This window comes from Stenotrophomonas terrae, from assembly GCF_039674165.1.
Classification (GTDB): domain Bacteria; phylum Pseudomonadota; class Gammaproteobacteria; order Xanthomonadales; family Xanthomonadaceae; genus Stenotrophomonas; species Stenotrophomonas terrae_A.
Genome location: NZ_JBDJMY010000003.1, coordinates 1 through 57,671, shown reverse-complemented (window position 1 = coordinate 57,671; position 57,671 = coordinate 1). Strand labels below are relative to the sequence as shown.

At 64.0% G+C, this 57,671-nt stretch carries 48 protein-coding genes; 31 read left to right on the top strand and 17 right to left on the bottom strand.

Annotation, left to right across the window (positions count from 1 at the left end; genetic code table 11):
• The first annotated feature begins 205 nt into the window (after positions 1–205).
• The 12 genes from ABE493_RS02180 to folK all read left to right on the top strand — a co-directional run bounded on the left by ABE493_RS02180 (position 206) and on the right by folK (position 13,169).
• Complete coding sequence (locus tag ABE493_RS02180) at positions 206–1,183, top strand: CsgG/HfaB family protein (RefSeq protein WP_057627203.1); 978 nt, start codon at positions 206–208, stop codon at positions 1,181–1,183.
• Between the two features lie 158 nt (positions 1,184–1,341).
• Positions 1,342–1,620 carry a DUF493 family protein gene (locus tag ABE493_RS02175; protein WP_057627155.1) on the top strand — a complete coding sequence of 93 codons (279 nt, stop codon included), beginning with the start codon at positions 1,342–1,344 and terminating at the stop codon, positions 1,618–1,620.
• Positions 1,608–2,309 carry a lipoyl(octanoyl) transferase LipB gene (lipB, locus tag ABE493_RS02170; protein WP_346496837.1) on the top strand — a complete coding sequence of 234 codons (702 nt, stop codon included), beginning with the start codon at positions 1,608–1,610 and terminating at the stop codon, positions 2,307–2,309. Before ABE493_RS02175 ends, lipB begins: the two co-directional genes overlap by 13 nt.
• A 16-nt stretch (positions 2,310–2,325) precedes the next feature.
• A complete protein-coding gene (gene lipA / locus ABE493_RS02165; RefSeq protein ID WP_057627157.1) occupies positions 2,326–3,336 on the top strand; it encodes a lipoyl synthase in 1,011 nt (336 codons plus the stop codon).
• Between the two features lie 219 nt (positions 3,337–3,555).
• The gene (locus tag ABE493_RS02160; RefSeq protein ID WP_346496834.1) at positions 3,556–5,727 is read left to right on the top strand and encodes a carboxy terminal-processing peptidase; all 2,172 of its coding nucleotides are present in this window, start codon (positions 3,556–3,558) and stop codon (positions 5,725–5,727) included.
• Between the two features lie 136 nt (positions 5,728–5,863).
• Entirely contained in the window at positions 5,864–6,412 is a 549-nt protein-coding gene (locus ABE493_RS02155) for a DUF2242 domain-containing protein (protein WP_346496832.1), read from the top strand.
• A complete protein-coding gene (locus tag ABE493_RS02150; RefSeq protein ID WP_346496830.1) occupies positions 6,409–7,764 on the top strand; it encodes a hypothetical protein in 1,356 nt (451 codons plus the stop codon). Before ABE493_RS02155 ends, ABE493_RS02150 begins: the two co-directional genes overlap by 4 nt.
• Positions 7,676–8,590, top strand: coding sequence for a phosphogluconate dehydrogenase (NAD(+)-dependent, decarboxylating) (gene gnd, locus ABE493_RS02145; protein ID WP_346496828.1), 915 nt, complete (start codon positions 7,676–7,678; stop codon positions 8,588–8,590). Before ABE493_RS02150 ends, gnd begins: the two co-directional genes overlap by 89 nt.
• A gap of 201 nt (positions 8,591–8,791) precedes the next feature.
• Positions 8,792–10,609, top strand: coding sequence for a sensor histidine kinase (locus ABE493_RS02140; protein ID WP_346496826.1), 1,818 nt, complete (start codon positions 8,792–8,794; stop codon positions 10,607–10,609).
• Positions 10,606–11,046, top strand: a complete 441-nt coding sequence (locus ABE493_RS02135) for a response regulator (RefSeq protein WP_057627162.1) — start codon at positions 10,606–10,608, stop codon at positions 11,044–11,046. The genes ABE493_RS02140 and ABE493_RS02135 overlap by 4 nt, the downstream gene beginning before the upstream one ends.
• Before the next feature lie 6 nt (positions 11,047–11,052).
• Entirely contained in the window at positions 11,053–12,570 is a 1,518-nt protein-coding gene (locus tag ABE493_RS02130) for a response regulator (protein ID WP_346496823.1), read from the top strand.
• Positions 12,571–12,686: 116 nt separating this feature from the next.
• Positions 12,687–13,169 (top strand): 2-amino-4-hydroxy-6-hydroxymethyldihydropteridine diphosphokinase, encoded by a 483-nt coding sequence (gene folK / locus ABE493_RS02125; RefSeq protein ID WP_346496821.1) that lies wholly within the window; start codon positions 12,687–12,689, stop codon positions 13,167–13,169.
• Positions 13,170–13,332: 163 nt separating this feature from the next.
• Here the strand turns inward: folK and ABE493_RS02120 are convergent, their stop codons facing one another.
• Complete coding sequence (locus ABE493_RS02120) at positions 13,333–13,557, bottom strand: YbdD/YjiX family protein (protein ID WP_057626620.1); 225 nt, start codon at positions 13,555–13,557, stop codon at positions 13,333–13,335.
• Positions 13,557–15,623, bottom strand: coding sequence for a carbon starvation CstA family protein (locus tag ABE493_RS02115; RefSeq protein ID WP_346496819.1), 2,067 nt, complete (start codon positions 15,621–15,623; stop codon positions 13,557–13,559). Before ABE493_RS02115 ends, ABE493_RS02120 begins: the two co-directional genes overlap by 1 nt.
• Before the next feature lie 231 nt (positions 15,624–15,854).
• Here ABE493_RS02115 and ABE493_RS02110 point away from each other — a divergent pair, with 231 nt between their 5' ends.
• A complete protein-coding gene (locus tag ABE493_RS02110) occupies positions 15,855–16,706 on the top strand; it encodes a pirin family protein (protein WP_346496817.1) in 852 nt (283 codons plus the stop codon).
• A gap of 50 nt (positions 16,707–16,756) precedes the next feature.
• On the opposite strand, the gene ABE493_RS02105 is transcribed toward ABE493_RS02110, so the two are convergent.
• From ABE493_RS02105 to ABE493_RS02095, 3 genes are all read right to left on the bottom strand, one after another.
• Entirely contained in the window at positions 16,757–17,218 is a 462-nt protein-coding gene (locus ABE493_RS02105; RefSeq protein ID WP_430980692.1) for a hypothetical protein, read from the bottom strand.
• Positions 17,219–17,461: 243 nt separating this feature from the next.
• Entirely contained in the window at positions 17,462–18,181 is a 720-nt protein-coding gene (gene aqpZ / locus ABE493_RS02100) for an aquaporin Z (RefSeq protein WP_346496815.1), read from the bottom strand.
• Positions 18,182–18,381: 200 nt separating this feature from the next.
• Positions 18,382–19,242, bottom strand: a complete 861-nt coding sequence (locus tag ABE493_RS02095; RefSeq protein WP_346496813.1) for a pirin family protein — start codon at positions 19,240–19,242, stop codon at positions 18,382–18,384.
• A 439-nt stretch (positions 19,243–19,681) separates the two neighbouring features.
• Between ABE493_RS02095 and gpmA the strand changes: the two genes are divergently transcribed.
• Positions 19,682–20,431: a 2,3-diphosphoglycerate-dependent phosphoglycerate mutase gene (gpmA, locus tag ABE493_RS02090; RefSeq protein ID WP_346496811.1), complete on the top strand. Its 750-nt coding sequence runs from the start codon at positions 19,682–19,684 to the stop codon at positions 20,429–20,431.
• 385 nt (positions 20,432–20,816) lie between these two features.
• Here the strand turns inward: gpmA and ABE493_RS02085 are convergent, their stop codons facing one another.
• Positions 20,817–21,212, bottom strand: a complete 396-nt coding sequence (locus tag ABE493_RS02085) for a helix-turn-helix domain-containing protein (RefSeq protein WP_346496809.1) — start codon at positions 21,210–21,212, stop codon at positions 20,817–20,819.
• Between the two features lie 261 nt (positions 21,213–21,473).
• Here ABE493_RS02085 and ABE493_RS02080 point away from each other — a divergent pair, with 261 nt between their 5' ends.
• The 3 genes from ABE493_RS02080 to ABE493_RS02070 all read left to right on the top strand — a co-directional run bounded on the left by ABE493_RS02080 (position 21,474) and on the right by ABE493_RS02070 (position 24,920).
• Positions 21,474–22,379: an alpha/beta hydrolase gene (locus ABE493_RS02080; protein ID WP_430980698.1), complete on the top strand. Its 906-nt coding sequence runs from the start codon at positions 21,474–21,476 to the stop codon at positions 22,377–22,379.
• 133 nt (positions 22,380–22,512) lie between these two features.
• Entirely contained in the window at positions 22,513–23,325 is an 813-nt protein-coding gene (locus ABE493_RS02075; RefSeq protein WP_346496807.1) for a helix-turn-helix transcriptional regulator, read from the top strand.
• A gap of 74 nt (positions 23,326–23,399) precedes the next feature.
• The gene (locus ABE493_RS02070; RefSeq protein ID WP_346496805.1) at positions 23,400–24,920 is read left to right on the top strand and encodes a serine hydrolase domain-containing protein; all 1,521 of its coding nucleotides are present in this window, start codon (positions 23,400–23,402) and stop codon (positions 24,918–24,920) included.
• Between the two features lie 200 nt (positions 24,921–25,120).
• On the opposite strand, the gene ABE493_RS02065 is transcribed toward ABE493_RS02070, so the two are convergent.
• Positions 25,121–25,483, bottom strand: a complete 363-nt coding sequence (locus tag ABE493_RS02065; protein ID WP_346496803.1) for a roadblock/LC7 domain-containing protein — start codon at positions 25,481–25,483, stop codon at positions 25,121–25,123.
• Positions 25,484–25,870: 387 nt separating this feature from the next.
• Here ABE493_RS02065 and ABE493_RS02060 point away from each other — a divergent pair, with 387 nt between their 5' ends.
• Complete coding sequence (locus ABE493_RS02060) at positions 25,871–26,563, top strand: alpha/beta hydrolase (protein WP_346496801.1); 693 nt, start codon at positions 25,871–25,873, stop codon at positions 26,561–26,563.
• Between the two features lie 62 nt (positions 26,564–26,625).
• Here ABE493_RS02060 and ABE493_RS02055 read toward each other — a convergent pair whose 3' ends face one another.
• Positions 26,626–27,378 carry an AraC family transcriptional regulator gene (locus tag ABE493_RS02055; protein ID WP_430980697.1) on the bottom strand — a complete coding sequence of 251 codons (753 nt, stop codon included), beginning with the start codon at positions 27,376–27,378 and terminating at the stop codon, positions 26,626–26,628.
• 116 nt (positions 27,379–27,494) lie between these two features.
• Here ABE493_RS02055 and ABE493_RS02050 point away from each other — a divergent pair, with 116 nt between their 5' ends.
• The 5 genes from ABE493_RS02050 to ABE493_RS02030 all read left to right on the top strand — a co-directional run bounded on the left by ABE493_RS02050 (position 27,495) and on the right by ABE493_RS02030 (position 33,103).
• The gene (locus tag ABE493_RS02050) at positions 27,495–28,709 is read left to right on the top strand and encodes an MFS transporter (protein WP_346496797.1); all 1,215 of its coding nucleotides are present in this window, start codon (positions 27,495–27,497) and stop codon (positions 28,707–28,709) included.
• 216 nt (positions 28,710–28,925) lie between these two features.
• Positions 28,926–29,819: an SDR family NAD(P)-dependent oxidoreductase gene (locus ABE493_RS02045; protein WP_346496795.1), complete on the top strand. Its 894-nt coding sequence runs from the start codon at positions 28,926–28,928 to the stop codon at positions 29,817–29,819.
• Between the two features lie 29 nt (positions 29,820–29,848).
• Entirely contained in the window at positions 29,849–30,733 is an 885-nt protein-coding gene (locus ABE493_RS02040) for a LysR family transcriptional regulator (RefSeq protein WP_346496793.1), read from the top strand.
• 385 nt (positions 30,734–31,118) lie between these two features.
• A complete protein-coding gene (locus tag ABE493_RS02035) occupies positions 31,119–31,907 on the top strand; it encodes a DeoR/GlpR family DNA-binding transcription regulator (RefSeq protein ID WP_346496791.1) in 789 nt (262 codons plus the stop codon).
• A gap of 92 nt (positions 31,908–31,999) precedes the next feature.
• Positions 32,000–33,103: an MFS transporter gene (locus ABE493_RS02030; RefSeq protein ID WP_346496991.1), complete on the top strand. Its 1,104-nt coding sequence runs from the start codon at positions 32,000–32,002 to the stop codon at positions 33,101–33,103.
• A gap of 70 nt (positions 33,104–33,173) precedes the next feature.
• On the opposite strand, the gene ABE493_RS02025 is transcribed toward ABE493_RS02030, so the two are convergent.
• Positions 33,174–35,639, bottom strand: a complete 2,466-nt coding sequence (locus ABE493_RS02025; RefSeq protein ID WP_346496789.1) for a mechanosensitive ion channel family protein — start codon at positions 35,637–35,639, stop codon at positions 33,174–33,176.
• Between the two features lie 273 nt (positions 35,640–35,912).
• Between ABE493_RS02025 and ABE493_RS02020 the strand changes: the two genes are divergently transcribed.
• Positions 35,913–38,006, top strand: a complete 2,094-nt coding sequence (locus tag ABE493_RS02020) for a M13 family metallopeptidase (protein ID WP_346496787.1) — start codon at positions 35,913–35,915, stop codon at positions 38,004–38,006.
• A gap of 203 nt (positions 38,007–38,209) precedes the next feature.
• Here the strand turns inward: ABE493_RS02020 and map are convergent, their stop codons facing one another.
• Positions 38,210–39,001, bottom strand: coding sequence for a type I methionyl aminopeptidase (gene map, locus ABE493_RS02015; protein ID WP_346496785.1), 792 nt, complete (start codon positions 38,999–39,001; stop codon positions 38,210–38,212).
• Positions 38,998–39,210 (bottom strand): ParD-like family protein, encoded by a 213-nt coding sequence (locus tag ABE493_RS02010; RefSeq protein WP_346496989.1) that lies wholly within the window; start codon positions 39,208–39,210, stop codon positions 38,998–39,000. Before ABE493_RS02010 ends, map begins: the two co-directional genes overlap by 4 nt.
• Positions 39,211–39,452: 242 nt before the next feature.
• On the opposite strand from ABE493_RS02010, the gene rpsP reads away from it, so the two are divergent.
• The 4 genes from rpsP to rplS all read left to right on the top strand — a co-directional run bounded on the left by rpsP (position 39,453) and on the right by rplS (position 41,593).
• Entirely contained in the window at positions 39,453–39,713 is a 261-nt protein-coding gene (gene rpsP / locus ABE493_RS02005; RefSeq protein ID WP_282273428.1) for a 30S ribosomal protein S16, read from the top strand.
• Positions 39,714–39,751: 38 nt separating this feature from the next.
• Positions 39,752–40,267 (top strand): ribosome maturation factor RimM, encoded by a 516-nt coding sequence (rimM, locus tag ABE493_RS02000; protein WP_346496782.1) that lies wholly within the window; start codon positions 39,752–39,754, stop codon positions 40,265–40,267.
• Between the two features lie 4 nt (positions 40,268–40,271).
• The gene (trmD, locus tag ABE493_RS01995; protein ID WP_057626602.1) at positions 40,272–41,051 is read left to right on the top strand and encodes a tRNA (guanosine(37)-N1)-methyltransferase TrmD; all 780 of its coding nucleotides are present in this window, start codon (positions 40,272–40,274) and stop codon (positions 41,049–41,051) included.
• 134 nt (positions 41,052–41,185) lie between these two features.
• On the top strand, positions 41,186–41,593 hold the full coding sequence (gene rplS, locus ABE493_RS01990) for a 50S ribosomal protein L19 (protein ID WP_293716960.1): 408 nt from the start codon (positions 41,186–41,188) through the stop codon (positions 41,591–41,593).
• Between the two features lie 465 nt (positions 41,594–42,058).
• Here the strand turns inward: rplS and ABE493_RS01985 are convergent, their stop codons facing one another.
• From ABE493_RS01985 to ABE493_RS01960, 6 genes are all read right to left on the bottom strand, one after another.
• Positions 42,059–43,858: an MFS transporter gene (locus tag ABE493_RS01985; protein ID WP_346496779.1), complete on the bottom strand. Its 1,800-nt coding sequence runs from the start codon at positions 43,856–43,858 to the stop codon at positions 42,059–42,061.
• A 131-nt stretch (positions 43,859–43,989) separates the two neighbouring features.
• Positions 43,990–45,102 (bottom strand): N-acetylglucosamine-6-phosphate deacetylase, encoded by a 1,113-nt coding sequence (nagA, locus tag ABE493_RS01980; protein ID WP_346496777.1) that lies wholly within the window; start codon positions 45,100–45,102, stop codon positions 43,990–43,992.
• Entirely contained in the window at positions 45,099–45,881 is a 783-nt protein-coding gene (locus ABE493_RS01975; protein ID WP_346496987.1) for a DeoR family transcriptional regulator, read from the bottom strand. The genes nagA and ABE493_RS01975 overlap by 4 nt, the downstream gene beginning before the upstream one ends.
• 26 nt (positions 45,882–45,907) lie before the next feature.
• Positions 45,908–47,242: a D-tagatose-bisphosphate aldolase, class II, non-catalytic subunit gene (locus tag ABE493_RS01970; RefSeq protein ID WP_346496775.1), complete on the bottom strand. Its 1,335-nt coding sequence runs from the start codon at positions 47,240–47,242 to the stop codon at positions 45,908–45,910.
• Positions 47,243–47,244: 2 nt separating this feature from the next.
• A complete protein-coding gene (locus ABE493_RS01965; RefSeq protein ID WP_346496773.1) occupies positions 47,245–48,195 on the bottom strand; it encodes an ROK family protein in 951 nt (316 codons plus the stop codon).
• The gene (locus ABE493_RS01960) at positions 48,188–49,342 is read right to left on the bottom strand and encodes an SIS domain-containing protein (RefSeq protein ID WP_346496771.1); all 1,155 of its coding nucleotides are present in this window, start codon (positions 49,340–49,342) and stop codon (positions 48,188–48,190) included. The genes ABE493_RS01965 and ABE493_RS01960 overlap by 8 nt, the downstream gene beginning before the upstream one ends.
• A gap of 315 nt (positions 49,343–49,657) precedes the next feature.
• Between ABE493_RS01960 and ABE493_RS01955 the strand changes: the two genes are divergently transcribed.
• From ABE493_RS01955 to ABE493_RS01945, 3 genes are all read left to right on the top strand, one after another.
• On the top strand, positions 49,658–53,020 hold the full coding sequence (locus ABE493_RS01955; protein WP_346496769.1) for a TIM-barrel domain-containing protein: 3,363 nt from the start codon (positions 49,658–49,660) through the stop codon (positions 53,018–53,020).
• 123 nt (positions 53,021–53,143) lie between these two features.
• Positions 53,144–56,125, top strand: a complete 2,982-nt coding sequence (locus ABE493_RS01950; protein WP_346496767.1) for a TonB-dependent receptor plug domain-containing protein — start codon at positions 53,144–53,146, stop codon at positions 56,123–56,125.
• Between the two features lie 117 nt (positions 56,126–56,242).
• On the top strand, positions 56,243–57,598 hold the full coding sequence (locus tag ABE493_RS01945; RefSeq protein WP_346496765.1) for a Gfo/Idh/MocA family protein: 1,356 nt from the start codon (positions 56,243–56,245) through the stop codon (positions 57,596–57,598).
• The last annotated feature ends 73 nt before the right edge of the window (positions 57,599–57,671 follow it).

Below are 57,671 nucleotides of genomic sequence, written 5' to 3'. Positions count from 1 at the left end.
CTGGGTGCCCGAGGAGCGGTGTTTGGCCCCCATAAAGGAACCGGCTCACAAAAACGCCATTTATCCTGACGCCTGTCTGGGTTAGGATTCCGGCGGACCGGACCGTGCTCGTCTGCTAGGTAACATCAGGGACAGAGTCTTACCGCAAGGTCTCTAAGCCAATGGAACGCACCTCGTAAGGTGCAGGTTAATGGGGAAGCATCAGATGCGTAACGTTTTTTCGCCGCTCACTGCAGCGGTCATTACTCTGGGTATTGCTGCGGCTGTCAGCAGCCAGCCGGCCCAGGCAGCATTCAAGGCCAAGGGCACCCAGGCGCAGGAACAGCGCCAACAGGCTGCCGCACAGATTCCAACCTGTCAGCGCCCGATCGGCACCTTGTCGGTGATCGAGCCGGAAGACTCCACCAACTGGTGGACCGGTCAGCAGTTGCCGGCGCCGTCGCGCCTGATCAAGGCCTTCGTCAACCGTTCGCGTTGTTTCACCCTGGTGGACCGTGGCGCCGGCATGGCGGCGGGCCAGTTCGAGCGTGAGCTGGCGGCCAGTGGCGACCTGCGTGGTCGTTCCAACGTCGGTAAGGGCCAGATCAAGGCCGCTGACTACGTGATGATTCCGGATCTGGTCTCGCAGAACAGCAATGCCGGTGGCAATGCCATTGGTGGCCTGCTGGGTGGCCTGATCGGTGGCCGCGCCGGTGCATTGGTGGGTGGCCTGAACTTCACCAGCAAGACCGCCGACGTGGTGCTGACTGTGACCGACGTGCGTTCGTCGGAGCAGGTAGCCATCTCCGAAGGTTCGGCGCGCAAGAGCGACATGGGCTTCGGTGCCGGCGGCGGCCTGTTCGGCGGCAGCGGCCTGGGTGCAGCCGGCGTTGGCGGTTATGCCAATACCGAAATCGGCCAGGTCATCACCATGGCCTATCTGCAGGCCTATACCGACATCATCGCCCAGCTCGGCGGCCTGCCGGACAATGCGTCCGCGGCCAATGCGCAGCAGGCAGTGACGGTGACCCGTGCTGGTCGTCTGCTGGCCAACGCCCGCGGCACCGGTGCGCCGGTGCGTACCCTGGACCCGGGCATGATGCTGTACCCGACCGGCACCAAGGAAGGCGTGATGTGGGAAGTCGAGGACGAGCTGGGCAACCGCGGTTGGGTGTCGTCCACCCTGCTGCAGCTGTCCAAGTAAGCCTGGGTTTACCCCACAGAAAGGCCGCGCAAGCGGCCTTTCTGGTTTCTGGAACCGGTAGTGCCGAGCCATGCTCGGCACTACAGGTGGGCTCGCATGGAAGGCTGTAATCCGGGTATGGCCTTGGGTTTGTGGGCGTTCGCCCCGATAATGGCGGCATGGAAATCAAGTCTGACAACCCTGAACACGGCTTCCAGTTCCCCGGCACCTTTGAGCTCAGCGCCATGGGCGCGGCCAACATCGGTCTGGAAGCTGAGCTGCCCAAGTTGCTGCAAGGCGCCGGTATCGAGGTACTGGAAGAGCGCATCAGCTGGAAAGAATCCTCCAACGGCAAGTACGTCTCGGTGCGCATCGCCTTCAAGGCCGACAGCCGCGAGCAGTACGACGCCGCCCACGCCGTGATGCGTGACCACCCGGAAGTGAAGTGGACGCTGTAATCGCATGCGCTGCAGAAACGCCGGCCAGCACCACGCGGCCGGCGCTGCTGCGGGATCTGGGCCGGCAGGGCTATGAACCTGTCTGGCACGCCATGCAGCAGTTCACCGACACCCGTGGTGACGGCACCACCGACGAGCTGTGGGTGGTCGAGCACGACCCGGTATTCACCCTGGGCCAGGCCGGCAAGGATGAGCATGTGCTGGCGCCGGGCGATATCCCGGTGCTGCATGTGGACCGTGGCGGCCAGGTGACCTATCACGGCCCCGGCCAGATCGTGGTTTATCCACTGCTGGACCTGCGCCGGCTCGGCATCGGTGTGCGCGATTACGTGTGCCGCATCGAGCAGGCCATCATCGACACCCTGGACGAATGGAACATCGGCGCTGAACGCCTGGACGGCGCGCCCGGTGTCTACGTGGGCGGCGCCAAGATCGCCGCGCTCGGCATCCGCGTGCGCCGCGGCTGCAGTTTCCACGGTCTGGCGTTCAATGTGTCGCTGGATCTTGAACCCTTCCACCGCATCAACCCCTGCGGCTACGCCGGGATGCAGGTGACCTCGGTGCTAGACTTGGGCGGCCCTTCGGGCATAGAAGCGGTCAAAACCGTGCTGCTGTCCCATCTGGCCCAGCAGTTCGGTCTGGCCTTGCAGCCGACGCCCGAACTGCCCGATCTGACTACGCGGCTCTGAGACCGCTGATAACGCCATGACTGAAACCACCACGCGCTCCATTCCCCTGCAGGTCGTGCAGGGCGACGTCCCGTCCGCGCCGTTGCAGGCCGGTGTCAAACAGCTTGGCGGTGACAAGATCAACCGCTCGCCGGTGCAGTTCGCCGACGCGCCGGTGCTGCGCAAGCCTTCCTGGATCCGCGTACGCATTCCTTCGGGCAATGCCGTGGCCAACCTGAAGGCCAAGCTGCGCGAGAACCGTCTGGTCACGGTGTGCGAAGAAGCCAGCTGCCCGAACATCCACGAATGCTTCGGCCACGGCACCGCCACCTTCATGATCCTGGGCGAAGTCTGCACCCGTCGCTGCTCGTTCTGCGACGTGGCCCACGGCCGGCCCAAGCCGCCGGACGCCAACGAGCCGGCCAGCCTGGGCCAGACCGTGGCCGACATGGGCCTGAAGTACGTGGTGGTGACCAGCGTCGACCGCGATGACCTGCGCGACGGCGGTGCCCAGCACTTCGTCGACTGCATCACCGCCATCCGCGAAAAGTCGCCGAACACCCGCATCGAAGTGCTGACCCCGGACTTCCGTGGCAAGGGCCGCATGGAGCGCGCGCTGGAAATCCTGGCGCAGAACCCGCCGGACGTGTTCAACCACAACATCGAAACCGTGCCGGACCTGTACCGCAACGTACGCCCGGGCGCGGACTACCAGTGGTCGCTGACCCTGTTGAAGAACTTCAAGGCACAGCACCCGGACGTGCCGACCAAGTCCGGCATCATGCTGGGCCTGGGCGAAACCCTCGAACAGGTGCAGGCAACCCTGCGTGACCTGCGCGCGCACGACGTGGAAATGGTGACCATCGGCCAGTACCTGCAGCCGACCGCCCACCACCACCCGGTGCTGCGTTACTGGACGCCGGAGGAATACAAGGCGTTCGAGGATTACGGTTATGAACTGGGCTTCAGCCACGTCGCCTCCGGGCCGATGGTGCGCTCGTCCTATCACGCCGACCAGCAGGCGGCCGGTGCCGGCGTCGGCGCCTGAACCACGCAACAGCATCCCGCTGCGGCGCACTGCCGCAGCCGGGATCGCGTCCCAACCGATAGCCGCAGCGGCGGTGCCTCTGCAGCGATTCACAAACTGCTACGGGCCGGCGGCTACTCTGGCACTGAGCAAGGTGACAAGTGTCGAAACTTTCGGCACTGTCGGCATGTCGTACTTGCCCGCAGTCTCCCCCCAACGTTCGGTGCTACGAGTACTTTGATGAACTACCGAGTTCCCGTTTTCCTGCTGGCTTTCGCGCTGACCGCTCCCGCCGCCCTGCTGGCGCGCGCCGATTCAGCGCTGCCCTCGGCAGCGACAGTCGACCAGGCCACCACCTCCAAGCTGGTGTACGGCCTGCTGTCGGACAGCCGCTATGCCTACCGTCCGCGTCAGCTCGATGCGGCGACCTCGCAGGACGTGTTCAAGCGTTACCTGGAGTCGCTGGACAGCGGCAAGCAGTTCTTCACCAAGGAGGACGTCGATCGTTTCGCGCCCTTGGCGGCACAGACCGGTGAGGCCATCCGTTCGGGCGAACTGGACCCGGCCTACCAGGTGTTCGCGGTGTACCGCCAGCGGGTGGGTGAGCGCGTGGCCTACGCCCGCCGCCTGCTCCGGCAGGAGCCGGATTTCACCATTGAAGAACGCTTCAACTACGACCGCAAGGACGTGCCGTGGGCGACCAACGCCGAACTGGACGATCTGTGGCGCAAGTCGGTCAAGAACGACTGGCTGCGGTTGAAGCTGGCCGGCAAGCCGGCTGCGGATATCCGCAAGACCCTGGACAAGCGTTACGACACCCTGCTCAAGACCATCAACGAGCTCAAGGGCGAGGACGTGTTCTCGTTCTACATGAACGCCTACACCAGCGCCGTTGACCCGCATACCGATTACTTCACCCCGCGCACGGCCGAGAACTTCAACCAGGCCATGTCGCTGTCGCTGGAGGGCATTGGTGCCCAGCTGCAGCGCCAGGACGACATGGTGGTGATCCGTGAGGTGGTGCCCGGTGGTCCGGTGGCGATGGACGGCACGCTCAAGGCCGGCGACCGCATCGTCGGTGTCGGCCAGGGCCGCTCCGGCCCGGTTGAAGACGTGATCGGCTGGCGCATCGACGATGTGGTGGCCAAGATCCGTGGCGCCAAGGACACCCAGGTGCGCCTGGAATACATTCCGGCCGCCGAAGGCGTGGATGGCAAGCACCGCATGCTGACCCTGACCCGGCAGAAGATCCGTCTGTCCGAGCAGGCCGCCAAGGGCGAAACCATGACCATCCCCGGCGCCGCTGGCGCACCGGAACGCCGCATCGGCGTGGTCAAGCTGCCCACCTTCTACCAGGACTTCGAAGGCCGCCGCCGCAACGCCGCCGACTATGCCTCGGCCACCCGCGACGTGGCCAAGCTGCTGGCCGGCTTCAAGGCCGACAAGCTCGACGGCGTGGTGCTGGACCTGCGCAACAACGGTGGTGGCTCGCTGGATGAAGCCATCGAACTGACCGGTCTGTTCATCGAACAGGGCCCGGTGGTGCAGGTGCGTGAATCCGGCGGCCGCGTCACCGTCAACAGCGACCGCAACCCGGCTGTGGCCTGGGACGGCCCGCTGGCAGTGCTGATCAACCGTGGTTCGGCCTCGGCCTCGGAGATTTTCGCTGGCGCCATCCAGGACTACGGTCGTGGCCTGGTAATCGGTGAAACCACCTTCGGCAAGGGCACCGTGCAGAACGTGGTGCCGCTGGACCGTTGGCCGGCCAGCGAGAAAGAGCGCTTTGGCCAGGTCAAGCTGACCATCGCCCAGTTCTTCCGCGTCAGCGGCTCCAGCACCCAGCACAAGGGCGTGGTGCCGGACCTGGCGTTCCCGGCCAGCGTCGACGCCAGCGAGTTTGGCGAGAGCACCTACGACAACGCGCTGCCGTGGACCCGCATCGCCGCCGTGCCGCATACCCAGTACGGCAACTTCGCGCCGATCGTGCCGCGTCTGGAAACCCTGCACGACACCCGCATCCGCGCCGACCGCGAGTTCCAGTGGTGGGAAGAGGACGTGCAGCAGTTCCGCACCGAGGCCGCCAAGAAGTACGTTTCGCTCAACGAAGCCGAACGTCGCGCCGAGCGTGACAAGCAGGAAACGCAGCGCAAGCAGCGTCAGCAGATCCGCAAGGAGCTGGGCCTGCCGCTGGATCCGCTGGCCGAGGACAGCACCGACGACGGCCTGACCGGCAACGAGCGTGACATCGTCAAGGATGCCGCCCGCGAGAAAGCCGCCGAGAAGCGTCCGGACCCGCTGTTGAAGGAGTCGGCTTCGATCCTGGCCGATGCCGTGAACGTGCTGGAAAAAGACCGCCCGCTGTCGGCACAGGTGTTGCCGCAGTCCACCGGTCCCGGCCGCTGGGCCGACTGAGCGGCACTCGCCGCCAGCGCTGCGCACAGCCCAGCTGAGCGCAGCGACAACAGGGATTGCACGCATTCAACGCCGTCAACGTAGCCCTACGTTGGCGGCGTTATGCTGTGGGTCTTCGCTCACTGTGGAGACGCCCATGCGCCGATATCCGCTGCCTGCGTTGGCCGCCATCAGTCTGCTGCTGGCCGGTTGCGGTGGCAAAGCCGCTGACAGCAGCCTGCTGCGTGAGTCATTCGATTCCGGCGATACCTATACGCGCAGCATCGATGCCACCCCGGCGCAGGCCTGCGAGGCCGCGCGCCGCGCCTTGCTCGGTCAGGGCTATGCGATCAGCCGTGCCGACGCAGGCAATGTGGAAGGCAACAAGAACTTCCAGCCCAAGGACGAGGTGCACGAGCAGCTGGTACTGCGCGTGTCGTGTGCCGCGCAGGGCGCCGACAAGGCGCAGGTATTCGTCAGCGCGGTGCAGGACCGCTATGCCCTGAAGAAATCGCCAACCTCGGCCAGTGTAGGCGTCGGCGCGCTGGGCTCGGTATCGCTGCCGTTCGGCAGCAATGATGATTCGCTGGTGCGGGTCGCCAGCCGCACCGTGCAGGACGCGCAGTTCTACCGCAATTTCTTCGGCCGTCTGCAGTACTACGTGGACCAGGCCGCGCCGGCAGCCATGGCGGAACCGGCTCGATGAGGTTTGGCCGGTACGCGGTGCGGCGGGCCAAGCGTTGGGCGGTGCTGGGGGCGGCGTTGATGACAGCCCCGTTGCTGGCCAATGCCGGCTGCAACATGGCGGTGCTGCAACAACTGGGCTGGCAGGTGAGCACGGCAACGCAGCAGGCAGTGCAGATCAGCGCAGGTGATCCCTGCCGGCGTGCGTCACTTGCCGATGCACAGGCGCATGGTGATCTGCGCCTGCAGGTACCCAGCGCTTACAGCGAGGCGCAGCGGGAGCAGCTGGCTGCGCAGGTGTTGCAGCAGCCGGCCAGCATCTGCGCCTATGCGTTCGAGCTGGGCCAGGCCGCGCGCACCGCCAGTACCCGTCTGCAGGACAACCCGGGCTATCGCTTCTCGGCCTTGCAGCTGGGCTGGATCGGGTTCGGTGTGCGCGGCGCGCGCGCGCAGGGCTGGCAGGGTTTCCGCAGCTTTGGCCGTGGCTATGCGCCACATGGATCAAATTCAGTGGCGATGGAGGCGTTCTATTCCGGCCGTGTGCGCTCCGAATGCGGAGTGGGGCGGCAGGTGGCGCAGCTGGCGACGATCCGCGAACTGTTCGGCGATGCGGCCTTCGATACCGCGTTTGTCTCCGGTGAGCTGTCCATCGGCACCTTCCTGAGCCTGCACGACACCCAGAGCATCCTGCTGGGCAGCAGTGCAGGGGAACTGTTTGCCGATGGCAAGGCGGTACGCACCTCGGCGTTGGGCCGGCAGGCATTCATGGGTGTGCCGGGTTACGTGGTGCATGCCTTCGACGCCGCTTATCTGGATGACATCAACAACCAGGCCGAGAACTTCGTCATCACCGATATCAGCGCCGACGCGGCCCAGGCGCTGGCGCAAGTGGGCGGCTTTGCCCACTACGATGCGCTCAACAAACAGTTATGGGAGCTTGCCCAGCAGATGCCGGGGCAGGGCTGGCGGCGTTTCGAACGGCTGCTGTACACGCGCGACCAGGCCCTGCGTGCGGCCTTGCCCGCATCGCAACAGGCGGTGCTGGCGCAGATGGAAGCGGTGCTTGCCGACCCGGTGTATCGCGAACTGATGCTCTACGTGCATCACCAGGGCGTGCGTCCTTTGGGGTATCACATCGTGCGTCTGCTGGACCGCAATCCGCGCACGCCGTTCGTCATCGAACTGGTCCTGCACAACCTGCACACCACTATTTACCAACGCTGGTTGCAGTCCCGTCTACGGGCCTGCACGGCAGCATCTTTACTACCGTCGGAGGAGCTTCAGCATGGAATTGGGAATGATCGGGCTGGGTCGGATGGGCGCCAACATGGCACAACGTCTGCAGCGTGCCGGGATTGCGGTCACCGGCTTTGACCCGGGCGAGCAGGCACGGGCGCAGGTGGCCGAGCACGGCATCGCCACGGTGGACGCCCTGCAGGCGCTGGTGCAGGCCTTGCCGGCGCCGCGCGCGCTGTGGTTGATGGTTCCTTCCAAGGTGGTGGATGCCACCCTGGACAAACTGCTGCCGCTGCTGGCACCGGGTGATGTGGTGATCGACGGCGGCAACTCCTGGTACCGCGAATCGCAGCAGCGCGCCGCGCGTGCTGCCGCCACCGGCGTGGGTTTCGTCGATTGCGGCACCAGCGGCGGGGTATGGGGGCTGCAGGAGGGTTACTGCCTGATGATAGGCGGTGACGCTGCAACGGTTGACCGGCTGGCGCCGCTGTTCAAGGCGCTGGCGCCGGCGGCCGACCGTGGCTGGGCGCATGTTGGCCCGGTGGGTGCGGGCCACTTCAGCAAGATGGTCCACAACGGTATCGAGTACGGAATGATGCAGGCCTATGCCGAAGGCTTCGCGCTGATGGACAAGAAGGCCGAGTTCGATCTGGACCTGGCCCAGGTGGCCGAGGTCTGGCGGCATGGCAGCGTGGTGCGTTCGTGGTTGCTGGACCTCAGTGCCGATGCACTGCAGGGCAATCCTGCGCTGGATGGCATCGCCCCGTATGTGGAGGATTCCGGCGAGGGCCGCTGGACCGTCGCCGAGGCCATCGAGCTGGATGTGCCGGCGCCGGTCATCACCTTGTCGCTGCTGGAACGGCTGCGCTCACGGCAGTCCAATTCATTCAGTGACCGCATGCTGGCGGCGATGCGCAACGAGTTTGGCGGGCATGCAATCAAGCCGGCGGGGGGGGCGGGCTGAGGCGTCACGGCGGGTGCGCGGTGGGTCGCACAGGTCATGTTAATGGGGAGTGCACGGGTACACGTATTCGTGCAATCCTTGGCCGACAGTCAGCGATGCTGTCGTGCTGGTCACGCAGTCATCGATTGACCCCGGGTCGCTCCGTCGACGAACACCGGGCTGCCGCCAAGCGCGGCGGCCCGTCAGCATGCAGGGCAAGGGATGGCAACACGATTGACCGATGATGACTGGAGCCGCTGGCGCTTGCTGGGGCTGGGGCTGGCCGCGTTGTTGATCATCGTGGTGCCGGCCTTGACCCTGCAACGGTTGACCGCCGACAGCGTCAACGCTGCCAACTGGGTGGCACATACCCAGGCGGTGGGCGCGCGCCTGTACAACCTGCAAGCCGACATCCGCGATGTGGAGTCGGCTGCCTTGACCTTGTCCAAGGGCATCAACTCGCAGGCATTGCAGCAACGCCTGCATACCGCCGACAGCATCAGCGACAACCTGCACGAGCTGGCACGGCTGGTCAGTGACAGCCCCGAGCAGCTTGTGCGCATCGGCAAGATGGAGTCGATGCTGGAACGGCGCATGGCCTTGGCCAAGGAGATCGCGGCCAGCACCGACACGCCGCGCCAGCGCGAGCTGATCGAGGAAATGACGTTCCAGTACCCGATCCGGCAACTGGTGCTGGAACTGCAGCAGCACGAGGACGCCTTGCTGGTCGAGCGCGCTGCCGAGGCCCGACGCCAGCAGCGGATGGCATCGATGGTGACCTGGACCGCGTTGGCGGTGCAGTTGCTGCTGCTGGGGCTGGTGTTGTGGCTGTTGCAGCGGCAGATCGGCAGCCGCGCCGATATCGAATTGCGCCTGAGCAAGGCCAGCGCCCGCGCCAGCGCGGTGCTGCAGACCGTGCGTGAGCCGATCGTGCTGCTGGATGGGCAGCTGCGCATCCTGTTGCACAACACCGCCTTCGCGGAAATGTACGGCGTCGAGGAGGCCGATATCAGCCAGCGTCAGTTGCAGGATATCGGCGACGGCGCGTGGGACGACCCACTGGTGCGCCAGCGGCTGGCCGATGTACTGCTGCGTGGGCGCGAACTATGGGATTTCGAGCACCAGCAACGCAGCGTGGATGGCATCAACCGCACCATGCTGATCAATGCCCGGCGCATGGCCTTGCCCGATGCCAGTGATGAAGTGGTGTTGATGACGGTCAGCGACATCACCCTGCAGCGTGCCGTGCAACAGCACGTGGAGGAGCTGAACCGGCAGCTGGAAGGCAAGGTCGAACAGATGGCCGACGTCAACCGCGAGCTGGAAGCCTTCAGCTACTCGGTCTCGCACGACCTGCGCGCGCCGCTGCGCCATGTGGCCGGCTTCTCCGACAAACTGGGGCGGCACCTGGGCGAGGCGGTAGACACCAAGACCCAGCACTATCTGGACGTGATCAGCAGCTCCGCGCAGCTGATGGCGGCCTTGATCGATGACCTGCTGGTCTACTCGCGGCTGGGCCGTGGCGCGATGCGTCTGCAGCGGGTGGACATGCAATCGCTGGTGGCCGATACCCGCGCGCTGCTGGACTCCAACCTCAAGAACGAGGCCGGGGCCGACGGCAAGCTGCGTGAGGTGGAGTGGAAGATAGGCAGGTTGCCGGTGCTGATCGGCGATGAAAACATGTTGCGCCAGGTCTGGTTGAATCTGCTCGGCAATGCGGTCAAGTACACCGCCAGCCGCGACAAGGCGGTCATCGAGGTGTCGGCAAAGCAGCTGCCTGACGGCAGCCACCAGTTCAGTGTCAGCGACAACGGTGCCGGCTTCGACATGCAGTACGCGTCCAAGCTGTTTGGTGTGTTCCAGCGCCTGCACAAGGCGTCCGAATACCCCGGTACCGGTATCGGCCTGGCCAGCGTACGCCGTGTGCTGACCCGCCACGGTGGTCGCATCTGGGCGGACGCACAGGTGGACAAGGGCGCCACCTTCAGCTTCGTTGTTCCTCAAACACCCGAAACATCCAACAAGGACACCGTGGAATGAGTCCCCTGCGCACCATCCTGATTGCCGAAGACAGCCAAGCCGATGCCGAGATGGCGATCGACGCGCTGCGTGATGCACCCCTGGCCAATCCCATCGTGCATGTGGAGGACGGCGTGGAAGCGATGGACTTCCTGCTGCGGCGCGGGGCGTTCGCGCAGCGCGAGGAGGGCTTGCCGGCGGTGCTGCTGCTGGATATCAAGATGCCGCGCATGGACGGCCTGGAAGTACTGCGGCTGATCCGCGCGGATGAAGACCTCAAGCGGCTGCCGGTGGTGATCCTGTCGTCTTCGCGCGAGGAGAGCGACCTGGCCCGCAGCTGGGACCTGGGCGTCAATGCCTATGTGGTCAAGCCGGTCGATCTTGAACAGTTTTTCCAGGCAGTGAAAACGATTGGTACGTTCTGGGCACTGATCAACCAGGCAGCGGACAGCGAGTAAACGCAGATGCCGAACAAGGGAACGCCATTGGGGCCGTTGCGTATCCTGCTGGTGGAGGATTCGCCCGAAGACGCCGAGCTGGTTGTCGACCAGTTGCTCGAGGCTGGTCTGCAGATCGAGTTCGAGCGGGTCGACAATGAGCCGGCGATGCGTAGCGCGCTGGAGGCCTGGATGCCGGATATCGTGCTGTCCGACCTCAGCATGCCTGGGTTTTCAGGCTATTACGCGTTGCACATCCTGCGCGAGCTGCACCCCAGCGTGCCCTTCATTTTCGTCTCCGGCACGATGGGTGAGGAGACCGCAGTGGAGGCGCTGCAGCACGGCGCCAACGATTACATCATCAAGCACCAGCCGGCGCGGCTGCCCTCGGCGGTAGCGCGGCTGGTGCGTGAAACCCGCAGCGAGCGCGAGCGCCTGCGGGTGGAAGATGAGCTGATGCGTGCGCAGCGGCTGGAAAGCCTGGCCCTGCTTGCCGCCGGGCTCAGTCATGACCTGCGCAACATCCTGCAGCCGCTGCTGATCATTCCGGATCTGATCCGCGATCGCAGCGACGACCCCAAGATCATTCGTCTGGCCGATGTCATCGCCGAATGCGGGCGTCGCGGCCATGAGATGGTCGAATCGATGCTGTCCTTCGTGCGCGGCTCACGCCAGCCCAGCGAACGCATCGTGCTGCAGCGCCTGTTCCAGGCCGTGGGGATGCTGCTCAAGAGCAGCCTGCCGCGCAACGCCGAGCTGCACCTTGAAGTATCCGACGATCGCATTGCGATCGAGGCGAACTACACCGAGCTGCAGCAGGTGCTGTTGAACCTTGCGCTCAACGCCATCCAGGCGATGCCGGACGGCGGCAAGTTGAGCCTGATCGCCGAACGTGTCGCTGGCGACGAGGACAAGGTGCGCATCCGTGTCAGTGATGACGGCATCGGCATGGACGAGGCCACGGTGAAGCGCCTGTTCACCCCGTTTTTCACCACCAAGTCCGACGGCACCGGGCTGGGCCTGGTGTCCTGCCATCGCATTGTTGAAAGCATCGGTGGGCAGATCCAGGTGCAGAGCCAGCTCGGCGAAGGCACCACCTTCGAACTGCTGTTGCCGATGTTTGAATGCAGCGGCGAAGAAGATGCCGAGCCGGTGGAAAGCAATCGGGTCGGTCACGGCGAACGCCTGCTGGTGGTGGACGACGAAGCCACGCGGTTGTCGCTGCTGGGCAACGCCTTGTCCAGCCAGGGGTATCGCATGCGCCTGGCCAGCGATGGCGCGGTGGCGATGCGGCATCTGCAGGAGGCAGGGCTGCCGGACGTGGTGCTGGTGGACAGCGGCATCCCATTGCTGTCGGCGGGCCAGTTGCTGGCGGAGATGCAGGCCATGGGCTATCGCGGCCCGGCGATCGTGCTGGAGGACGCCAATGCACCGGCCTTCGCCGACGGTGAGGCGCCATCGGGCATCAGCGTGCATGTGCTGCCCAAGCCCCTGGAGATGCAGCGGGTGTTTCGTGCCGTTGCCGACGCACTTGGGGTGGGCTGAAACAGGCCGTTGGCAGTGCGGCTTGGCGGCCGCTGGCCTATCATGTGCGCCCCCCTACGTTGCGGTGCTCAAGCTCGTCCACCGTGGCGCGGGCGGGCCCGCAGGCAAACCAACTCATGACCACTGTGCTTCTCAGCCTGGGCAGCAACCTGCAACCGCAGCATTACCTGCAAGCGGCGGTTGCCGTATTGCGCGAACGTTTCGGCGCGATCAGCGTCTCGCCGGCCTACCGCACGCCCGCGGTGGGTTTCGACGGCCCGGACTTCCTCAACAACGCAGTGATGCTGGATACCGAGCTGCCGTTGGCCGAGTTGGATGATTGGTTGCACGCGGTGGAAGACGCGCATGGTCGCGACCGTTCCGGTCCGCGTTTCAGCGACCGTACCCTGGACATCGACGTGGTGTATTACGGCGACCTGGTGGTGGAAGGCCCCGGCCATCTGCGCATCCCGCGGCCCGAGTTGAAGCATGCCTTCGTGCTGAAGCCGCTGGCGGACATCGCCCCGGAATTCGTCGACCCGGTACGTGGCTTGAGCCTGCAGCAGATGTGGCAGCAGCACCCGCAGTACGGGCAGACGTTCGACACGGTCGAGCTGTAACGCGGCACTACGCTTCTGCCCCCTCCCTTTGCCGCAGGCAAGGGGAGGGCTGGGGAGGGGTTGGCTGTTCGCTCGCAAAGCCTCTGCCGAGCTTGGCTCGGCACTACAGGTAAAAAAAAGGCGGCGCCATTGGCGCCGCCTTTTTGTTTTTCTTCCCGGTGCCTCAGCAGCAGCGGAAGCCGCTCCTGCCGCCGAAGCGGGCTTCCTGACGTTCGCGGAAGAAGGTTTTGTAATCCATGACCTCACGGTCAGGATGCTTCTCGCGCATGTGTCGGACATAGTTGTCGTAGTCCGGCACGCCGCAGCAAAGCCGCGCGGTCTGCACCAGACGCCGCCAGGTGCGGCGGAACGTCTGGTACTGGCCGACGGGGACCAGCTCGGTGCCCATTACAGATCGACCTCGTGCGGCTTCAATGCCACATAAGGCGTTTCCTTGTCGGTGCGCGTCGGCGAGCGACGTGCGGCGGCGATGGTCTTGACCGAATACACCAGCACCGCAAACACCACGAACAGGAACAGCGCGGTCAGGGCGGTGTTGATGTAGTTGTTCACCATCACCTGATGCATCTGGTCGAAGTTCTTCGACGGTGCCAGCAGTTCTTTGGCGGCAATGGCGTCACGGTACTTGTGCGCCTGGGCCAGGAAGCCCACTGCCGGGATGTCGGAGAAGATCTTGATGAAGCCTGCTGCGGTAGTGCAGATCAGCAGCCAGATGGCCGGTACCAGCGGCACCCAGGCGTACTTGTCTTTCTTCATCTTGAACAGCACCACGGTGCACAGCAGCAGTGCCACGCCGGCCAGCATCTGGTTGGCGATGCCGAACAGCGGCCACAGCATGTTGATGCCACCCAGCGGATCGGTCACGCCCTGATACAGGAAGTAACCCCACAGCGCCACGCAGCCACCGGTGGCGATGAAGCTGGCCACCCACGAGTCGGTGCGGCGCAGGGCCGGCACGAAGTTGCCCAGCAGATCCTGCAGCATGAAGCGGCCCGAACGGGTGCCCGCGTCCACAGCGGTCAGGATGAACAGTGCTTCGAACAGGATGGCGAAGTGGTACCAGAAGGCCATCATGCCTTCGCCCGGCAGTACTGCATGCAGGATCTGCGCGATACCAACGGCCAGCGTCGGCGCGCCACCGGCACGCGAGAGGATGGTGCTTTCACCAATCTCCGCAGCGGTTGCGGTCAACTGTTCCGGGGTGATGGCAAAGCCCCAGTTGGTCACGACCTGCGCAGCATGGACCACGTCGGTGCCGATAATGGCGGCCGGGCTGTTCATGGCGAAGTAGATGCCCGGCTCGATGATCGAAGCGGCGACCATGGCCATGATTGCCACGAACGATTCCATCAGCATGCCGCCGTAACCGATGTAGGCGGCATGGCCTTCATTGGCCAGCAGTTTGGGCGTGGTGCCCGAGCTGATCAGTGCATGGAAGCCCGACACCGCACCGCAGGCAATGGTGATGAACAGGAACGGGAACATGCTGCCCTTCCACACCGGGCCAGTGCCATCGGCAAACTGGGTCAGTGCCGGCATCTTCAGTTCCGGCATCACGATCAGGATGCCGATCGCCAAACCGACAATCGTGCCGATCTTGAGGAAGGTAGACAGGTAATCGCGCGGGGCCAGCAGCAGCCACACCGGCAGCACGGCGGCGACAAAGCCGTAGCCGATCAGCATCCAGGTGATCTGGATACCGGTGAAGGTGAACATCGGGCCCATCACCGGGTCAGCGGCAACCTTGCCGCCGTACCAGATGGCAGCCAACAGCAGGATCAGGCCAACGATTGAAATCTCGCCGATCTTGCCCGGCCGGATGTAGCGCATGTACACGCCCATCAAGATGGCGATCGGCATGGTCGCGATCACCGTGAACATGCCCCAGGGGCTGCCCTCCAATGCCTTGACGACGATCATCGCCAGCACCGCCAGGATGATGATCATGATCATGAATACGCCGAACAAGGCGATGGTGCCAGGCACCTGGCCCATCTCCTCGCGTACCAGGTCACCCAGCGAGCGGCCGTTGCGACGGGTCGAGATGAACAGGATCATGAAGTCCTGCACCGCACCGGCCAGCACCACGCCGGCAATCAGCCATAGCGTGCCGGGCAGATAGCCCATCTGGGCGGCAAGCACCGGGCCCACCAGCGGGCCTGCACCGGCAATTGCGGCGAAGTGGTGTCCGAACAGTACGTGCTTGTTGGTGGGCACATAGTCCAGGCCATCGTTGTTGAGCACTGCCGGCGTAGCGCGGGTGGGATCAACCCCCAGCACCTTGTTGGCGATGAACAGGCCGTAGTAGCGGAAGGCCACCAGATACAGCGATACCGCTGCTACCACGATCCACAGGGCATTGATGTGTTCGCCGCGGCGTAGCGCCACGACGCCTAGACAGAATGCGCCGATCAGGGACAGCAGCGCCCATCCGGCTTTTGAAAAACCTTTCATCGAGTTGCCTCGCAGGGGAATATGCCCAAGGTTCTACCCATGCCGGGCGGGGGTCAATGTGCATGGCGGCTGAAGCGGATGCGACTTTGGTCTTAGGTCAACGTCCCATTGAATATGACTGCGGGCTTTGTCGCGCTGTTGTGCGGTGCTGGAACGAAAGGTTGCAGTGATGACGGTTGGTTTGGGTACGGGTGGCAGGCATTGTCTGCTGCACGTTCAAGGAGCTTGTTCATGAGTAACCAGGATTCGGCGCGGGTGGTTCGCAGCATCCGCGGCATGCCTACTTCCGATGGTGCGGGGGTGCGATTGACCCGCGTCATCGGTACGCCCTCGCTGCCCGAGCTTGATCCTTTCCTGATGCTGGACGAGTTCGGCACCGACAGGGCGGAGGACTACATCGCTGGTTTCCCCGACCATCCGCACCGTGGTTTCGAGACGGTGACCTATATGCTCGATGGCCGCATGCGGCATAAGGACAACCACGGCAACGAGGGTTTGCTGACGCCTGGCAGCGTTCAATGGATGACTGCCGGTCGTGGGCTTGTGCACTCGGAAATGCCCGAGCAGGAATCGGGCCGCATGCGCGGCTTCCAGCTGTGGGTGAACCTGCCGGCGCGCGACAAGATGACCGATCCGCGCTATCAGGAATTCGCTGCCGAACGTATTCCGCAGTTGTCACCGGCGCAGGGTGTCAGCGTGAAGGTGATCGCCGGTACGGTGGATTCGGTCAGCGGGCCAATCCAGCAGCCGGCTACCGAGCCGCTGTATCTGGACGTAAGCCTGAGCGCGGGCAGCGCCTGGACGTGCCCGCTGCCGGCCGGGCACAACGCCTTCGCCTATGTATTCGAAGGCAGCGCAGTGCTGGGTGAAGGCGAGGATGCGCGTGCGCTGGAGCTGCAGCAGCTGGCCGTGCTGGGTGGTGGCAGCAGATTGCAGATGCGCGCCGGTGCGCAGGGCGCACGATTGATCGTGCTGGCGGGGCGGCCGCTGCGCGAGCCGATAGCGCGGCATGGGCCGTTCGTGATGAACACCCGTGAGGAGTTTATGCAGGCCTTCGTCGATTACCAGGAAGGCCGCTTCTGAGCGATGGCCGGTCCCGCGCGTGCTGCGCCGGGACCGGTATCAGCGCCGGCTCAGTTGCTGCCGGCCAAGGCGGACGGATTGAGGTTCAAGGTCTGGGTCAGGTTCTGCAGCGTGCCCAGCTCGGTGGTGTCGGCCGCGTCGATCCAGATCTGCGCGTAGCGGTTCTTGTCCAGCTTGACCACGCTGATGCGGCGTGACTCCAGGCCGGGTACATCGCGGCCACCCATGTCCAGCTTGTACCAGTACATCTGCTCGCCGCCGAACTCGCCTTTCTCCGCGCGCAGTGGGCGGTTCAAGGCCAGGTCGGGATCACGCCCGCTCAGCATCATGTTCAGTACCGTGCGGCCATCTTCGGTGGTGGCCTTGCAGACGATGAAATCATTCTGCGTCTGCTGGTCCCAGTGCAGGCCGCTGCTGGCAGGCAGTGACGGACACTGCACGGCTTGCTGGGCGAAAGCATTGGCGCTGACGCCGAGTGCAAGTACGGCAGAAAAAATACAGACAGTCTTCACTACGCATTCCCCCATGGAACATCGGCCCAACGGCGCGACGAAGTCGTGTGGATGTTTCTGAAGTGACGTCATGGCTGGTGGGGGGTATCCGTCCCCCTCTGTACGTGCATCCCCATGCGCGCCAGCCAAGTGGCGACGGTATTACAAAATCCCCATCACTTGCAAAATCTCTTTCCATAACGGGAACGGCCCCGCGTGGGGGCCGTTCGGTATATCCGTATCAGTTGAAACCAATCGTGCGACTTATTTGTCGTTGCCGATCCACTTATAGGCCAGGCCGCCGATGGCCGCACCAAGGATGGGCGCCACCCAGAACAGCCACAGCTGGCTGATTGCGCCGGCGCCGGCAAACAGGGCGACGGCGGTGGAGCGGGCCGGGTTCACCGAGGTGTTGGTGACCGGGATGCTGATCAGGTGGATCAGGGTCAGTGCCAGGCCAATCGCGATCGGTGCGAAGCCGGCCGGCGCGCGGCCATGGGTAGCACCCATGATCACGATCAGGAACACCGCGGTCAGCACCACTTCGCAGAGGAAGGCCGCAGCCACGGTATAGCCGCCCGGCGACAGCGCGCCGTAGCCGTTGCTGGCGAAGGCGCCGGGCGAACTGCCATCAATCAGGAAGCTGGCATTGCCCTGGGCGATCTGCAGCAGGATGAAGGCAGCGACGATGCCGCCCAGCACCTGGGCCACGATGTAGGGCAGCAGGTCCTTGGCCGGGAAGCGACCGCCGGCCCACAGGCCAATACTGACCGCCGGGTTGAAGTGCGCGCCGGAAACATGGCCAAACGCATAGGCACCGGTGAGTACGGTCAGGCCGAAAGCAAGGGAAACACCGACAAAACCAATGCCCAGCGGATTACCGTCACCGCCGAACTTCGCCGCCAATACCGCGCTGCCGCAGCCACCCAATACCAGCCAGAAGGTGCCAAGAAATTCGGCAGCCAGACGCTTTCCCATGCTCATTGTGTCGTTCCTTTTATGTTCCCCGATTCGGGTGTGGGGAAAGTAACGGAGAAGAGGGGCGGATGCGTAGCGAAATCGTTAACTATTTCCCGCTTTTACCTGTAGTGCTTTAGCACTATGCGCGGCTTGCGCGTTGCTGGCTACAGGGCGGCAACGGCTGTACGTGGTGACCAGCCTCGGCCTTGACGGGAGGAGCGGAGTCAGCCCGGCAGCGGGATGAACTCCTTGTCGTCACCGGGAATGGTGCCGAAGCGGCCGTTCTGCCAATCGTCCTTGGCCTGCTCGATGCGCTCCTTGGAGCTGGAGACGAAGTTCCACCATAGATGGCGTGGCCCATCCAGCGGCTCGCCGCCCATCAGCATGGCTTTGACGGGGGTCTTGGCGCGCAGGCGGCCGCGCGCGCCGGGTTCGGGGATGACCAGGTGCTGGCTGGGAACGTCGGTGCCGTCCAGCTGCGCATCGCCTTCCAGGATGTAGAGCGCGCGCTCGATGTGCGAGGTATCCAGGTCGATCTCGGCGCCGGGTTCCAGGTCGATGGCGACGTTCAAGGTGTCGGCAAATACCTTTACCGGCGACTCCTCGCCGTAGGCACGGCCGGCAATCACCCGCAGCCAGGCGCCATCGCGGCGCTGCTGCGGCAGCTGGTCAGCACCGAAATGGAAGAAGGCCGGGTCGGTTTCTTCGTGGCTTTTGGGTAGTGCAACCCAGGTCTGCATGCCATGTACCGCCTGCTCGTGCTCACGCACGGCAGCGGGGGTTCGTTCGGAGTGGGCAATGCCACGGCCGGCCGTCATCCAGTTCACGTCGCCGGGGCGGATGACCTGTTCCGATCCCAGCGTGTCGCGATGCCCGATCTGGCCGGCCCATAGGAAAGTGACCGTAGCCAAGCCGATATGCGGATGCGGACGCACATCAATGCCTTGGCCGGGGCTGAAGATGGCCGGCCCCATATGGTCCACGAACACGAACGAACCCACACTGCGCGCCTGCAGCGAGGGCACCGCGCGGCGGACCTGGAATCCGCCGAGGTCGTGAACACGCGGGCTGATGATGGTGGTCATGGCGGGCTGGCTCCGGATTGCATGAATGTGCGCGCAGGATGGCATGGGGGCGGCGAAGACGGGGTGTCGTGCGGGGAATGGATTGTTTTTTTGATGGGGTGGTGTGGCGGGGTGGTGTGGCGACTGAAAGCGCTACCCCAGAAAGCGTTACCCCTCCCCAACCCTCCCCTTGCCTTCGGCAAAGGGAGGGGGCAGTTCGCGGCTACTTCACAGATTGCCGCGCAGCCGCTCTGGCCCCCTCCCTTTGCCGGAGGCAAGGGGAGGGTTGGGGAGGGGTGAGCTCCCGCTCTTGCTCATTAGAAAAATGCCGGACAAACAAACAAAGCCAGTCTCCGCTACAACTACCCAGCCCCCATACCCAAACCCCCAACGAAGAACGGATGCCAACGCGAAGGGGCTACAATCGCGGTCTTCCTTCCCCATCCCGGAGACATCCGCAGTGACCCGCAAACTCGTGCTGTTGCGCCATGGCCAGAGCCAGTGGAACCTCGATAACCGCTTCACCGGCTGGGTGGACGTGGACCTCACCGAGCAGGGCCGCCAGGAAGCTGCCACCGCTGGGCGGTTGATGAAGGACGAAGGCCTGCAGTTCGATGTGGCCCACACCTCGGTGCTCAAGCGCGCCATCCACACCCTGCAGGGTGCCTTGACCGAGCTGGGGCAGGATTGGCTGCCGGTCAACAAATCCTGGCGCCTGAACGAGCGTCACTACGGTGGCCTGCAGGGCCTGGACAAGGCCGAAACCGCCGCCAAGCACGGCGAGGAGCAGGTCAAGGTATGGCGTCGTTCCTACGACATCCCGCCGCCGCCGATGGACCTGGCCGATCCGGGCCACCCGATCCACGACCGTCGCTATGCTGGCCTGGACCGCAACGCCTTGCCGGCCACCGAGTCGTTGGCAACCACGCTGGACCGTGTGCTGCCGTACTGGCATGACGCCATCGCACCGCAGTTGAAGGAAGGCAAGACCGTGCTGGTCACCGCCCACGGCAACTCGCTGCGCGCGCTGTACAAGTACCTCAACAACGTGAGCAAGGAACAGATCCTTGAGCTCAACATCCCGACCGGCATTCCGTTGCTGTTTGAATTGAACGACGACCTCACCGTCAAGTCGTTCCGTTACCTCGGCGATCCGGAAGCGGCCAAGAAGGCCGCCGAGGCCGTGGCCAACCAGGGCAAGGCCAAGTAAGCGACCCGCTGAAAGCAGCGTCGTTGTTGCCTGCTCAGGCAATGAATCATCCAAAGACCGATGTCAGCATGCTGGCATCGGTCTTTGCTTTTGAAGCAGCGACCTACTTTGGATTTGTGGCAGCGACCTACTTTGGATTTGTGGGAGCGGCGTAAGCCGCGAAGCTGACCTCGCTGAGGTCGCAAGCGCCGATGGCATCTGATGATGTCTGTGCTTCGCGGCTAACGCCGCTCCCACAAAGTCAGCTCCGTATTCTTGTAGGAGCGGCGTCAGCCGCGAAGCTGACACTGCTGAGGTCGCAAGCGCGGATGGCATCTGATGATGTCTCTGCTTCGCGGCTTACGCCGCTCCTACAAAAATCAGCTCCGCAGCCCCGGTTGTACTCTCAACGTTGGCACTGCGCCGGGTTGGCTTCACAACGTGCGTTGTCACGTAATGCAAGGTCTTTCCCGATGTTGTAGCCGCCGTACAGCAGCGCTATTACCAGCAAAGCCAGACCAATCATCAGGTTGTCGGTACGGATGTCTGCAGAGCTTGGCGGGGTGGTGATGGTGTGCGGGTTGCTGGCAGGCTGGAAGAGCAGCAAATCCACCGCCGCAACCTCCAGCGCCGCCGCAACCGCCATCCGCGACTCGAGCGAGGCGTTGCCCTCGGCTTCCAGCCGCTGCACGGTGCGTGCGCTCAAGCCGCAGAGGCTGGCCAGGTGTTCCTGCGACCATCCGCGGGCTTCGCGCAGTTGTTTGATCCGCTGTCCGTCGATCTTCATTGTTCCATCTTCCATGGCGCGTTCCTGACGATGTTAGCCGAGCGGGCAGGCTGCCGGAAAATCTCGGTCGGCAACACGACAGCAAGCCGACAAGGGCCTGTCGGTCTAGTTGAATCAACAGCTTGCGCTTTCTCTGGTCGCAGCTGCACAGCATCGCACTGGGTATGCCGGTGGCTGGAGCGAACTTTGGAAGCGTACGGTGCCATGCCATCATCGGCTACTGATCACGATCGTTGGAGAGTCTGCTTGAGCAAATGGATGATGTCGGTGGTGGTAATGGTGGCGCTGAGCGCCTGTAAGGGTGCTCCGGATGAGGCTGCCACCGCGCCGCCACAAACTACTGCCGCCCAGCCGGGAGCGGTAACCGCGCAGCGCGGCGAGGGCGCCCCTTACGAAGTGCTGGGCAGTGAAGTCTGGGACGTTCCCGACCCGGTCAGTGGCCGCAACTACCAGATGTTTGTGGCCCTGCCGGCCGGCTACGCCGACAACCCCGACAAGCGCTACCCGGTGCTGTATGTCACCGATGCCGACTACGCGTTCCCACTGGTCTGGCAGATGGCGCGGCGCCTGAATGTCGAAGGGCGCAAGATCGAAGACTTCATCCTGGTTGGTTTGTCCTATGCAAAGGGCGAGGGCGGCATGCAGAGTCGCCGGCGCGACTACACGCCCACCGCCAATGGCCCCAGCAGTTCGCCAGCCGATGCCGTGCATGGTGGCGCCGGTGCCTACATCACCTATCTGGAAACCCAGGCGCTGCCCTTCATGGCCAAGCGTTACCGCACGGACGAAACCCGGCGTATGTTCCTTGGGCACTCCTATGGCGCCTTGCTGGGCACGCAGGTGATGCTGGAGCGGCCGCAGCTTTTCAGTGCCTACATCCTCGGCAGTCCCTCGTACTGGTTCGACAAACAGGTGATGGAGCGCCGGCTGGCCCAGGCCGGCAAGGCGCCTGAGCTGCCGGTACGGGCCTATATGTACGTGGGCGAGTACGAATCGGTGCAGCACGGCGGCGACGCTGACATGGTGGTCGATGCGCAGCGCATGATCGGCCTGCTGGGCGCCCGCGGTGGCCGCTCACTGCAGCTGAAGCTGGACGTGCTCAATGACGAGGATCACCTCAGCGTCGCACCGCGTGGCTTCATGCATGGGCTGAAATATCTGCTGGCTGCGCCACAGGGCTGAGCCATGCCGGGCACAAGGCCGGGGCCGTGGCGTTGACAGCGTCCGGTCCCAGTGCGCGGCACCCCGACCAACGGCAGGTGCGCCGCCGCGCGATGTGTCTAGACTTCGGTCAACTCCCTGCCTGTGCTGACCCATGACCTTGCCGCCAGCCAGATATCGCAGCGACGCAGCACAGGCGCCAGCACGGCGCCGCGTGTTCGAGGGTGAGCGCCTGGCAGTGCGGGTCAGTTGGTACGCGCCTGGCGAACACATGCAACGGCATGCGCATGACTGCCATCAGCTTTCGTTGCTGCTGCTGGGCACCCTGCAGGAGCAGACCTCGCAGGGCGAGGAGCGCCTGGCTGTGCCCGCATTGGGGGTGAAGCGGGCCGGGGTGATGCATGCCAATGACTACGGCTCAGCCGGCGCGTTGATGCTGGGTATCGATCTACCGGCCGCGTTCGACCTGCAGAAGACCCTCGGCATTGGCCAGGCCTGGCAATGGCGTGGTGGTGACCTGCAGCCAGCGCTGCGCAGTGGACGAAGCCTGTTGTCGGCATTGTCTGCCGGTGAGCTGGGCAGCTGCGATATCGACAGTCGGCTATGGGAATTGCTGGCCAGCATGGCCACCACCGGCGAGCGCCCGGCAGGCGCACCGCCGCGTTGGCTTGCAGGCAGTTGCCAGCGCCTGCAGGAGCAGACGCTGCCCTTGGCCGCGCTGGCCAGCGAGGTCGGCGTGCATCCGGTGTATTTCGCCCGCGCTTTCGCGCGCTGGATGGGCTGTGCACCGTCGGTGTTCCGTGCGCGTGCACAGCTGCAGCGGGCATTGCCGTTGTTGGCCAAGGGCCACGCGCTGGCCGATGTGGCACAACGTGCAGGCTTTGCCGATCAATCCCATCTCAGCCGCATCGCGCGGGCGCACAGCGGCTTGACCCCGGCCCGGTTGCGCGCGCTGCTGCGGGCATGAGCAGGTTCAATCCGTTCAAGATTTGCCGGGTAGCGATAAGGCATCGTGCCTGCGATCAGTCACGGAATCGGCCCATGTACCTGCGCAACATCCTGTCCCTGCTATTGCTGCCCGCTTGCCTGGGCGGCGCTGCGACGGTATCAGCCGCGGCCCCGGAACAGGCTGCGCGCAAGCTCGCCACGTTCCTGGACGGCATTCCGGAGCTGGGCCCCGGCTATGCGGTAGTGGTTGTTGATCGTGATCGGCAACTGCTGGGCTATGCGCGCGGGCAGCGCAATGCCAGCACGGCAGCGCCATTGACGATGCACACGCCGATGTACATCGCCTCCCAGACCAAATCGTATATGGGGCTGCTGGCGCAGTTGCTGGACCAGCAGGGCGTGCTGCGCCTGGACAGTACCCTGGCCGATCACTGGCCAACGCTGCAGCTGCCAGGAGGCGTTGATCCAGCCGCCTGGACGCTGGCCGACCTGCTCAATCACCGCGTTCCTTTGAGTGCCGATGTCATCACCACGCTGGAGGCCTACATCGGCAGTCCGGATCCAACCCTGTATCCGCAGCTGCTGCAGCAGTTCGCCAGCAAGCGCGCTGATGGCTTCGACTACGACAACCTGGGCTACAACATCTACGCGGCAATCCTGCAGCAACGCACCGGCCGCTCCTGGCAGGACTGGTTGCAGCAACAGCTGTTCACGCCACTGCAGCTGCATGAAACCGCAACCCGCACCTCGTCCTTCGATCCGGCGCAGCTGGCTTTCAATCACCAGTGGCTGGGTGCAGGGCAGGGCTGGCGGCTGGTGCCACCGAAACCCGATGCGCTCATGCATTCGGCCGGCGGCATGATGACCTCGCCGCGTGACATGGGCCGCTGGTTGCGGCTGCAGTTGGGTGCACCGCTTTCATCGCAGTTGGGTGCCGGCAGCTTGCAGGCTGCGCATCGCATTGGCGCGCAGGTGGATCCCAAGGCGCGCAATGCCTATGAGCTGCCCTGCAACGGCTATGCCTACGGTTGGAACGTATGTGATTTCGAGGGGCATACGCTTTACATCCACGGCGGCAGCTACACCGGTGCGCGCAGCATGATGGCGTTCTCACCGGATCTGGGCGTGGGTATCGGTGTGTTCTCCAATTCGGATAACGCCACTGGCTGGTTGACCTCGCGCACGGTGGTGCAGTTCTTCCAGTATCTGGTTGATCACCCGGAGGCTGATTCGTGGGCGCAGATCCGTCAACAGGCCTATCCCAAGCGCGTTGCCGAGCAGCTGACAGGCATGCGCGCGCGCCAAGCCAAAGAGCACGACGATCCGCGTTGGCAGGGCTGGCAGTGGCGGCCGGCGGCCGTTGCTGGCTACGGCGGAGACTTCCGTGCTGAACAGCTACCGGTAAGCGCACGGATTATTGCTGCTGATGAGGGCCTGCAGCTTCGGATAGGTGCGCTCAGCCGCACGCTGACGCCAGCCGCTGCGGATCTGTTTGCCGCCCAGGACGGACCCTTGTCGGTACCGGAACCATTGCAGTTCCTGCGCGATACGCAGGGCGAGTTGCTTGGCTTTGAGTTCGATGGGCAGCGTTATCTGCGTGCCTCGCCCAACTAAGTGCTAGAAGCCGACCCGGTTTGTGGGAGCGGCGTAAGCCGCGAAGCTGGGCATGCGGCAGCTTCCACGGTGTTTGTGGCCTGACCCGCTATGTGTTTCGCGGCTTACGCCGCTCCTACAACAATGTGTTTGGTGGCTTGCCGTACAACGCAGAAGCCCGGCATCGGGCCGGGCTTCTGGTCAACACGTTCGGTGCGGGCTTACTTGAAGTCCAGCGTCTTCTCGAACGACTTCAGTTCGTGTCGCGCCATCGCCAGGTTGGCGTGGGTGCGGTCAAGCATGACGTACAGGAACAGGTCCTTGTTGCCATCCAGTGGCCGGATCAGGTGGTATTGCTTGGACAGGGTCAGCAGGATGTCCTCGACCACATCGGTCAGGCCCAGTGCGTTCGCCACGCGGCGCTTGGCACGGACAACATCGGCATTGCCGGCCGCAGCAACTTCCATGTCGACCGAGCCGCCGCCCAGGGTGCCCAGGGTCATGCCGCTGTCGCCATCCACCAATGCCGCGCCGATGAAACCGGCGATCTCGCTCAATGCGTCAAGTCTTACGTTTGCAGCCATTTTCCATCCAATGAAGTAAAGAGTTCTACAAATGCAAAGCCCGCGCAGGCGCATGCCCGGCGGGTGGCCGCGCAGCATAGCGAAAACCCGCCGGTGGGTGCCAGCCAGCAAGGGTGGATAGGTATGCATCAGCGGTGCCGCAGGGTGCGGGTGCAGTTGCACGGCTATTGCGAACGGCTGAGGCGGCCTGGGCGCAAAACTTCGCAAACCGCGGTATCGGCTTTGGCCTCGGGCTTGCGCTGCGACGTGTCAGCCTGCGCCAATGAATCCATCACGATCATTTTACGGTTGGCTTGCAGAATAGCGGGCAGTAGCTTGCCGCCGCCGACAATGCGCCGCGGCGACTATCCCGTTATTGTTTATTCCAACCAACAGGAGCAACACGTCATGGGCAAGCCAGCAGTTGTTCTGGTACATGGTTTCTGGGGCGGTGCGGCGCATTGGGCCGGGGTGATTCTGGAGCTCAAACGGCTGGGTTATCGGGATATCCACGCAGTCGAGAATCCACTGACATCGTTGGCCGATGATGCCGAACGCACCCGCAAGATGGTGGCGCAGATCGATGGTCCGGTGGTGTTGGTCGGCCATTCCTACGGTGGCGCGGTGATCAGTCAGGCCGGCAACCTGCCCAACGTAAAGGCGCTGGTATTCGTCGCCGCGTTTGCACCCGATGCCGGCGAAAGCGCCGGAGGGCTTACCCAGCAACACCTGCCTGCCGCTGCACCGAATCTGGCGCCGGACAGCGATGGCTACCTGTGGCTGAAGGTCGACAAATTCCACGAAAGCTTCTGCCAGGATCTGCCTGAGGACCAGGCATTTGTAATGGCAGTGGCGCAGAAAGCCCCGTTGGCCAGCACGTTTGGCGACAACGTCACCGACCCGGCCTGGCGGCACAAGCCGAGCTGGTACCAGATATCCAGCCAGGACCGGATGATCGCGCCGGAAAACCAGAAGGCGATGTCTGATCGCATGAATGCGCGCAAGGTGATCACTCTGGAGGCCAGCCATGCGTCGCTGGCATCGCACGCCGGCGAGATTGCGGCGTTGATCGACGAGGCCGCCACCGCCACTGCGGGCTGACAGCGGCGTGGCCCCGTGACGTGTTCTGCCGCAATAGCGCGCTGGCAGAACATGCTTGCGCCTCAGCGGAAGAACTGGCTTGGGGTCAAGCCGAATCGGCGTTTGAACATGGTGGCGAAGGCGCTGGGGCTTTCATAGCCCAGGGCCAAGGCCACATCGATGATCTTTTCACCGACCGCCAGCCGCTCCAACGCACGCAGCAGGCGTGCCTGCTGGCGCCATTGACCGAAGGTCATGCCCAGTTCGCGGGCGCATAGACGCTGGATGGTTTTCACATCCACCTGCAGCCGCAGCGCCCAGTCCTGCAGCGTGGATGCATCGTCGGGGTGACGTTCGAGTTGCCGGCCGATCCTGCGCAGGCGGGGGTCGCTGGGTTCGGGCAGGTGCAAGGGCAGCTCCGGCAGCGTCTGCACCTCGTCCAGGATCAGGCGCATCAGGCGCCCGTCGCGTGATTGCTCACGATAGGGCTGCGCCACACTGGCGGCGGCGTGGATCAGTGCTGCCAGCAACGGCGTGATCGACACCGCGGACGGCGTGGCCGCTGCGTGCGGCATATGGCTGGGGGCGATGTACAGGCTGCGCATACGGACCGCACCGATGCAGTGCACCTGGTGGCCGATGCCGGCAGGCATCCAGATAGCGCGGGTACTGGGCACCACCCAGCGGCCCATGCCGGCACGCACCACCAGTACCCCGGTTTCGGCGTAGATCAGCTGGTGCCGGTCGGGATGGTGGTGCAAGGGGATAGGCGTGGTGGCGTCGTAATCGCGCGCCTTGCAGTACACGGCGGTGTCCGGGCCCACCGGCAGCGGCATGCGCCGGCCCTTGCGCGGAGCTATGTCCTTTTCGAGCAGATGCATGACCATATTGCGCAGGATGGGCGTGGTGCTTGAATCTACCATGCGATCCGCCCCCCAACTGCGGTCATGCCATGTCATCCATTGCTCCATCGGTTGCAGCCCCCGTTTCACAACGTCGTCCGGTCGCTGTCGGTGTGCTGGCTGCCATCAGCAGCTCGCACCTGGTCAACGACATGATGCAGTCGCTGATCCTGGCGCTGTATCCGATCTTCAAAGGCCAGTTTCACCTGAGCTTTGCCCAGGTGGGCCTGATCACCTTGACCTACCAGCTCACCGCTTCCGTGTTCCAACCCTTGATCGGCCTGCGCACCGACAAGCGCCCGGCGCCGTACTCGTTGCCGATGGGCATGACCTCGACGCTGTGCGGCCTGTTGTTGCTGGCCTATGCGCCCAACTTCGGCACGGTGCTGGCGGCGGCGATGTTGATTGGTGTTGGCTCGGCGATTTTCCATCCCGAATCCTCGCGCATTGCGCGCTTGGCCTCCGGCGGCCGCCACGGGCTGTCGCAATCGGTGTTCCAGCTGGGCGGCAACGCCGGTACGGCAGTTGGTCCGTTGCTGGCAGCGCTGGTCATCGTGCCGAACGGGCAACGCAGCGTGGCCTGGTTTGCTGGCGCTGCGTTGTTGGGCATCGGCCTGCTGAGTTACGTGAGCCGCTGGTACCAGCAGCACCTGGTGGCCAGTGCGGCCAGTCCCCGGCCGGCCCCGAGCAGCACCTTGCCGCAATTGCCGCCGCGCACGGTGGCGTGGGTGATCGCGATCCTGCTGGTGCTGATCTTCAGCAAGTATTTCTATATTGCTGGCTTGAGCAGCTATTACACGCTCTATCTGATGCAGAAATTCCATGTGTCGGTGCAGAGCGCGCAGTTGCATCTGTTCGGCTTCCTGGCAGCGTCGGCGGCAGGTACGTTGCTGGGTGGGCCGCTGGGTGACCGCATCGGCCGCAAGCCGGTGATCTGGGCATCGATCCTGGGCGTGGCACCGTTCGCTTTGATCCTGCCCTATGCCGATCTGCAATGGACAATGATCCTGTCGATGATCATCGGCTTTGTGTTGTCCTCGGCGTTCTCGGCAATCCTGGTGTATGCGCAGGAGCTGATGCCCAATCGCATCGGCACCGTGTCCGGCCTGTTCTTCGGTTTTGCGTTCGGCATGGGCGGGTTGGGGGCGGCGGTGCTTGGTGTACTGGCTGACCACACCAGCATCATCTGGGTCTACAAGGTGATCTCGTTCCTGCCGCTGCTGGGTATCGTCGCTGCGTTCCTGCCAAGCCGGCGCGCGCACTGAAGGTGAGCCGGCAGGCTTGTTTGGCAGAAGATGGCCCGGGTGCGCGAAACGCACCCGGGCCGATCATCTAGGCTGGACGGACGCGGTGTAGCAAATCCCGATGCTGGCCGTGAGCGTGGTGACAACGACGCTGCGTCCGCCGCGATAGCTGGCCGGTATCGCAGCGGCATGCAATCGGTATTGGTGCCGATGCAGTCCTGCACCGATGCTGGGTAGATGAATTCAAACATCATTTCGTTCAACGGACAGGTCGGCCTGGTCACCGGTGCCGCAGGTGGCCTGGGCCTGGCTTACGCGCGGTTGCTGGCTGGCATGGGCGCACATATGGTGCTGCATGACGTTGGCGCCGCCACCGACGGCAGTGGCCATGATCCGGTGGCGGTGGCTGCAGCCGTCGATTGTCTGGCTAGCAACGGCCTGCAGGCGCAGGGCGACCATCAGCCGATCGATACGCGTGCTGCCTGTCATGCGCTGGTGCAGCGCATCGTGCGTGCGCATGGCCGTCTGGATTTCGTGATCCACAATGCCGGCTGGGTTGAGTATCAGCCGATTGAAGAACTGGACGAGCAGCATTTGGATCACATGCTTGCCATCGCCGCGAAGGCCCCGCTGTGGTTGGCGCAGGCCGCCTGGCCGGTGATGCGTGCTGCCGGTGGCGGACGCATCGTGGTGACCACCTCCGATCGCGCGTTGTACCCGCAGTACGTGCAGCAAGGCCTTGCCAGCTATGCGATGGGCAAAAGCGCTGCGCTGGGTCTGGTCAATGTGCTCGCAGCGGAGGGCGCGCCGCATAACATCGTGGTCAACGCGGTATCGCCGGTGGCAAAGACACGGATGTGGGGTATCAGCGGCGAGCCGGACGACCTGCATCCGCAGTCGGTTGCACCCGGCGTGGCATTCCTCGCCTCAAGGCAGTGCAGCGAAGGCGGCTGGGTCCTGCGTGCGAGCAATGGCCAGTTCCGCGCGACGCGGCTGCAGGAAACTGAGGGCGTCAGCTACCCGCGTGATCTGCTTGCGGTGCACGCGGACACTGCGCAGGCCGTGCATGAGGCATGGGCGCGGATCAGCGCCGCCAGCGTCAGCCTGCCGCAAGCGCAGGCGGCCTGTTAGGCTGCAGGCCCTTGCTGACGGTGTCCTCGATGATCGACCTTCGTCTGTTGCGGCAGTTCGTTGCCGTCGCCGAGGAGCTGCATTTCCATCGTGCCGCGGCGCGGCTGCACATGTCGCAGCCACCGTTGACCGCTGCAATCCGCCGTTTGGAGGAGTTGCTGGGCGCCGAACTGATCGTGCGTGGCAATCGCACGCTTGGGCTGACTGCCGCTGGCCAGGTGTTGCTGCTGGAAGCGCGGCAGACCCTGCAGCAGGCCGAACGTGCGTTCGTGCATACCCGTGATGTCGCTGCGGGACGCAGCGGCGTCCTGCGCATGGCCTATGTCGGCAGTGCCATGTATGGCCGCCTGCCAAGCCTGATCCGCAGCTTCCGCCAGACACATCCGATGGTGCGGCTGGAGTTGCGCGAAGCGACTTCACGGCAGCAGCAGCGCATGTTGCGCGCGGCGGAAATCGATCTGGGTATTTTGATTGCGCCGGTGCCCGAAGCCGGTGATCTGCAACTGCGTCCATTCGATCGCGACGGGCTGGCAATAGCGTTGCCGCAGGGACATCGGCTGCAGTCCGCAGCGCAATCGATTGATGTCGCGGATCTGGCGGGCGAGGATTTCGTGATGTGGCCCGCTGACGAAGGCATCGGCTTCCATTCGCATGTGATGGCGCTGTGCCGCGCCTCGGGCTTCGTGCCCGACGTAGTGCAGGAAGCGCACGGCATGCATGCGGTGCTGTCGCTGGTAGCGGTTGGCGCCGGTGTTGCCATCGTGCCCGCGAGCATGGCCGGATTCCGCAGCGAAGAGATCCACTATCAGCACATTGGCACAGCGGACGCTGGTTTCGAGTTGCAGCTATGCCTGCGGCCGGGCCACGACAACCCAGCGCTGCAGCAATGGTTGGCGCGCTGCACTGCGGATTGAGCGGCGCCTGTAGTGAATGGCGCATGCAGTGAGCCCGCGCATGCAGTGAATGGCGAAAGCAGTGAATGGCGAAAGCAGTGAGCGGCAACGCTTCTGCCCCCTCCCTTTCGCAACGCGAAGGGGAGGGCTGGGGAGGGGTAAAGCTCCTACTGCAGTTCCCCCGTAGGGCATGTTCTCGATTGCGGAGGTTCCGTGCCTCGGCGACAGCCGAAACTTAGGGCGGCGCCCGTTTGCCTGAATTCGTGTGCACGACACCCACGAGTGCGTGAAGTTGCACGATTGTGCTTGTTGTTGCATGATGTGGCGAACGGGCACTTCAAGCCGATCAAGCTGCGCGCGATCCCTGTCGCCCGCCCCAAACGCCAGCCACCGCCAAAATGAACCCATGACCGCCTCCAATCCGGATGCACTACCGCAGGAGCGCCAGCAGCGCATCCTCGATCAGCTTCGAAAGCACGGCCGCGTGGTTGCAAACGACCTGGCGGCGGAATTCGTGGTTTCCGAGGATTCCATTCGCCGCGATCTGCGCGACATGGCAGCCAAAGGGCTGTGCCGAAGGGTATATGGCGGGGCGCTGTTGCCGACGCCACAATTCGACGCACTGCCCGAGCGAGTAGGGCGGCACGATCCGGAACGCAGTGCCTTGGCGGCCCACGCGGCCTCGTTGTTGGTGCCAGGGCAGGTGGTGCTGATGGATGCCGGTTCCACCAACGTCGAGATCGCCCGCGCGTTGCGCGGCATGGCAGTGACGGTGGTGACCAACTCGCCTGCGGTCGCCGCTGCACTGAGTGGCGCGCAGGCCACCGAGGTGGTGATGATTGGCGGACGCATCGATCCGCGAAGTGGTGGAGCCATCGGTTCCATCGCATTGCAGCAGCTGACCCAGCTGCAGGCCGATGTCTGCATTCCCGGCGTCTGCGCGGTCGATCCTGAAACCGGCATCTGGGGCATCAACGCCGAAGAATGCGCGTTCAAACAGGCAATGCTGCGCGCCAGCGATACGGCGTTCGTCGTCGCCAGCAGCGAGAAACTCGGTGCGCGCGGCAGCTTCCGTATTGCCGCTATCGAGCAGGTTGATCAACTGCTGATCAGTGACCGCGTCTCCATGGAAATGCAGGCGCGATTGGCGCCGATTGCGCAGCGCCTGCATCGCGTTGCCGTTGCGAAAGCCTGATTCAACAGCCCATCACCGGCAAGCGCGGGCCGCAGAACAACATCCAGGAACTACATGTGAGCCATTCCTCATCCCTACAGCGCAGCCAGCAGATGGCCACCCGCGCAGCCTTCTTCGTTCCCGGTTTTGCGATTGCATGCTGGGCGCCACTGGTGCCGTTCGCCAAGGCCCGCGCAGGTCTTGATGACGCATTGCTGGGCGTGCTGCTGCTGTGCCTGGGCTTGGGCTCGCTGCTGTCGATGCCGCTTGCCGGCATGCTGGCTGCGCGCCATGGTTGCCGGCCAGTGATGCTAGCAACCGTGCTGATGATGGTGTTGACGCTTCCGCTGCTGGCGGTGACCACCACGCCGCTGGGCATTGGCATCGTGCTGCTGGTGTTCGGCGCGGGCATCGGTGCGATGGATTGCGTAATGAACATCCAGGCCGTTGTGGTGGAGCGTGAGTCCGGCCGCGCGATGATGTCTGGCTTCCATGCCTTCTACAGCATTGGCGCGCTGTCTGGCGCGGCCTTGGTGACGTTGCTGCTGTCGATCGGTGGCGATGCCTTGTTGTCCACATTGGTGGTGGCCGCGGGCGTTGTCGCGATCACGGCACTGTCATCGCGTTGGTGGCGCAGTGAACGCGCAGAGCAGGGCGAAAGCAGCTTTGCGCTACCGCGTGGCGTGGTGATCGTGATTGGCGCAGTGTGCTTCATCAGCTTTCTTGCCGAAGGCTCGATGCTGGATTGGAGTGCGGTGTTCCTGCATGACGTGCGCGGCGTTGAGCTGGCCCATGCCGGTTGGGGCTTTGTCGCCTTCAACATCGCCATGACCGCCACGCGCCTGTTCGGTGACCGCTTGGTGAACCAGCTTGGGCCGAGCATGGCGGTGTTGCTGGGTGGTCTGCTTGCGGGTGCAGGTTTCGTATTGGCAACCTTGGTACCAAGCTTCGGCATGGCGCTGCTGGGTTACGCGCTGGTCGGTATCGGCTGCGCCAATATCGTGCCGGTGATGTTCAGCCTGGCCGGGCGGCAGACCCGCATGCCGGAGAGTGTCGCCATTCCGGCCGTCACCACCATGGGCTATGCCGGCGTACTGCTGGGGCCGGCGGCAATCGGCTTCATTGCCCAGCAATGGTCGCTGCCTGCAGCGTTCCTGATGGCGGCAGCGTCGCTGGCAGTTGTAGCCGTGATCGGTTCGTTGTTGCGGGTGCGGTGAGCGCCGCTTTTTGCAGGGCAGCGCAGATGCTTGTGTTGGACAGCATCGGCGCGGGCCTTGCGGGCAAGGCTCACACGGTAGCGGGCGGCGGCGTGGCGTCAGTGTCCGGCGCTGCCTTCGGCAGACTGCGCACATGCACATCCTGCTGCGGATAGGGGATTTCTATCCCGGCTTGCTGCAATGCTGCGTGGATGCGGCTGATGAGCTCGCTGCGGATGTTGAGCCAGTTGTCGTAGTCGCGGGTCCAGGCGCGCACACTGAAATCCAGTGAGCTGGGGCCGAAGCCAACGAACAGCGCGGCAACAGCTGGCTCGCTGGCGATGCCGTTGGTCTGTTTAGCGCAGTTGGAAAGCAGCGCCAGCACCTGCTCGGGATCACTGCCGTAGGCAACGCCTACATTCACCTCGATGCGCCGGTTGCGGTCGAGCAGGGTCCAGTTGACCAGCGGCTCGGACAACAGCGTGCCGTTGGGAACCACCACGTCGGCGCCATCGAAGGTCTTGATGCGGGTGGAACGCATGCCGATGTCGCGTACGCGGCCGTTGATGGTACCCACCTCGACCACGTCGCCTGGCTGGATGGGCCGTTCAAACATCAGGATCAGGCCCGAAACAAAGTTGTTGACCACGTTCTGCAGGCCGAAACCAATGCCCACGCCCAGTGCGCCGAACAGCAGCGCCAGCTGGCTGCCTTTGAAGCCGGCTGCGGACAAGGCGATGATCACGCCCAGCATCAGCACCGCATACGACGCCAGCGAGGCGATGCTGTTGCCGATGCCGCGTGACATCTTGGCGCCGTGCTGCAGCACATCCTGCAGCAGCAGGCGGGTTATCCGCGCCGCCCAGAAGGCGATGGTGATTGCCGCGACGAAGGCAAGTACGTGGCCGAGCGACAAATTGAATTCACCAATGGAAAACTCATGCGACAGCACCCTGCTCAGCACTGCGTAGATCGGCCGCAGGATACGGAAACTGTCCATTGCATAGACCACCCAGCCGACGATGGCGGCAAATATGCCCAGCCGCCCGAGCAGTGCCAGCAATGGCGGGACGTGATCACGGGTAAGCCGGTAGCGTGCCAGGCTGGGGCGGCTCAGCAGCAGGTGCAACAGGCTCAACAGCACCGCGATACCGACGTAGAGCAGCAGCCCGAAATAGGCGCTGTCGATGATTGCGCTGGTCAGCATCTCCGCCAGTGTGAGGTTGCCGACGACGTTGGCTGCCAGTGACACGGCGAACAAGCCCTGCGCACCCCAGGCCGCCATGCGCAGCGCCTGACCGGCGCGCCCGGTAGCACTGGCGTGACCGCTGCGGTAAGCCTGCCATTGCACCAGTCCGGTCAGCAGCATGGCGACAATGGTCAGCGCCAAAGTGTAGTAACGGAACGCGACATTGCTGGACAGGAAGAAGAGGCCCAGGCCTCCGAGCAGATACAGCAACGATGCGGCCAAGGGCCAATAGCCCAGCAATCGGCGGCTGCCCGGTGGCAGCAGTCGCAGCACCGGCACCAGCGCGAACAACATGCCGATCTGCAGGGTCAGCAGTGGTGCATCGGGTTCCATCACCAGCATCACCATGGTCGACAGCAGCAGCCAGGTAGACACCGGCCGCGCAAGCACGCGCTGCGTTGCGGCTTCAATCGTGCTGTTGGCAGGCGTTCGCCGGCTGTAGTGCCAGCCCCATAGCAACAAGGGTATCAGCAGCACCTGGATTGCATGGAACAGGAACTGCGTGCGCCGGTGTTCGCCCACATAGGCACGGCTGAACTCCAGTTCGATCTGCAGGCCCGAGCTGAGGGCGTCGCTGGCTGCTGCGCGCTGGTCAGGCGAATACGCTTCGGCCTGCCACAGTGGCGGCGCATCTATCTGCAACAGCTGGTGGTCGAGGTAGTTGATTGCATCGCTAACGGCGGCGTGGCCGGACTGCAGCCGGGCCTCCAGCGCATTGGCGCGGGCGCCCAGTTCAATCTGCCGTGCGAGCGGGGCGGCTAGTGCCTGCTCGGCGCGGGTCAGTAGTGTGATCAAGGCATCGATGCGGCCCAGCAGCACCGGTGGGATGTCGCTCGGATGCTGCCGGGTAAGCTGCCAACTGGCCCGGCGTCGCGCCAGTTCGGCGGCATCTTCGGCATAGGGTTCGGTGGCGGTCTGCAGTGCATCACGCCAGCGGGCAAAGCGCTTGCTGTCGAATTGCCAGTGCCGGTCGAGGCTTTCCAGGCGAATGATCGGAACCCTGCGCAGCTGCGCCGGTGACAAGGCCTGTCTGCGCTGGTCCACCGAGCGGGTGATCGCTTCCAGGGAAGGGCCGAGCGCGGCGGTGGGATCGGGCTGTCCGGCGCGTTCGATGGCGGAGATGGCAAGGCGCTCGTCGGTGTCGGCGCGGATCACGATCAGGGCACTGTCGACGGGCTCCGGCGTGTTTGGGGTCGGCTGCGCGGCGATGGCCGGTGTGGCCGGGGCGGGCGGCGGGGTAGCCTGTGCGAAGGCAACAGGGCAGCAGACCGCGGCGAAACCGAACACAGCTGCGCGTAGCCAATGCATGGACGATTCCCGAGGGGTGGACGCTCTTGTCCGCGTCGCGGCAGTGTCGCACAGGGGCGGTTTATACGGAGCACCCGGCTGCCCGCAGGCCGGGTGGGATGCAGTGGCTTGTGCGTGGCTGTCGTGGCCGCGCAGGCGTCCGTGTACTTCGGCAGTGCATGGGCAGGCCAGGCGTGACCTTCGGCGGGTCCCCCGATACGGGTTGATCCTTTACCCTTCAGGGCTGTGTCGCGCAGCCTTGCGCGGCCTTTCCCTGTTTGGCCGGAGATATCCATGTCGTTTTCGAAGCTCGTCCCGTTGTCCCTGACGGTTGCAATCGCCGCCTCGCTGGCCGCCTGTGGCAAGACCGAGGCGCCCGCCGCCCCGGCGGCTGAAGCCAAGGCTGCGTTCGACCAGTCGCAGCTCAAGACCCAGCTGATTTCGCTCAATGCCGCTGACCTGGACCCGGCCGTGCAGGCCTGCGCCGACCTCAACGGCTTCGTCAACAGCAAGTGGCTCAAGGCCAACCCGGTGCCGGGCGACCAGACCACCTGGGGCAGCTTCGAGATCCTGCGTGAGCGCTCGCTGGAAGTGCAGCACGCGCTGGTGCAGCAGGCTGCCGCAGGCAAGGCCGCTGCCGGTTCCAACGAAGCCAAGATCGGCGACATCTGGAAGACCGGTTCGGACGAAGCCACCATCGAGGCGGCTGGCATCAAGCCGCTGCAACCGGAACTGGACAAGATCGCGGCGTTGAACGACACCGCCGCCATCACCGGCTACCTGCGTGACGCCTATGCGCAGGGCAATGGCTTCCTGTTCTCGCTGTACGCCAGCCCGGACTTCAAGGATTCGTCCAACGTCATCGCCTATGTTGGCCAGAGCGGCCTGGGCCTGCCGGAGAAGGGTTATTACTTCGACGAGTCGCAGGCCAAGATCCGCGACGCCTACGTGGCCTACATCGAGCAGCTGCTGACCCTGTCCGGCGTCGACGCCGCCCAGGCAAAGGAGCAGGCCAAGGCGGTGATGGATTTCGAAACCCGCCTGGCCAAGGCCTCTTTGTCGCGCATCGACCTGCGTGACCCGGCCAAGCGCTACAACCCGGTCAGCGCCGCCGATGCCGACAAGCAGACCCCGAATTTCAGCTGGACCGCGCTGTTCGATACGCTGCAGATCCCGGCCAAGGACAAGTTCTCGCTGGCCCAGCCCGGTTTCTTCAACGAGCTGAACACCATGCTGGCCGACGTGCCGGCCTCCACCTGGCAGGCCTACCTGCGCTTCCACACCGTGGACAACGCCGCGCCTTACCTGAGCAAGAACTTCGAGCAGGCCAACTTCGATTTCTTCAGCAAGACGCTGCGTGGCCAGCAGGAAATGCAGCCGCGCTGGAAGCGCGTGCTGGACTCGGTGAATGGTTCGATGGGTGAAGCGCTGGGCCAGCTGTATGTGGACGCGGTGTTCCCGGCCGAATCCAAGGTAGCAATGGAGCACCTGGTGCAGAACCTCTCGGTCGCGCTGAAGGCGCGCCTGGAAGGCTTGCCGTGGATGGGCGAGGACACCAAGAAGAAGGCGCTGGAAAAGTGGGCCAGCTTCACCCCGAAGATCGGCTACCCGGACAAGTGGCGTGACTGGTCGGGCCTGACCACCAGCAGCGACAGCTACCTGGGCAACGTGCAGGCCGCGCAGGCCTTCAACTACCGCTACATGCTGGGCAAGATCGGCAAGCCGGTGGACAAGACCGAGTGGGGCATGACCCCGCAGACCGTGAATGCCTATTACAACGCGACCAAGAACGAAATCGTGTTCCCGGCCGCCATCCTGCAGCCGCCGTTCTTCGACGCCAAGGCGGACCCGTCGTTGAACTACGGTGGCATCGGCGCGGTGATCGGCCACGAGATGATGCATGGCTACGATGACTCGGGCAGCCAGTTCGCCGCCAATGGCAACTTCGACAACTGGTGGACCGATGCTGATCGCACTGCGTTCACCGGCCGCACCGATCAGCTGGTCGCGCAGTTCGACGGTTACGAATCGCTGCCGGGTGTCAACGTCAAGGGCAAGTTGACCCTGGGCGAGAACATCGGCGACCTCGGCGGCCTGACCGTGGCCTATGACGCGCTGCAGATGGCGTTGAAGGAAGACCCCAAGGTCAACGTGCCGGTTGATGGCTACAGCCAGGATCAGCGCTTCTTCATGAACTGGGCCACCGTGTGGCGCCGCAACTTCACCGATGGCGAGCTGCGCGTGCGCCTGAACACCGATCCGCATGCACCGGCCAACTTCCGCGCCAATGGTGCACCGTCGAACATGCCGTCCTACGCCGCTGCGTTCCAGTGCAAGGCCGGTGATGCGATGGTGCGTGCTGACGACAAGCGTGTCGTGATCTGGTGATTTCGGTTGTTTGACCGCGATCTGTGAACGAAGGCCCGGCATTGCCGGGCCTTCTTTTTGGCTGGACTACATTGACGGCGAGTGACCTGTTTTTTGTAGGAGCGGCGTAAACCGCGAAGCAGGTAGATCATCAGGTCGCAAAGGTGCCGACAGTTCCAGGAATGCCAGCTTCGCGGCTTACGCCGCTCCTACAAAAGCCTGTCCTACACGGGCGTGCCAAGCAGCTTCTGTGCGAACGCCCGTTCCTCATCGCGCAACGTCAGCACCCGCACGCCAGTCTCCGTCACCTGCACCGTGTGCTCACACTGCGCCGACAACTTCCCATCGCGTGTGGTCACGGTCCAACCATCGTCGTGGTTGTCGATCGCCGCGCGGCCCTGGTTGATCATCGGTTCGATGGTGAAGGTCATGCCGGCCTGCAGTTCCAGCCCTGTGCCGCGATGGCCGTAGTGCAGTACCTGTGGTTCCTCGTGCATTTCGCGGCCGATGCCGTGGCCGCAGTATTCCTTCACCACCGAATAGCCGGCGGCCTTGGCGTGGCGTTGTATGACGTAGCCGATGTCACCCAGCGTCGCGCCGGGACGCACTGCGGCAATGCCTTTCCACATCGCCTCGTTGGTGACGCGTACCAGTCGCTGCGCCGGGTGGCTGACTTCACCGATCAGGAACATCCGGCTGGAATCGGCGATGTAGCCGTTCTTCTCCAGGGTGATGTCGAGATTGACAATGCTGCCATTGCGCAGGATGTCGGACGCGGACGGCACGCCGTGGCAGACCACGTTGTCGATCGAGCTGTTCAATACGTAGGCGAAGCCGTACTGGCCCTTGCTGGCCGGGCGTGCCTGAAGGGTCTGGACGATGTAGCGCTCCACCCAGTCGTTGACCTGCAAGGTGGTCATGCCTTCCAGCGGCAGCTTCAACAGCGCCTCGAACACCGAGGCGAGCAGGCGGCCGGATTCGGCCATCAGCGCCAGCTCGTGTGGCTGCTTGATCATTCGCTTGTCGCCAGCAAGGCGGACGGGCGTACGCCGGCGGCGGAAAGCTCGCGGGCGACGATTTCCTGGAAACTCAGCTGCGGATTGAGTTCGCACAGCATGCCGATCTTGATCCAGAACCCGGCCTGCGCGTTGATTGAACGCCCCGAGACCGAACTGGCCCGGCGCAGATTGTCGTGCAGCTCGTCGTCGATGTTCACGATGCCCATGCGGCGCTCCAGCAAAAAGAATGCATGGATCATATACGAATCGTATATATCGACACTGAATCTGCCGGTACCGGAAGATCACGGGCACGGCGCTGCAAGCGCAGAAGACGCGTCGGGGCAGGGGAGTTTGGAGGGTATTCAGCTTTGCCCACGGGGCAGACTTGGAATGGGCCGGCACCGTCGCTATAATCGCCGGCTTACCGCGCCATCCTGGCGACTGGGCAACATAGGAAAACACCACCATGGTCAAGATTCGACTGACCCGCGGCGGCGCCAAGAAGCGTCCGTTCTACCACATCATCGTTTCCGACGTTCGTAGCGCCCGCGACGGCCGCAACATCGAGCGCGTCGGTTACTACAACCCGGTTGCACAGGGTGGCGAGCAGCGCGTTGTGCTGGATATCGCTGCTTGTGACAAGTGGATCGCCAACGGCGCCCAGATGACCGACAAGGTTCGCAACCTGTACAAGGAAGCGTCCAAGTCCCAGGCCGCTGCGGCCTGATCCTGGCGGGCAGCCCGACCCCCCCGCCCGACTGCTATATGAAGAAAGATATCGAGCGCCGGATCCTGCTGGGCAGGGTTGCCGGCGTTTTTGGTGTGCGCGGCGAAATAAAGCTTGAGTCCTGGACCGAGCCACGTTCCGCCATTTTCAAATACCAGCCTTGGATTCTGCGTACCCCCGCGGGGCAGGAGTCCGAGCTGACCGGTGTGCGTGGCCGTGATTCGGGCAAGACGCTGGTTGCGACCTTCCCGGGCGTGACCGACCGCGACGTGGCTGAGGCCATGATCGGGACCGAGATTTACGTCGCCCGCAGCGCCTTGCCGCCGCCGAGCGCGGATGAGTACTACTGGGTGGATCTGGAAGGCCTGGACGTGCAGACCGTGGACGGCGTCAAGCTGGGCATGGCCTCGCACCTGTTCAGTACCGGCTCCAACGACGTATTGGTAACGCGCGGTGACCGCGAGCGGATGATTCCGTTCGTGATGGGCGACTTCGTCAAGTCTGTGGATTTCGAGGCCAACCTGATCGTGGTTGACTGGGATCCGGAGTTCTAAAGCCGTGCGTGTAGATGTCATCAGCCTGTTCCCGGAATTCCTCGCCCAATCGGCCGCGCTGGGCGTGGTCGGTCGTGCGCAGGAGCGGGGCTTGCTGGAGCTGCATGGCTGGAACCCGCGCGACTACGCCCAGGGCAATTACCGGCGGGTGGACGACCGTCCGTTCGGCGGCGGCCCGGGCATGGTGATGCTGATCGAGCCGCTGCGCGCGGCCCTGGCCGCGGCGCGTGCCGCTGATCCGGCGCCTGCACCGCTGATTTACCTCAGCCCGCAAGGCCGGCCGCTGGACCAGGCCAAAGTGCGCGAATTGGCGGCTCTGCCGCGGATGATCCTGCTGTGTGGCCGCTATGAAGGCGTGGACGAGCGTTTCCTGGCGAGCGAGGTGGACGAGGAGATCTCCATCGGCGATTACGTGCTGTCCGGCGGTGAGCTGGGTGCGGCGGTGATCATCGATGCGGTCACCCGCCTGCAAGAAGGTGCCTTGAATGACGCCGAATCGGCCGTCCAGGACAGTTTTGAAGGTGATGGTCTGCTGGATTGCCCGCATTACAGCCATCCGGCCAGTCATGCGCTGGGCGATGTGCCGGACGTACTGCGCTCCGGCAACCACGCCGCCATTGCCGCTTGGCGCCGCCAGCAATCGCTGCTGCGGACTGCCCTGCGGCGGCCTGATCTTTTGGACGAAGCCAGCCTGAACAAGGCTGACCGCAAGCTGCTGGCCGAAGCCCGGCAGGCGCTTGCAGATTCGTTCAAGCAAGCCACTGGCGCCGGTGGCGACCAGTAGGTTAGAATTGCGAGTTCCCGTGGGCTGAATGGCCTTGCGTGGAGCCAAAACAATAACGTGCAGCGCAATCCGGCGACTGTATGAGCCCAAGCTGTCGATCCGACACGCCCACCCCGAACAATCGGTGTAACCCAATGAGCAAGCTGAACAAGTCCATCGTCGCGGAATTCGAATCCGCCCAGATCACCCGCGAACTGCCGAAGTTCAGCCAGGGCGACACCGTCGTGGTGAACGTGAAGGTCAAGGAAGGCAACCGTGAGCGCGTGCAGGCATACGAAGGCGTCGTCATCGGCACCAAGAATGCTGGCCTGAACTCCGCTTTCACCGTGCGCAAGATCTCGCACGGCTACGGCGTCGAGCGCGTTTTCCAGACCCACAGCGCCATCATCGACTCGGTCGAAGTGAAGCGCCGCGGTAAGGTTCGCGCCGGTAAGCTGTACTACCTGCGTGGCCTGGAAGGCAAGGCTGCCCGCATCAAGGAAGACTTGGCTGCTGCCCAGCAGGCCAAGGCTGCTCGTCTGGCCGCCAAGGCCGCCGAGTAATCCTCGCAGCAGGCTCCGCCTGTTTGCAGCAACGGCCACCTTCGGGTGGCCGTTTGCGTTTGTGGGGTTGGGGGAAGCATTGCGAATGCAGAAGTGAGAAGTGAGAAGTGAGAAGTGAGAAGCGTAGAAGCGTAGAAGCGTAGAAGCGTAGAAGCGTAGAAGCTCAGAAGCTCAGAAGCTCAGAAGCTCAGAAGCGTAGAAGCTCAGAAGCGTAGAAGCTCAGAAGCTCAGAAGCTCAGAAGCCCCCTCATCCGCCCTCCGGGCACCTTCTCCCGCAAGCGGGAGAAGGGAAGGCTAGGCTTTTTGCGTGTTGATGGTTGGCCGCGCAGAGCAATGCCTGAGCGCAAGCAATGCGTCAGTTCAAAGTGATGCCAGCTTTCCCTTCTCCCGCTTGCGGGAGAAGGTGCCCGGAGGGCGGATGAGGGGGCTTTTGATCCTTGCGCCGGCTTCTCGCCGTACAGCAGCTCAGCGGAAATGCGCCTCGATCTGCTCCAGCGTCTTGCCCTTGGTCTCCGGCAGCCAGAATGCAGCAATCAGGAAGAACGCAAACGTACACGCGGCCCAGAACAGGAACATGCTGGCATAGCCGTAATGGCCCACCGTCGGCAGGAATACCGCCGCGATCGTGGTCGAGACGAACTGGTTGATCAGCAGCGCGATGCTCATGCCGTTCGAACGGATCCGGTTAGGCATCAGTTCCGACAAGGCCAGCCACACGCATACACCTGGGCCCACCGCGAAGAACGCAACAAACACCAGGATGCAGGCGGCCACTGCCCAGCCATGCGAAGCCGACGGCACTGGGCCTATCCAGGCCTGCTCGATGCGCAGCGGTGCGTCGGCGGCCTGGCTGGGGTCCGGGAACGGGTTCAGATGCAGGCTGCGGAAGAAGCGGCCGATCACGCTGTCGCCGCGTACCGTGGTGGCGCGCTCGATCAGCAGTTGCTGATCGCCGGGATCGTCACTGCGCAACGAACGCACGTCGCTGAAACCGCCATACGTCCACGATATGGTCAGCTGCATCGGTTGCTCGCCCTGGCTGCGCGTGCCGGCCAGCTGATGCCATTGCGCAGCATCCAGCTGCAACTGCAGGCCATCGGCCTGCACCGCATGCTGCAAGGCCGGCTGCACATCGGCGCGGCCCTGCTCGGCCTTGAAGAACAGCATCGCAGCGGCCAGCAAGGCCAGGCAGATGCCGCCGCTGCCTATCATCAGCAGGAATTTGCGGCCTTTGCGGTCGACCAGGAACAAGGCCACCAAGGTCATGATCACGTTGAGCAGCTTGATCGCCACATCCGCGCCATTGGCGGCAGCGCCGGGCAGGCCGGCCTGGTTGAGGATGTTGACCGCGTAGGCAAGGATCGAGTTGATGCCAGTGGCCTGGGTGAAGGCTAGTACCAGGCAGGCCAGCACGAACGGCACCATGTAGCGGCGGCTGAAAAGCCGGTCGCGCTCGCCCTCGGCCTTGGCCGTCACCGGATTCTGGATCTGCGCCAGCGTGGCTTCCACCTGCGATGCGGGCAACGTGGCCTGCAGGCCACGGCGTGCGGCATCGATGCGGCCACGGCGTACCAGCCAGCGCGGTGATTCATTGAGCCAGAACAGGCCGATGCAGAACACCACGCCCGGCAACAGGCAGGTCCAGAAGATGGTGCGCCAGGCCTGGTCCTTGACCGCGAACAGATGCTGCGCCTGCTGCACCAGCGGCAGGTTGCGCACCGACTCGGTCGCCGCATCCACCGAATGCGCCTGATACAGGCCAATCAGTGCGGCCAGCACCAAACCTACGGTCAGCAACAGCTGGAACATCGCCGCGCCACGGCCGCGTCGTTCCGGGCCCAATACTTCAGCCAGATACAGCGGCACCACCACACCGATCAAACCACCGCTGATGCCCTGCAGCAGGCGCCCCAACAGCAGCGGCGTGTAGCCGGAAGCCAATGCCATGATCGGGATGCTGGCGGTGAACAACACACCGGCCAGCAGCATCGCGCCGCGGCGGCCGATCAGGTCGGCAATCATGCCGGCGAACAACGAGGACAGCACGCTGCCCAACAACACCGCCGCCACCACGAAACCCATCTGCTGGCTGCTCAGTTGCCAGGCATGGCTGGCGGTGGCTTCCAGGTAGGGCAGGGCGCCGGCAATGATGCCGATGTCGATGCCGTACAACAGGCCGCCAAGGCCGGCGATGAACAATAGATAGCGCACGGGCCAACGCGGCGCGGCGTCGGTGGCGGGCACTGCAAACGTGGTGTCAGTCATCAACGCGTTCCTGGGCAAGATTTTGTAGTGCCGAGCCATGCTCGGCTGCACTTCGTTCCGGCGTTATGCTGCCGGAACGCGCTGGAATTCATGCGCTATGCCGAGCATGGCTCGGCACTACATGGAGCGGATCAGTTCGGGTTGACCGGATGGCCGGCTATCCATACCTGTTGCAATTGCAGTTGCGGGTCCAGCACCACCATGTCAGCACGCAGGCCGGGGGCGATGCGGCCGCGGTCTTCCAGGCCCAGGTAATCGGCCTGGATGGTGGAAACACGCTGCGAGGCGTCGGCCAGTTCCAGGCCCACATCCACCAGATTTCGAAGTGCCTGGTCCATGGTCAGTGCGCTGCCGGCCAACGAGCCGGTCGAGAGCCGCACGCAACCCATGCACTTGTGCACGCGTTGCTCGCCCAGCGCGTATTCGCCATCGGGCATGCCGGTGGCGGCAGTGGCATCGGTGACTGCGTACAGGCGCGGAATGGCGCGTACCGCCATGCGGATGGCGCCGCGATGCACGTGCTGCAGGTCGGGAATCAGTTCGGCGTACTCGGCATGCGCCAAGGCGGCAGCCGCGATGCCGGGCTTGTAGTGATCAACACCGGTCATGCCGTTGAACAGATGGGTAAAGCCGGTAGCGCCGGCCTGCAATGCAGCCACTGCGTCTTCATAGGTGCCGGCGCTGTGGCCGATCTGCACGCGGATGCCCATCGCTGCCAAGGCCGGTATCAAGGCGGTGTGCTGGCCGATTTCCGGCGCGATGGTCAGCACCTTGATCGGTGCAAGCGCGTGCAGATGTTGTACCGATTCCAGCGTGGCCTCGAGCGTGCGTGGCGGTTGCGCGCCCAGACGCTGCGGGCTGATGAAAGGGCCTTCCAGATGCACGCCGATGATCTGCGCGGCATCCGCGTCCGGTGTTGCCATCACCTGCGCCACACCGCGCAGGGCGTTCTCGATCTCGCCGTACTCGGCGGTCATGGTGGTGCCGAGCAGGGTGGTGGTGCCGTAGCGGGCGTGGGTGTGGGCGATGCGGCGGGCGACATCGCCGCCCTGCATCAGGTCCACGCCGGCCGCGCCATGCACGTGCAGGTCGATGAAGCCGGGCAGGATGATCGGCAGCTCGCCGCCGTCACCGGCATGATCTTCCAGCTCCAAGGTGCGCAGTTGCTGGTCGAAATGGACATGGCCACGGCGCCAGCCCAGCGGGGTGAGGATGCGGCCGTACAGGCTGCGGGTATCGGTCATGGCGGTGGCTCGGCGGTTATCACTTCGATGCCCTGCCGCTGCAGCCCTTCGCGGGTTGCCTCGTCGATGCCGGGGTCGGTGATGATGGCGTGGATCTGGTCGAGGCGGGCGATGCGATGCAGGCTGACGCGGCCGAATTTGGAGGCGTCGGTCAGTACCACGATGCGGCGTGCGCGTTCGACCATGCGGTGGTTGAGGCGGGCTTCGGCTTCGTCATGGGTGGTCAGGCCGAACTGCAGATCAAGACCATCCACGCCCAGGAACAAGGTGTCGAAGCTGTAGGAGGTGAGGCTGGCTTCGGCCTGGCTGCCCTGCAGCGACAGCGACTGCTTGCGCAGCAGGCCGCCGGTCAGCAGCACGTTGACGGCCGGGGCATTGGCCAGCTCCCAGGCGATGTTCAAACCATTGGTCATCACCGTCACATCGCGGTGATCGCGCAGGTGCCGGGCCAGGGTCATGGTGGTGGAGCCGGAGTCGATGATGATGTTGTCGCCGGGTTGCACCAGCTGCGCGGCGCGCATGCCGATGGATTCCTTCAGCGACAGGTTCAGCGCATCTTTCTCATGGATGTCCTGTTCCTGCGGCGGCATGCGTACCAGCGTTGCCCCACCGTGGGTGCGCGTGGCCAGGCCCTGCGCCTCGAAGTGGCCCAGGTCGGTACGGATGGTCACCGCCGACACGCCGAACTGATCAACCAGTTCGGCGACCTGCACGGTGCCTTGGTCGATCAGGCGCTGCAGGATCTGCTGTCGGCGGGGACGGGTATTGCGCATGGTCAGTTCTCTTGTGCGTTTGAAAGCGGAGATTAACCGTTCGCAAGGTTCGCGGCATGCAAACTTTCGCTTTGCTTGCGAGTACCTGCCTGATTGGCACTACAGGCGCGCGCGTATTCGTCCAGGCACTGGCCGATGCGGTGCTGTACAAGCGCTGCCGGCGTGGCAGCCAGCTGGCCTTCGCGCACGGCCAAGTACTGGCCCGGCAGATATTGGCTGAGCAGCACCAGCGGTGGGATGTGTTGTTCGAGATTGGCAAACAGCGTCTGCACCGCCTGCAGCAGCTCCGGCTCGCCCCAGTAGTAGCGGCAGCGGTCGCTGAAGGCGTAGGAGCGCAGCAGGCGCAGCGTGTCCGCGTCACCGTGGTAATGGGCCTGCCAGTTCTTCGGCTTGGCCAGCATCACCTGTTCCAGCACCTGAGGCAGCTTGGAGCATTGGTCGGCAGGCAGCAGTTCGGCTTCAATCGCAGCCAGCGCAAACAAGGCTTCGCGGTAGGCGAAGGTCGCCGCCGGGCCGACCTTGAGGATGGCGAAGTGGTCGCGCACCAGCGCATGCAAGCCGGATTCGCGCTGGTAATCGGTGGAGTGCGCTTCAAATACGATGCGCGGCTGCTGTTCCAGGAAGTCAGCCAGTTCACTGGCGGCAGCGGCGTCGTACTCGTGCACGCTGCTGTGGTCGAAGTCCACGCCGGGCTGTACCACCATCGCAATCACGCGCTGCCAGGCATCGCGTAGATCCGGCGTATCAAACGCCTGCTGGTGGATGGCCAGGGTCTGCGCGGCAGCGGCCGGCGTGGTGACTGCCAGCCCACCTGCCAGCGAGGCCTCGCCACCGGGAATCGGCACTTCGGTACCAATCACATATACCGGCGGCGGCAGGCCCATGGCCTTGGCGGTGGTTTCGGCGATGTGCGCCAGCTCGGCCGAACGTGCGGCGACGGTCGCGTCGGGCAGCGGGGTCGGGTCGTCGGCGCAGGACATGCTGCAATCCAGATGGATCTTGTGGAAGCCGGCAGCGACATAGGCGTCGATCAATACGCGCGCGTTGGCCATGGCTTCGGCGGCAGGCTGCTTCTGCCAGGCGTTCGGGCCGAGATGGTCGCCGCCCAGGATCAACCGCGCACGCGGAAAGCCTTCTTCGTCGGCCAAGGCTTCCACATAGGCGCGGTACTGCGGCGGGGTCATGCCGGTGTAGCCGCCGAACTGGTCTACCTGGTTGGAGGTGGCTTCGATCAGCAGCACGGTGCCGTGGCGCGCGGCCACGTGCATGGCGGCGCGCAACACCTGTTCGTTGCTGCAGCAGACGCTGTACAGGCCGACGTTGTGGCCTTGGCGATGAGAGGCAAGCAGGGACTGCAGCGGTGACATGGTCAGGCTCCGGGAATCAGATAGGCAGGTTGGCAGGCGAGCAGGGCGGCACCACGTGCGCCGCCGGCATCGCCGAAACGTGGTGGCACGATCGGCGGCACTTCCACGCCATTGAACAGATGTGCAGCGATGGCTGCGGGTAGTTGCTGATACAGCGGCGCGTATTGCGACAGGCCGCCGCCAAGCACGATCACATGCGGGTCCAGCGCGAGAATCAGCGCGGCGAAACTGTGCCCGAGCAGGTCGCGATGGATGTCCAACGCATGCATGGCGCGGGCATCGCCGGCTTCGGCCAAGGCGATGACTTCGCTGGCATTGGCAGCGTTGCCCCCCAGGTGCCGTTCGATCATCGCCACGCCGCTGCCGGACACATAGCGCTCCACGCAGCCGCGCAGGCCGCAGCCGCAGTCCAGCAACGGCAGGCCGTGGCGTTGCAGCAGGTTGGCCGGCACGCTCCAGTGGCCCCATTCGCCGGCCAGGCCGTTGAAGCCGCCGACCAGCTTGCCGTGCAGGCAGTAACCGCCGCCGGCACCAGTGCCGAGGATGGCGCCGAACATGCTGGCATAGCCGTCAGCCGCACCGCCGTGTGCTTCGGACAAGGCAAAGCACTGCAGGTCGTTGCCGAAATGCAGCGGCCGTTGCAGCCGCGCCTGCAGATCGGCAGCAACGCATTGGCCGGTCAGTGCCGGTACGTTGGCGCTGAGCTGGCGGCCACTGCGGCGCTCGCGCACGCCGGGCAGGGCGATGCCGATGGCGTCGGCGCGTTGGCCGAGTTCGGCATCGGCATCTGCAACCAGCGTTTCCACCGCCTGCAGAAAGCCGCTGTAGTCGCCCTGCGGAGTAGCGATGCGTTTGCGCCACGCAACCTGCAGGGCGGCATCGCAGGCCACCAGTTCTATCTTGGTACCGCCGATGTCGATGCCGTAACAGGCTGGGGCGCGGGTATCAGCCATGGTGGATGGTGACGCCCTTGACCACGCGGTTGACGGTGCCGTCAGGGAACGGATTGTCCGGCGTCAGCCCAAGTGCGGCCGAGCGCTGCAACGCATACAGCTGTGCGAACGGCAGCCACACCGGTGCCAGCCAGCTGTCGGGCAAGGCCGGGACCGCCAGCGTGTAGTCGTCGTGGATGCCCAGATCCGAATGCGGGCCGATCGACAGCACCTTGCCGGCGACGCCGTCGCCGCGCAGTTCTTCCAGCAGATCCTGTTCGTAGCGGCGCGACAGCGGCTCGGCACTGCGCAGTACCACTACCAGCGTTTCATCGTTGAGCGTGGACTTGGGCCCGTGGCGGAAACCCAGCGGCGTATTGGCCAGCGCCAGCACGCGGCCGGCGGTGAGTTCCAGCACCTTCAGCGCGGCCTCGCGGGCGAGTGCTTCCAGCGGGCCGCTGGCCAGGTAGATCACCCGGTTGTACGGCTGCGTGGCCAGTGCGGCAACGGCCGCATCCCAGTTGCCCAGGCCCTGCCGGGCGAGTGCGGCAACCTGCTGCAGGCGCTGTACGCGTTCGGCCCATGGCGCGCTGTCGAATACCGTCAACGCGGTCAGCAGCATGCAGCTCAGGCTGCTGGTCATGGCGAAGGCGCGGTCGCAGCTGGCGGCCGGCATCAGCACGGTGCAGGTGTCCTCGCGGCCGGCACCACGGCGGGCCAGTTCGCCTTCGGCATTGCAGGTGATGTCGAGGAAGCGGGCATCGTCCACGTCGGCACATACGCGGTCGACGGCGGCAACGCTTTCCGGGCTGGAACCACTGCGGCCGAACGACACCAGCAGGGTCGGGCGGTCACGCTGCAGGTATAGCGCCGGGTGGGTGAGCAGGCTGGTGGTGTGCACGGCGCGCACCTCGGCCGGCCACTGCGCGTTGATGCTGTCGGCCACCATCTCGGCAATGAAGCCCGAGCTGCCGGCGCCGGTGAAGATCACCCGTTGGCGCGGGTCGGACAGGCGCTGGCCGAGGAAATCCTGCAGGCGCGAGCTGGCCTGTTGCAGATCAGCTGCAAGGGTTTCCCACAGCGCAGGCTGCTGGGCGATTTCGGTAGCGGTGTCGGCTCCGCCCAGGCGCTGCCAGGCGGTCAGATCGTGAAGCAGGGTGGCATCCATGTGTGATTCCTGATTGGCCAGCGCACGATCTTTCTTTTCTTTCGAAATGTCAAATAGCGAAAGTAAAACGAAAGAAAATAATCGTGCCGCTTTGCCTGCTTGAGAATCGTCCCAAGCGAAAGGTTTCTCGCGAAACGCTTTCGCAGCAATGAATACAGTCAGTTTGGCGATATGAAAGATGGTGCTCTGCACCATCTTTCGCATGGAAGAAATCTTACTTACTTTTGGCTTTCATTTTGTTGACATCTTTCGATTTACTGCCCTAGAGTCGGCGCACTCGGTTTCGAAACGCCCGTTGAACGGGTTGGAGGCAAGGTGGAACACTGCGTTCGTCAATCGCCGCTGTTGCTGGCGCTGCTTTCGGCCCTGTTGTTGCCGGCAGTGACCGCACAGGCCGAGCCCATCGGCAACCTGCGCACGGTCACTGCCAGCGATGGCCGCGACGGCGTACGCGCCTGGGACGTACGCAGTGATACCGGCAGCACCCTGCGCATCGAGGTGCTGGCCAACGACATCGTGCATGTGCAGGCCGGCCGCAACGGCAAGTTGAGCGGAGCCGGTGACAAGGCTGCGCCCATCGTGTTGCCGCAGCCGGTACAGCCGGTACAGGCACAACTGGAAGAAGACGCGCAGGAAATTCGCGTGCGTACCCCGGCGTTGGTCCTGCATGTGCAGCGGCAGCCCTTGCAGCTGCGCCTGGAGCGCCTGGACGGCGGCAAATCGGTACCGCTGTGGCAGGAACAGCAGCCGCTGGACCTGGCAGCCGAGCAGAGCGTGCAGGTGCTGTCCTCGCAGGCCGATGAAGCCTTCTACGGTGGTGGTCAGCAGAACGGCCGTTTCCAGTTCAAGGGCCGCGAACTTGAAGTTTCCTATTCCGGTGGCTGGGAAGAGGGCGACCGCCCGAGCCCGGCGCCGATGCTGCTCAGCTCACGCGGCTGGGGCATGTTGCGCAACACCTGGAGCGACGGCAGCTACGACCTGCGCCAGCCCGATCAAGCAACGTTGCTGCACCGCGAAGACCGCTTCGACGCGTATTACTTCGTAGGCAACGATCTGCAGCGGCTGCTGGAGCGCTATACGCAGCTGACCGGCCGACCGAACATGGTCGCGCGCTGGGCGCTGTCCTACGGCGATGCCGATTGCTACAACGACGGCGACAACGTCAAAAAGCCCGGCAGCGTGCCCGAGGGCTGGAGCGATGGTCCCACCGGTACCACCATCGATGTGGTCAACAGTGTCGCTGCCAAGTATCGCGAAAACGACATGCCGGGCGGCTGGATCCTGCCCAACGATGGCTACGGCTGCGGCTACAAGCAGCTGCCGGAAACCGCGCAGGGTTTGGCCAAGTACGGCTTCAAGACCGGTCTGTGGACCGAGAACGGTGTCGACAAAATTGCCTGGGAAGTGGGCAAGGCCGGCAGCCGCGTGCAGAAGCTGGACGTGGCCTGGACCGGGCAGGGCTATCAGTTCGCGATGGATGCGAACCGCCAGGCCTTCGACGGCATCCTCAACAATTCCGACTCGCGCCCGTTCCTGTGGACTGTGATGGGTTGGGCCGGCATCCAGCGCTATGCGGTTGCGTGGACCGGTGACCAGAGCAGCAGCTGGGATTACATCCGCTGGCACGTGCCAACCCTTGTCGGCTCCGGGCTGTCGGGCATGGCCTACGCCAGCGGCGACGTCGATGCGATCTTCGGCGGCAGCGCCGAAACCTTCACCCGCGACCTGCAGTGGAAGACCTTCACTCCTGTGCTGATGGGCATGTCCGGCTGGTCATCGAACGCGCGCAAGCACCCGTGGTGGTTCGACGAACCCTACCGCTCGATCAACCGCGACTACCTCAAGCTGAAAATGCGCCTCACCCCGTATATGTACGGGCTGGTACACGAGGCCGCACAGACTGGCGCACCACCGGTACGCGGGCTGATGTGGGACAACCCGCAGGACCCGCACGCGCAGGACGAAACCTACAAGTATCAGTTCCTGCTCGGCCGCGACCTGCTGGTTGCACCGGTCTACCGCAGCCAGGCGGCAAGCCGTGGCTGGCGCCGCGACATCCATCTGCCGGCCGGCGGTTGGTACGACTACTGGGATGGCCGCCATCTGCAGGCCGGTGCCGCGGGCAAGCAACTCGACCGTCCGGTCGAGCTGGCGACGCTGCCGGTATTCGTGCGCGCCGGCGCGATCCTGCCGATGTATCCGGAGATGTTGTTCGACGGCGAAAAGCCGCTGGATGAAGTGAGCTTCGATCTGTACCCGCAGGGCGAGTCCAGCTACACGTTGTATGAAGACGATGGCAGCACCCGTCGCTACCAGAAGGGCGAATCCAGCACGCAGCAGATCCGCGTACAGGCACCTGCGCAGGGCAGTGGCCCGGTGCAGGTGGAGATCGCGCCGGTGCAGGGCGAGTACCAGGGCCAATTGGCGCAGCGTCGTTACGGCCTGCGCGTGTTGAATCGCAATGCCCCGACCGCCGTGCAGCTCGATGGCCGCGCGCTGCCCAAGCTGGCCGATGCCGCAGCACTGCAGGCAGCAAGCGAAGGTTGGTATTTCGATGCCAAGGAGCGCAAAGGTACGCTGCACGTGCGCACTGCGACCCAGGACATCCGCGCGCCGCTGAAACTGCAACTGGATTTCCCGGTTGCCGCCGCGCTGGCCGACGATGCCTTCCCGAACGCGCCGGAACTGGGCCGCGCGCTGCCTTCCGACAGCCTGCTGGTGGTCAACCGTCCGGCCGAAGAACCCGGCCATCCGCTGGAAAATGCCTTCGACGACGATCCGGCAACTTGGTTCCGCAGCGTACGCAACCAAGCCATCCGCACCGGCGCCCATGAGTGGGTGGTGGGCTTTGGCGAGCGCAAGCTGATAGACGGCATCGAGCTGGCACCGCGCAACGACCAGCACTGGAAGCACGGCCAGGTGCGCGATTACGAAATTTACATGGCCGACAGTAATGGCGAGTGGGGCAAGCCGATTGCCAGCGGTCACCTGCAGCTGAAGCAGGAACTCCAGCGCATCGACTTCCCGGCCCATGCCGGTCGTCTGCTGCGCTTCCGCGTGCTCAGCGTGCAGAACCCGGATGGCGATGGCGCAAGCGGCGCCGATCCGATGGTGACCGCCGCGCAGGGCAATACTGCACGCGCAGTGGATGCATTGCAGCCGCGCGATGTTGGCCCGATTGCACTGTCCACTTTCCACATCCTCGAGCAGCAAACGGCCGAGCGGCCGGCGCGGCAGCTATACCTCTCCCAGCTGCCGCTGCCGGCCGTGTTGGCCGCCCAGGTACATGCCGACCGCTCGTTCGCCGCTGAAGTGCCAATGCGCATGAATGGTCTGCAGTTCCGCCGCGGCCTTGGCGTCGGCGCACAAAGCCGCATCGACATGAACTTGAAAGGCCAGTGGAAGACACTGCGTGCCGATCTGGGCGTCGACGACCAATGCCGTCAGGCCGGTGGCCTGCAGTTCCAGGTATGGGGCGATGACCGCCTGCTCTATGACAGCGGCTTCGTGAAAGCGCCGGGTGTGGTCAAGCCCGAGCTCGACATCCGCGGTCTGTCCAAATTGAGTCTGCGCACCTTGGGCGCGCAGGGCAGCCAACCGTCCCAGGTCTGCGCCAACTGGGCCAATGCCGTACTGATCGGCGAGGAGGGCGATTCCGCCGACATCCTCGCGCCATGACCTACCCGTAACACCGCTCTTCCCACCGGATTACCCCGGCTACGGTTCAAAAACCGTGGCATGGGATCGCTTTGCCCGCCATCTGCTGTTTTTTTTGCGTGCCCTTGCCAGGAGAGAACCCCGATGTTGCCAGCCAATCGCAGTGCCAAACGCTGTTTGCCAGCCCCGTTATCGTTGGCTGTCGCCAGCGTGTTGTTCGCCATCGCCGCACCTGCGTTCGCGCAGACCAGCGCCGAGAAAGAAAAGGAAAAGGACAAGACCACCGAGCTTTCGCGCATCGAGGTCACCGGTTCCAACATCCGCCGCACCGATGTGGAAACCGCATCGCCGGTGCAGGTGATCAGCAAGCAGGACATCGAAAACATGGGCGCGCGCACGCTGTTGCAGGTGCTCGACAACCTGCCGGCGGCACGGCCAGGCCAGGTCGATTCCAAGTCGCTGTTCACCGGTTCCGATGGCGCCTCGCAGGCCAATCTGCGTGGCCTCGGCGCGCAGGGCACGCTGGTGTTGTTGAACGGTCGCCGCCTGTCGTATTACGGCGCTCCAGCTGGCTTCCAGACCCAGTTCGTCAACATCGATGCCATTCCTGCCGCCGTCATCGAACGCATGGAAGTGCTGACCGATGGTGCGTCGGCGGTTTACGGCACCGACGCGGTGGCCGGCGTCATCAACGTCATCACCAAGAGCAGCTACCAGGGCCTGGAAGTCAGTGGCACCTGGGACACCGCCTCGCGTTTTGATTCCTTCGGCGAGAAGCAGGCCAGCGTTACCGGTGGCTTTGGTGACATGGCCGAGGACGGCTACAACGTCTATGCCAGCGTCAATCTCTATGAGCGCGATGGCATTCCGGACAGCGAGTGGTACCTGAAGAACCCGGGCCAGTTCTACGTCAACAATCCGGATTACATCAAGAACCTGCGCTTGGACACCGGCAGCGCGCCGGGCGTGTTCAATCCTGGCTATTACTACGCGATCGATCCGGTCACCGGCGCGCGCAGGGATGAGGCCGCACCGGGTTGCAACAACGTGCTGCAGGTCAGCAGCGGCACGCGCTGCATCTGGCAGACCTGGATGAACCGGCAGATCAATGGCGGCGCGGATTCCAAGCGCGTCACTGCCTACGTCAATGGCCATTACCAGCTCAACGACAGCACCGAGGCGTTTGCCGAAGTCACCTATACCGACATCGACCTGCATGCCAATGGCGGCACGCCGCGCGCGTATGGCACCACCACCGGCAACCCGCAGAGCTGGTTCTCGCGCAACACCGGCAATACGGTCAACCAGTTCCTGACCCCGTGGTTGGGCCCGAACAACGAATACAACCATGCCAGCCCGGAATTGAAGGCGATGATGGGCGGTGTGGTCGGTTTGGGTTACCTGCTGCAGGACGTCGGCGGTGGCCACTTCGGCCAGCGCAATACCGATGACAGCTACCGCGTGGTGGCAGGTCTGCGTGGCGCTGCTGGCGACTGGAACTGGGAAACCGCGTTCGCCACCGCCGGCTCGCACTCGGTCACCTACCAGACCACCAACGTCAACCTGAAGGGCTTCGAGAAGGCATTCGGCCCGTATACCGTCGATCCGGGCACCGGCCGCGTCATCATTTCCGATCACCCGGCCTACAAGTTCGGTGAGATCAGTGAGGCCAATGCGGCGCTGATCCGTGAAGCCTTCCCGACCTTCGACATCGAGTCGTGGACGCGTCTGCACACCTTGGACGGCAAGATCGAAGGCCCGCTGTTCAACATGCCGGCCGGTGAAGTGCGCGCGGCATTCGGCTTCAACGCTACCCGCGAAACCTTCTATACGCCGGGCAACCCGGATGCTGCAAACGGCCTGATCACCCAGCAGGGTGGCTCGTGGTTCGACGGCAAGCGCAACACCTATGCAATCTTCGGCGAAGCCGTGGCGCCGCTCACCGACAAGTTGGAGATGGACCTGGCACTGCGTCTGGACAAGTACCCGGGCTTCAGCGCCAATGCCGCGCCGAAGATCGGCCTGAAGTACCAGGCGCTGCCGCAGTTGATGCTGCGTGGTACCTATTCCGAAGGCTTCCGTGCACCCAGCCTGGCCGAGGCCGGCAGCGGTGGCGTGTACGCACAGATCGGTGGCTACCGTGATGAAGTCCGTTGCGCCGAAACCAATGCAATTGCCGGTTTGTTGCGGCAGTCCAACCGCGTCGTCGACCAGGACCTGGGCAACAGCCTGTTCAACAGCGATTGCAGCCGCAACGTGGCACGCATGACCCAACCCAACCAGGATCTGAAGCCGGAGAAGGCGAAGATCGCCACCTTGGGCTTCGTGCTGGAGCCGACCGATTGGTTGTCGGTGTCGGCCGACTACTGGTTCGTGTACCGCCGTGATGAGATCGTCGCGCCGGATTACAGCAAGGAAGAAGACATCGACTCGATGACCCGCTTCCCGATCACCGAGTCCGACAAGTCCAACCTTGCTGCGCTGGCCGCCATGTGCAGCGACCCGTCCAGCGGTGTGACCTGTCCGGGTACCTTGCCGGGCTACAGCATCGGCAACGTAGCCAGTGTGATCGGCCAGTACAGCAACCGTGGCCGCACCCTGATCGATGGCTTCGACGTGGATCTGCGCAGCCGCTTCGACCTGGGGGAATGGGGCCGTCTGAACATCGGTGTGGCAGCTACCATCGCCAATCGCAACATGTACAACTCCGACAACGGCGACGGCTGGTACTACGGCAACCTGGTTGGCTACTACAACAACCCGAAGGTGCGCGCGACGTTCAACACCAACTGGACGTATGGCAAGTGGGACACTGGCTTCTACGTCAACTATGTCGGCGGTACCAAGTGGGCCTACGACCGTGTTGATGCGGAAGACAACAACGCGCAGACCTGCACCGGTAGTTTCCTCGACCTGGCTCCCGGCCATTGTGGCGGCGCCCCGGCATGGTGGACGGCCAACCTGAGCGTGAACTGGCGGCCGATCGAAAAGCTGAGTGTCGGCGTCACGGTGAAGAACCTGTTCAACCGCCTGCCGTTCTACGATCCGAACGACTGGATGAACTTCTCCGGTTACACCAACAACTTCGGCCGTATCTACAGCGTCACCGCGACCTACAAGTTCTGAGCAAACCGCAGCATCGCTTCCCCCTCATGCATTGCATGAGGGGGAAGACAGTGACACCGTCAGCAAGGTCGTGACACGCACGTCACCACCGGCAAGATCCATGAAAGAGGAAACACAATGAAGCGTAGGGAATTCATCATGGCCAGTGCGGCCCTTGCCGCCACCAGCCTGCTGCCCGAGACCCCCGCCTGGGCACGCAACCGCAAGATGCGTCTGGGTGTGATCGGCACCGGCATGCGCGGTCAGGTGCTGCTGAAGGAGCTGGTACGCCGTGACGACGTGGAAGTGGTTGCCCTGTGCGACATCGAACCGATCATGCTCGGCCGTGCGATGGACATGGTGGCCAAGGCCGGCAAACCGGCGCCGCAGGCCTATGGTGCCGACCGCGACCAGAATGCCTGGAAGCGCCTGCTGGAGCAGCGCGGTTTGGACGGCGTGATCATTGCCACTCCGTGGGAACTGCATGCACCGATGGCGATTGCCGCGATGCAGGCCAAGGTGGCGGTGGGCTGCGAAGTGGTTGCCGGCATTACCCTGCAGGACCATTGGGATGTACTCAACACCCAGCTGGCCACCGGCACTCCATACATGCTGCTGGAGAATGTCTGCTACCGGCGCGATGTGATGGCGGCGCTGCAGATGGTGCGTCAAGGCCTGTTCGGCGAGCTGGTGCATCTGCAGGGCGGCTATCAGCACGACCTGCGCGGGGTGAAGTTCAATTCCGGCGATCCGTCGCAGCCCTACGACAGCGGCGTTGAGTTTGGTGCCAAGGGCTGGTCGGAAGCGCGCTGGCGCACCGAGCATTCGGTGCAGCGCAATGGCGAGTTGTATCCCAGCCACGGCATCGGCCCGTGCGCGATGTATACAGGCATCAATCGCGGTAACCGTTTCACCCATATCAATGCGTTCGCCAGCAAGGCGCGCGGCCTGCACGAATACACCGTGGCCAAGAGCGGCGGCACCACGCATCCGAGCACCAAGGCCACCTTCAAGCTGGGCGACATTGTCACCACCACGCTGGCGTGCGAGAACGGCGAGACCATCCTGCTGCAGCACGACACCTCCCTGCCGCGCCCGTATTCGATGGGCTTCCGCGTGCAGGGCACCAAGGGCCTGTGGATGGACGTCAACCACGGCATCCATATCGAAGGCCGCAGCCCGCCGCACCAGTGGGAAGAGTTCAAGACCTACCAGGACCAGTACGAGCACCCGCTGTGGAAGCAGCATGCCGCGACCGCTGCCAGTGCCGGTCACGGTGGCATGGACTGGTTCGTGATCCATGCCTTCGTTGAAGCACTGAAGGCCAAGGCGCCGATGCCGATCGACATCTACGATGCGGTGACCTGGAGCGCGATCACGCCGCTGTCGGAGCAGTCGATCGCCAACAGCTTCCAGACCCTGGAATTCCCGGATTTCACCAAGGGCCTGTGGCAGCAGCGCAAGCCGATCTTCGCCTTCGACGGCAGCTACTAGGTAGTGGGGGGGCCACCGGTGCTAGGGGCGGGACCCCTCATGACCCCGGCACCCCCTGGGCAGCGCTACCCAC

Coding starts and splice junctions, on each gene's coding strand:
- ABE493_RS01965 (WP_346496773.1), bottom strand. CDS start 48,195: ATGGCTGATACCCGCGCCCCAGCCTGTTACGGCATCGACATCGGCGGT.
- ABE493_RS02135 (WP_057627162.1), top strand. CDS start 10,606: ATGAGTCCCCTGCGCACCATCCTGATTGCCGAAGACAGCCAAGCCGAT.
- ABE493_RS01950 (WP_346496767.1), top strand. CDS start 53,144: ATGTTGCCAGCCAATCGCAGTGCCAAACGCTGTTTGCCAGCCCCGTTA.
- ABE493_RS02130 (WP_346496823.1), top strand. CDS start 11,053: ATGCCGAACAAGGGAACGCCATTGGGGCCGTTGCGTATCCTGCTGGTG.
- ABE493_RS02070 (WP_346496805.1), top strand. CDS start 23,400: ATGTACCTGCGCAACATCCTGTCCCTGCTATTGCTGCCCGCTTGCCTG.
- ABE493_RS02155 (WP_346496832.1), top strand. CDS start 5,864: ATGCGCCGATATCCGCTGCCTGCGTTGGCCGCCATCAGTCTGCTGCTG.
- rimM (WP_346496782.1), top strand. CDS start 39,752: ATGAAGAAAGATATCGAGCGCCGGATCCTGCTGGGCAGGGTTGCCGGC.
- aqpZ (WP_346496815.1), bottom strand. CDS start 18,181: ATGAGCATGGGAAAGCGTCTGGCTGCCGAATTTCTTGGCACCTTCTGG.
- rplS (WP_293716960.1), top strand. CDS start 41,186: ATGAGCAAGCTGAACAAGTCCATCGTCGCGGAATTCGAATCCGCCCAG.
- ABE493_RS02060 (WP_346496801.1), top strand. CDS start 25,871: ATGGGCAAGCCAGCAGTTGTTCTGGTACATGGTTTCTGGGGCGGTGCG.
- ABE493_RS02095 (WP_346496813.1), bottom strand. CDS start 19,242: ATGACCACCATCATCAGCCCGCGTGTTCACGACCTCGGCGGATTCCAG.
- ABE493_RS01960 (WP_346496771.1), bottom strand. CDS start 49,342: ATGGATGCCACCCTGCTTCACGATCTGACCGCCTGGCAGCGCCTGGGC.
- ABE493_RS02120 (WP_057626620.1), bottom strand. CDS start 13,557: ATGGGCACCGAGCTGGTCCCCGTCGGCCAGTACCAGACGTTCCGCCGC.
- ABE493_RS02150 (WP_346496830.1), top strand. CDS start 6,409: ATGAGGTTTGGCCGGTACGCGGTGCGGCGGGCCAAGCGTTGGGCGGTG.
- rpsP (WP_282273428.1), top strand. CDS start 39,453: ATGGTCAAGATTCGACTGACCCGCGGCGGCGCCAAGAAGCGTCCGTTC.
- ABE493_RS01985 (WP_346496779.1), bottom strand. CDS start 43,858: ATGACTGACACCACGTTTGCAGTGCCCGCCACCGACGCCGCGCCGCGT.
- ABE493_RS02075 (WP_346496807.1), top strand. CDS start 22,513: ATGACCTTGCCGCCAGCCAGATATCGCAGCGACGCAGCACAGGCGCCA.
- ABE493_RS02035 (WP_346496791.1), top strand. CDS start 31,119: ATGACCGCCTCCAATCCGGATGCACTACCGCAGGAGCGCCAGCAGCGC.
- ABE493_RS02020 (WP_346496787.1), top strand. CDS start 35,913: ATGTCGTTTTCGAAGCTCGTCCCGTTGTCCCTGACGGTTGCAATCGCC.
- ABE493_RS02055 (WP_430980697.1), bottom strand. CDS start 27,378: ATGCCGCTGCCGGTGGGCCCGGACACCGCCGTGTACTGCAAGGCGCGC.
- lipA (WP_057627157.1), top strand. CDS start 2,326: ATGACTGAAACCACCACGCGCTCCATTCCCCTGCAGGTCGTGCAGGGC.
- ABE493_RS02080 (WP_430980698.1), top strand. CDS start 21,474: ATGGTGGCGCTGAGCGCCTGTAAGGGTGCTCCGGATGAGGCTGCCACC.
- ABE493_RS02180 (WP_057627203.1), top strand. CDS start 206: ATGCGTAACGTTTTTTCGCCGCTCACTGCAGCGGTCATTACTCTGGGT.
- ABE493_RS02065 (WP_346496803.1), bottom strand. CDS start 25,483: ATGGCTGCAAACGTAAGACTTGACGCATTGAGCGAGATCGCCGGTTTC.
- ABE493_RS02085 (WP_346496809.1), bottom strand. CDS start 21,212: ATGGAAGATGGAACAATGAAGATCGACGGACAGCGGATCAAACAACTG.
- folK (WP_346496821.1), top strand. CDS start 12,687: ATGACCACTGTGCTTCTCAGCCTGGGCAGCAACCTGCAACCGCAGCAT.
- ABE493_RS02050 (WP_346496797.1), top strand. CDS start 27,495: ATGTCATCCATTGCTCCATCGGTTGCAGCCCCCGTTTCACAACGTCGT.
- ABE493_RS02110 (WP_346496817.1), top strand. CDS start 15,855: ATGAGTAACCAGGATTCGGCGCGGGTGGTTCGCAGCATCCGCGGCATG.
- ABE493_RS02140 (WP_346496826.1), top strand. CDS start 8,792: ATGGCAACACGATTGACCGATGATGACTGGAGCCGCTGGCGCTTGCTG.
- ABE493_RS02045 (WP_346496795.1), top strand. CDS start 28,926: ATGAATTCAAACATCATTTCGTTCAACGGACAGGTCGGCCTGGTCACC.
- ABE493_RS02160 (WP_346496834.1), top strand. CDS start 3,556: ATGAACTACCGAGTTCCCGTTTTCCTGCTGGCTTTCGCGCTGACCGCT.
- ABE493_RS02025 (WP_346496789.1), bottom strand. CDS start 35,639: ATGCATTGGCTACGCGCAGCTGTGTTCGGTTTCGCCGCGGTCTGCTGC.
- gnd (WP_346496828.1), top strand. CDS start 7,676: ATGGAATTGGGAATGATCGGGCTGGGTCGGATGGGCGCCAACATGGCA.
- nagA (WP_346496777.1), bottom strand. CDS start 45,102: ATGACCGATACCCGCAGCCTGTACGGCCGCATCCTCACCCCGCTGGGC.
- ABE493_RS01970 (WP_346496775.1), bottom strand. CDS start 47,242: ATGTCACCGCTGCAGTCCCTGCTTGCCTCTCATCGCCAAGGCCACAAC.
- ABE493_RS02115 (WP_346496819.1), bottom strand. CDS start 15,623: ATGAAAGGTTTTTCAAAAGCCGGATGGGCGCTGCTGTCCCTGATCGGC.
- ABE493_RS01945 (WP_346496765.1), top strand. CDS start 56,243: ATGAAGCGTAGGGAATTCATCATGGCCAGTGCGGCCCTTGCCGCCACC.
- ABE493_RS02010 (WP_346496989.1), bottom strand. CDS start 39,210: ATGGGCATCGTGAACATCGACGACGAGCTGCACGACAATCTGCGCCGG.
- ABE493_RS02175 (WP_057627155.1), top strand. CDS start 1,342: ATGGAAATCAAGTCTGACAACCCTGAACACGGCTTCCAGTTCCCCGGC.
- map (WP_346496785.1), bottom strand. CDS start 39,001: ATGATCAAGCAGCCACACGAGCTGGCGCTGATGGCCGAATCCGGCCGC.
- ABE493_RS02030 (WP_346496991.1), top strand. CDS start 32,000: ATGGCCACCCGCGCAGCCTTCTTCGTTCCCGGTTTTGCGATTGCATGC.
- ABE493_RS02040 (WP_346496793.1), top strand. CDS start 29,849: ATGATCGACCTTCGTCTGTTGCGGCAGTTCGTTGCCGTCGCCGAGGAG.